The organism is Brevundimonas poindexterae (genome assembly GCF_020524625.1).
In the GTDB taxonomy this organism is placed as follows: domain Bacteria; phylum Pseudomonadota; class Alphaproteobacteria; order Caulobacterales; family Caulobacteraceae; genus Brevundimonas; species Brevundimonas poindexterae_A.
In genome coordinates, this window is record NZ_JAIVLL010000001.1 from 220,429 (window position 1) to 276,555 (window position 56,127).

Sequence of the window (56,127 nt, forward strand, 5' to 3'; positions counted from 1 at the left end):
GACGGACCCAATATGGTGCCGCTCGACCAGTTCGAGGCGCTGGCCGCCCAGCTGATCGCCTTCGACGATCTGGTCATCGCCCAAGGCATCAAGGGCGGGGCCTGAGCCGGTCGACGACTGGACGTGCCCGGTGCTGTGGGATAGCTCCAGACCATGAACCTCGCCGGTCTTCAAAGCCTGCTTGCCCGGGCGCCGTCCCTGACCCTCGCCTGCGTGGGGGACATCATGCTGGACCGGTTCGTCTATGGCGAGGTCAGCCGGATCTCGCCCGAGGCGCCGGTGCCGGTGCTGCGCACACGCCGATCGGTGTCCATGCCGGGCGGCGTGGGCAATGTGGCCCGCAACCTGGCTTCGCTGGGCGCGCGCGTCACCCTCGGCTCCGTTGCGGGGTATGATGGCGAGGGCCGGGTGCTGGCCGGCCTGCTGGCCGAAGAACCCGGTCTGACCGACGCCGTCCTCTATGCCCCGAAGGCGCGGACGGTGGTCAAGACGCGCTACGTCGCCGCCGGACAGCAGCTGTTGCGTCTTGACGAGGAAGAGGCCCTCGATACCGCCTGGGTCGGCGAAGGGGTGTTTGACGGCGCCCACGCCATCCTGATCTCCGACTATGCCAAGGGCGTGGTCAGCGATGCGCTGATCGCTGCGGCACTGGCCCATGCCAAGGACGCCGGTGTGCCGGTGATCGTCGACCCCAAGGGTCGCGACTTCGCCCGCTATGGTGCCGTCGACCTGATCAAGCCCAACGCGGCCGAACTGGCCGGCGCGACCGGCCTGCCGACCGACACGGATGCCGAGGTCGAGCGCGCGCTGGCGGTCCTGCTGGAGCAGACGACCGCCCGGGCCGTGGTCGTCACCCGCGCGGGCAAGGGCATGTCCCTGCTGCGGCGGGGCGGGTCGGTGCAGCACATTCCCGCCCGCGCCCGCGAAGTGTTCGACGTTTCGGGGGCCGGCGATACCGGGCTGGCGGCGCTCGGGCTGGCGCTGGCGGCGGGCCATGACCTGTCGGCTGCGGCGGCCTTTGCCATCCTTGCGTCGGGCGTGGTCGTCGGAAAGAGCGGCACGGCGACGGTCACCCCGGCCGAGCTGCTGGAAGCCGAGTTGACCGGCGCCATGGACATCGATCACGGGCGGATCGTGCCTGTGGAGGCCCTGGCCGACCAGGTCGAACTGTGGAAAGCCGCCGGGCTGAAGGTCGGCTTCACCAATGGCTGTTTCGACATCCTGCACCGGGGGCATGTGGCGTATCTGGCGCAGGCCCGGGCCTGGTGCGACCGGCTAATCGTGGCGCTGAACACCGACGCCTCGGTCAGGCGGCTGAAGGGTGAAGGACGCCCGGTCAATGATCTGGACAGCCGCGCGGCGGTGATCGGCGGGCTGGCCAGCGTGGACCGCGTCACGGCCTTCGATACCGAGACGCCGCTGGATCTGATCAAGGCCCTGCGCCCCGATGTGCTGATCAAGGGCGCGGACTATACGCGTGACACCGTGGTCGGGGCGGCCGAGGTCGAGTCCTGGGGCGGCGAGGTCCGTCTGGCGGAGTTCTCGCCCGGACATTCCACCACGGCGACGATCAAGAAACTGTCAAAGGGCGAGGGCCAGTGATGCGCCGCATGATCGTGGTGACCGGCGGGGCCGGTTTCATCGGCTCCAACATCGTGGCCCGCCTGTGCGCGGAAGACCGGTACGATGTGGTCGTATGCGACCGCATCGAAGAAGCGGACCTCGCCAAGTGGAAGAACCTGGCCAAGCACCCGATTGCCGACTTCTGGTGGCCGGAGCAGATGTTTGACCGGCTGGAAGCCCATGCCGACAGCATCGAGGCCGTGGTGCACATGGGGGCTATCTCGTCCACGACCGAGCCTGATGCCGACCTGATCCTGAAGACCAATTTCGCCCTGTCGCGCGACCTGTGGGACTGGTGCTGTCGCAAGGGCGTGCGGCTGGTCTACGCCTCGTCAGCGGCGACCTACGGCGACGGCAAGCTGGGCTTCGATGATGACGATGACTTTGAGTCGCTGCAGAAGCTTCGCCCCCTAAATGCCTACGGTTATTCGAAATATCTTTTTGACCTGTATGCAACCCGGCAGGCCGCGCGGGGCCATTCGCCCGAGCAATGGGCGGGGCTGAAATTCTTCAACGTCTATGGTCCGAACGAGTACCACAAGGGCGGGATGAAGTCGGTCGTGGCCCAGATCTGGCCCAAGGTGCAGGCTGGAGAGCCGATCCAGCTGTTCCGCTCGCATCACCCGAACTATGCGGACGGGGGACAGCTGCGCGACTTCGTGTTCGTCGATGATGTGGTCGATGTGGTCGACTGGCTGCTGGGCAGCGATGAGGTTTCGGGCATCTTCAACGCCGGATCGGGTCAGGCCCGCTCGTTCGCCGACCTGGCGCGGGCGACGTTCGCTGCGGTCGGCAAGGAGCCGCAGATCACCTATGTCGACATGCCAGAGGTGATCCGGGACCGGTACCAGTATTTCACCCAGGCCCGCATGGACCGGGTTCGCGAGCTCGGCTTTGACGGGCAGTCGACGCCGCTGGAAGAAGGCGTACGTCGCTACGTCCAGTCGTATCTGGCGACGGACGACCCCTGGCGATGAGCCGTCGCGCGATCAGCTTCCGGTCCCTGCTCGGCTATGCCGGCTTTGCCCTGGTGTTCCTGATCGTGGCTGCCGCTGCCGTCTGGCGGGGAGACATCCTGCAGGCCGGCATGGACCCCGAGGTACCGTTCCAGACCTATGATCCGCCGCCGGCGCCCGACTATGGGCAGGCCTCGGCCTGGGCGATGCAGGATGTTGGCATCGAGGACTCGGGCCCGGCCGCCGTATTCTTCATCCATTCGACCACCTATGACGGAGGGCGCGAGTGGAATGGCCCGATCGGCGAGGCGGATGCCGACGACTGGCTGTTTCGCGTGGTTATCCCGAACTATGCGGGCCCTTTCGCACGGGCGGGTCGGCTGAGTATTCCCCGATACCGGCAGGGCAGCCTCTACACCCGGCTGACCCTCCGCGATGACGCACGTGAGGCCCGGGCCTTTGCCTGGAGGGATATCGACGCCGCCTTTGATGTGTTCCTGGCACAGCATCCGACGGGTCCTATCGTCATCGCCGGGCTGGAGCAGGGGGGGGAGCTGGCCGACCGCCTGGTGCGCGAGCGCATCGTCGGTAACCCCGCCCTGCGGCGCCGCGTCGTCGCGGTCTACATCATGGATGCTGTGGTCGCGAAAGCGCCCGAGACGCCCTCGCTGCTGCCCTGCCAGAGCCGGGACCAGGTCGGCTGTGTCGTCGCCTTCTCGCCGGTCGGGCAGGACAACGATGGCGCGGCCCGACGGCGGCTGCGACGGGCGCTGGTCTGGGACGTCCGGGGGCGACTGGCAGATCTGGGCGACCGGGACGCCCTGTGCGTCAATCCGGTCACCGGCTCGACAGACGAGGCCGAGGTGCCCGCGCGCCTGCACCGAGGCGCCACCAATGCCACCGGCCTGGAATGGGGCGCCCGCCCGGCCTTGATCGCCCGGACGGTCGAGACCGAATGCCGCGACGGCCTGCTGCGGCACAGCGAGCCGTCCATGGAGTCCTTCCGCGAGTCCGGCAACTGGTCGGATCGGCGAAAATCTCGTCCTTACAATCTGTTCTATGGTGATATTGAACACGATGTTCAGGAGCGCCTGGCCCTGTGGCTGCGCCTGAATGGGCAGGGCAGTGCGCCCGATCAGTCGCCCGAGGGGCGCGAGGCGCGCCAGTCGAACAGCGCCTCGAGCACCTGAACCGCCCGACCGCGCTCTGACGTCAGCGCCGGGTCGCGGCCCAGGATCAGGCGGGCGTCATCGGCCGCGGCGCGGATAAGGCTGGCGTGGGCGGTGGGGTCGGCAAAGCGGTAGGCGGGAAAGCCGCTCTGCTTCAGCCCCAGCGGATCGCCGCCGCCGCGGATGCGGAAGTCGGCCTCGGCGATCTCGAACCCGTCCTCGGTCTGGCGCAGGATGTCCAGCCGCTCGACGGCTGTCTTGCCGAGACCCGTGTCCGAAGAAGCATAGAGCAGGGTGCAGGCGCTGGGCTTGTCCGAGCGACCGATCCGACCGCGCAGCTGGTGCAGCTGGGCGAGGCCAAAGCGCTCGGCGTGCTCAATGACCATCAGGGTGGCGTTGGGTACATCCACGCCCACCTCGACGACCGTGGTCGCCACCAGCAGCGGCGTATGGCCGTCCAGAAAGGACTGCATGACGGTTTCGCGCTCCGGCCCCGGCATCCGTCCGTGCATCAGTCCGACCGGGCGGCCCATGAGCCGGGACAGGTCGCGGGCCCGCTTCTCGGCCGCGGCCAGATCGACGGTCTCGGACTCCTCGATCAGGGGACAGATCCAGTAGGCCTGCGCCCCGGCCTCGATGGCGGCTTTCAGCCGAGTGGCGACCTCGGCCAGACGGTCCAGCGGCAGGACGGCGGTGCGGATCGGCCGGCGGCCGGGCGGCTTTTCATCGAGCCGGGACACATCCAGCTCGCCATACTGGGTCAGTTCCAGGGTGCGGGGGATCGGCGTGGCCGACATGGTCAGCAGGTGTACGCCCCCATCGGGTCCGCCCTTGTCCAGCAGGCGCTGGCGCTCGCGCACCCCGAACCGGTGCTGTTCGTCGATCACCGCCAGCCCCAGGCGATGGAAGGCCACGCTGTCCTGGAACAGGGCGTGGGTACCGATCACGACCGGGAGGCGGCCACCGGCGAGCCCCTCCAGCACGGGGCGCCTCACGCTGGCCGGATCGCGACCGGTCAGCAGGGCACACTGGATGCCCGCCTCGGCGAACAGAGGTGTCAGCCGCTCGTGGTGCTGACGCGCCAGAATGTCGGTCGGGGCCATCAGGGCCGCCTGGAAGCCGCTGTCGACCGCATCCGCGAGGGCGAGGGCCGCCACCGCCGTCTTGCCCGATCCGACATCGCCCTGCAGCAGGCGCGCCATCTGTTCGCCGTTGGCAAGATCGCGCCGGATGTCGGCAACGGCGCGCTGCTGGGCACCGGTCAGAGTGAAGGGCAGGGCAGAGAGCAGGCGTTCAGCCGCTTGTCCGGGGGCAATACGGGGCGCGCGGACCGCTTGCCGCGTGCGCCGGCGCCGGACCAGCGCCAGCTGGTGGGCGAGCACTTCGTCGAAGGCCAATCGCGCGCGGGCCGGGGCTTGCGGATCAAGATCGTGCTCGCCCCCGGGCGCATGCAGGACCGTCATCGCCTCTGACCACGAGGGCCAGGCCTGTTTGCCCAGCCAGGCCGGATCCTGCCATTCAGGCAGATCGGGCAGGCCCTCCAGCGCCGTGAGCACCAGTCGGCGGACCTGTCGCGAGCTCAGGCCCTGGGTGGCCGGATAGACCGGCTCGATGGGCACGATCTCGTCCCGCTTGTCCGGAGCGAGCACATAGTCGGGGTGAGGTATCTGCACCAGGTCATTGAATTTCTCGACCTTGCCGCTGACGATCCTGCGCTCGCCCTCGGGGCACTGGCGCCGGATCCAGGCCTCCGATCCGCCGAACCAGATCAGGGTGAGAAAGCCGCTCTCGTCATTGGTCCGCACCTTGAACGGCAGGCCGGGGCGCCCCGGCTTGGTCAGGCCGCCCATGACCAGATCGAAGATGCCGATCTCCCCCTCGACTGCGGTCAGGGCCGTCATCTCGCGGCGCCGGATCAGGCCCGAGGGCGCGAGGAACAGCAGGTCACGCACCAGTGGCCCGGCCAGACGATGGACGGCCGGGGCCAGCCGGGGGCCCACGCCCTTCAGGCTTTCGACGGGCACGAACAGGGGGAACAGAATCTCGGGCCGCATGGTGCGTCACGATAGCGGGCCGCGACGGGTGGCGAAATGGACAGACGACCGCTATCTGACACGGCTCCACTCCTTTTGACCGGGCAAGAATTCTTGTGGCCGAAGACATCGCACGTGCCGAACTGACCACCCGGCTGAACCGGATCCGCTTTCGCGCCTGGCGCCGGGGCTTTCGCGAGGCCGACATGATCCTCGGCCCGTTCTCGGACCAGATCGCGCCCACGCTGGACGGGGCGGAACTGACGCAGTTCGAGGCCCTTCTGGATGAGGATGACCACGCGCTCTACGGCTGGATCAAGGGCTCGACGCCGACGCCCCCCGAGTGGGAGGGGCCGCTGATGGAGCGCATCCGCCGGTTCGTCGCCGACTCCGTCTCGGCCGAGGTCGCGCGGGGAATCGGCTGATGGGGCAGTCGTCCGCCCACACTCCCCTGACCGGCGCCCCGGAAGGCCTCGACGCGCTCCGGATTGCCGAGCGGCTGGCGCCCGGCCGGACGGCGCTGTTCGTGGCGCGCGATGCCTCACGGGCCGCCCGGTTCATCGACGCGATCGGCTTTTTCGCGGACGGGATCGAGATCCTCAACTATCCGGCGTGGGACTGTCTGCCCTATGACCGGCTGAGCCCCTCGTCGTCGGTGTCGGCGCAGCGCATGGCGGCCCTCAGCACGCTGGCCCAGGGCGGCGCGCCCGATCGACCGCGCCTGATCGTGGCCACGGTCGCGGCGGCGCTGCAGCGCACTCCGCCGCGCGATGTGACCGCCAGCGCCGGCTTCGAGACCCATGTCGGCCGCGAGCTCGATACGGCCGCACTCGAGGCCTATTTCGCGACCAACGGCTATGTGCGCGCCTCGACCGTTTCGGAGCGGGGCGAGTATGCGGTGCGCGGCGGCGTGATCGACGTCTATCCGCCCGGCTTTGACGAACCCGTGCGCCTCGACATGTTCGGGCAGGAACTGGAGTCGATCCGGACCTTTGACCCGGCCTCGCAGCGGTCGACCGGCCAGCTGACCTCCGTGCAGCTGGCGCCGGTGTCCGAGGCCCTGCTGAATGCCGAGGCCATTTCGCGCTTTCGCACCGGCTATCTGGAGCGCTTCGGCACGGCGGGGGACGATCCCCTCTATGCTGCCGTCAGCGAGGGGGCCCGCCGTCAGGGACTGGAGCACTGGCTGCCGCTGCTCTACCCGCGGCTGGAGACCCTGTTCGACTACCTGCCCGGCGATGCGGTCATCTATCTGGACAGCCAGGCCGATCAGGCCCGGGGCGAACGCTGGGACCTGACGGTCGATGCCTTTGATGCGCGGCGCGAGGCGGCCCAGAGCGCGGCCGGCCGCAGCGCCCAGAGCGGACGCGCCCTGCCGCCCGAGGCCCTGTATCTGTCGCCCGGCGACTGGACCGCGTCACTGGCGGATCGCGCTGTCGTCCAGCTCAGTCCGCTGACCGGGCCGGGAGAGGACGCTGGCGGGCGGCTGGGCCGGTCCTTCGCTGCGGAGCGCGCGCAGGACAGTGTCAATCTGTTCGAGGCCGTCGCCGCCTATGCCCGCAGCCGGCGGGAAGCCGGGCGCAAGGTGCTGTTCGCGTCCTGGACCGAGGGGTCTTCGGAACGCCTGGCGTCCATGCTGTCGGATCACGGACTGAATCCGGTCGTCCCCGTGCGCGACTGGGCCGATGTGCAGGCGGCCACCGACGCCCTCTATCTGCGCGCCATCCTGCCCGTCGAAACCGGGTTCGAGACCGATGATCTGGTGGTCATCACCGAGACCGACATTCTGGGGGACCGGCTGGCCCGGCCCCGGCGCAAGCGGCGGGCCTCCAACTTCCTCGCAGAGGCGTCGGCGCTTACCACGGGTGACCTGGTGGTCCACCTGGACCATGGCATCGGCCGCTACGAGGGTCTGCGCACGCTCGACATCCAGGACGCCCCCCACGACTGCCTCGAGCTGGCCTATGCCGGCGACGCGAAACTGTATTTGCCGGTCGAGAACATCGACCTGCTGACCCGCTACGGGGCCGAGGCCGAGGGTGTGCAGCTGGACCGGCTGGGCGGAGCAGGCTGGCAGGGCCGCAAGGCCAAGGCCAAGGCGCGCCTGCGCGAGATGGCCGAGGGCCTCATCGCCCTGGCGGCCAAGCGGGCGCTGCGCGAGAGCGATGTGGTCACCCCGCCGCAGGGCCTGTTCGACGAATTCTGTGCCCGCTTCCCCTATGAGGAAACCGACGACCAGCTGAACGCTATCGGCGACGTCCTGTCCGATCTGGCCAAGGGCACGCCCATGGATCGGCTGATCTGTGGCGACGTGGGCTTCGGCAAGACCGAGGTGGCGCTGCGGGCCGCCTTTGTGGTCGCCATGACCGGCCAGCAGGTGGCGGTCGTCTGCCCGACGACGCTTCTGGCCCGGCAACACTTCAAGACCTTCAGCGAGCGATTCGCCAGCTGGCCGATCACGGTGCGCCACCTGTCGCGTATGGTGACAGCCAAGGACGCCTCCGAGACCCGCGCCGGCCTGAAGGACGGTACTTTCGAGATCGTGGTCGGGACCCATGCGGTGCTGTCGGAACAGGTCGGCTTCAAGGACCTCGGCCTGGTGATCGTCGACGAGGAGCAGCATTTCGGCGTCAAGCACAAGGAGAAGCTCAAGAGCCTGCGGGCCGATGTGCACCTGCTGACGCTGACCGCGACGCCCATTCCGCGCACCTTGCAGATGGCCCTGTCCGGCATCCGAGAGATGTCGATCATCGCGACGCCGCCGGTCGACCGTCTGGCCGTCCGCACCTATGTCGCGCCCTGGGATCCGGTCATGGTGCGTGAGGCCCTGCTGCGCGAGAAGTACCGGGGCGGTCAGGCCTATTACGTCGCGCCGCGGCTGGTGGACCTGCCCGACATCGAGCAGTTCCTGCGCGAGCAGGTGCCCGAGGTGAAGGCCGTCGTCGGCCATGGACAGATGTCTCCGACCCAGCTCGAGGCGGTCATGAGCGCCTTCTATGAGGGCGAGTATGACGTGCTGCTGTCGACCACCATCGTCGAGAGCGGGCTGGATATCCCGACGGCCAACACCCTGATCGTGCACCGGGCGGACATGTTCGGACTGGCTCAACTGCACCAGATTCGTGGGCGGATCGGCCGGTCCAAGGCGCGCGCCTTTGCCTATCTGACGACAGATCCCAACCGGCCGCTCAGCCTGTCGGCCGAGCGTCGCCTGCAGGTGCTGCAGTCGCTGGACAATCTGGGCGCGGGCTTCCAACTGGCCAGCCACGATCTGGACCAGCGCGGCGGCGGCAATCTGCTGGGCGACGAACAGTCGGGCCACATCCGCGAGGTCGGGGTCGAACTGTACCAGCAGATGCTGGAAGACGCCGTGGCCGAACTGCGCGAGCAGGGCGGCGACGCGCGGGATCGCGAGTGGTCTCCCACGATCAATGTGGGTGCCGCCGTCCTGATTCCCGAAAGTTACGTGCCGGACCTGAACCTTCGTCTCAGCCTCTATCGGCGTCTGTCGGATGCCGAGCGCGGCGAGGATCGCGAGGCCCTGGCCGCGGAATTGATCGACCGGTTCGGCCCGCTTCCGGACGAGGCGCGGCAGTTGCTGCGCATCGTCGGGATCAAGGCCTCGTGCCGCAAGGCGCAGATCGAGCGGATCGACATGGGACCCAAGGGTGCGGTGCTGACGCTACGCAATAATGCCTTCCCCAACCCGCTTGGACTGGTCGGCCTGATCCAGAAGAACACCGGGGTGTGGAAGCTGCGGCCGGACCAGAAGATCGTGGTCATGGGCGAATGGGCCGATGCCGAGGCGCGCCTGAAGGCCGCCGAACGGATCACCGACTCGCTGGCCACGGTGGCGGCGCTGGAAAACTAGGCTCGGAGAGTCAGGCTTTAGCTGGCGGCCCGCGCGCTCTCTGACGCGAGTGCCGCCGAAGCGCGTTCCAGCGCACGGGCGGGCGCTTCGCCCGGCTGCTGCTCCGCCACGCCCAGTTCGAAGTCGACCACGAAGGGCGAACGCCCGGGGCCGGCCTCAAAGGCGGTGCAGCCGATCACGGCCACGATCCGCTGGGCGGCGATGCGGGCGTGGGCTTCGGTCGTACCGGGCAGGGCCAGCGCGAAGACCTCGCTCGACAGGCGGGCTGCCGTGTCCTCAGTCCGGATCAGTCGCGAGACCATGGTTCCGATCTGGGGGAGGGCACGGGACAGCCAGCCGTCCCTGCGGGCCTCCTCGACCGCCGGCGTCATCGATACCTTCAGCACACAGACCGACAGGGGACGTCGGCGCTCGCGAGCGGCCTCGCTCACCCGGCCGAGATGCTGGGCGAACAGGTCCCGGGTGAACAGGCCAGTGTCCGGATCGGTCAGCCCGGACCCGCGCACCGAATCCAGCGCGCGCCGCACGCCGATCTGCCGGCGATGGAAGCGCGCCATGGCCAGCAGGCGGCGGGCGGTCTCGTGCTCCTCGGTGTCCGCCGCGGCCACGTCGGCAAAACCGCGGCCGTAAAGATCGGCGGCGTCGATCTCGGCTCCGCGGCTCAGGTAAAGCATCACCGGGATGTGATAGAGCCTTGTGTTTCTTTTCATTCCCGACGCGATGGACAGGGCCGGGGCCTGATCCTCGGCGCCCCACAGGACGGCCGCGTCGAACGGGCTTTCGTGCAGATAGTCGAAGGCTGTGTAGGGCGTGGGGGCCGCCACCACCTCGGCGCCATCTTCGGTCAGGGCATTGGACAGGGCGAGAAAGCGCCGGTCGGGCTTGCCGGCCGCCAGGATCCGGACCGGGGCCTCGACGGGCGGGACATCAATGGGCTGGCCATTCTGGCGGAAGGTCTCGATTCGCAGATTGAGCTCTTCTTCGGCCAGGGCCGCGCGGACCAGCTGTTCCAGACGGATGCGCAGCTGCACGGGGTGCGCCGGCGCGGTCATGGCCAGATCCACCGCCTCTACCTCGGCTGCACTGGCGGCCCGCGTCATCAGGGCGATGACCGCCAGATAGCGGGGCGAAGCAAGGTCCTTCAGTCGCGTCGCGACCGCAGCGACGTCGCCGTCACCGCCCAGCAGGATAGCCGCTTCGATCGGAAAGTCTTCCAGCACGATTTCGGCCGCTTCGGGCGTGGAGGCGGTGACTGTGGTCCAGCCTTCGCTGTCCAGAAGTCGGCACAGGGCGTCAGCCTCGGAATCGTCCCCGGCAACGACCAGAATACGCGGATCGAAATCCAAGACGGTTCGCCCCCTTCAGCCCCGAATCCTGCCCCGGAGCGCAGCCCGACAGGGCGCGACCATAGACAGCCCCCCGCCGCTCTCGCAACCGGTTCCAAGACCTCCTGGGCTAAGAGGGTTTGCAAAGTCACAAAAAAGTCTAGTTTCGCGCCGGATTGCCGCTGAGCGGGTCGCCGAGAGATTGATCTTGAAAACGGACACTCCCTGGAGCCGGGCAGGCTTCTGGCTTCGATTGTCAGGCCGTGCCTTTGCCCGCAGCTGGGGTCGTGACGTCATGCTCTACACGGGCGGCGTCTCCTTCTTCGCCCTGCTGGCCGTGTTTCCGGCGGTGGCGATTCTGATCGGCCTGTACAAGGTGGGTCTGTCGATCAGCGAGGTCAGCGCCCAGGCCACGGCCCTTGCCGACGTCATGCCCACGGCCGCGCGGGCCATCTTCCTTGAGGAAATCACCCGCCTGACCAACGCCTCGGCCCGTACGGTCTCGACCCAGAGCGCCTTCGCCCTTGTCATCGGTGCCTATGCCGCGCACCGCGGGTTCAAGGCCCTGCTGGCCGGTCTAAACCTGATCCATGATGAGGCCGAGCCGCATGGCTTCCTCAAGTTCAACCTGCTGGCCTTCTTCGTGGCCTTGTTCGCCTTCGGCCTGTTCACCGTCGTGTCGGGTGCCGTGGTCACCGCGCGCCTGATGTCCCACGCCGATGCCGTTGGAACGGGTGAGGAGGTCACGGGCGGATATATGCCGATGGATGTGCTGTTGCCCGCCATCGGCCTGTCGTTCGGTCTGACCCTGCTCTACCGCTATGCCATGTCGCACAAGTCGCGCGTGGCCTGGCGCCCGGCCATCACGGGCGGGGTGATCGCCACCCTGCTGTCCATGATCTCGTCCTGGCTGTGCGCCATCTATGTCGAGCAGATCGCCGTGCTGGGCGCCACCTATGGCTCGGTCGGCGCGGTCGTGGTGCTGCTGATCTGGCTGTCGTGGAACGTGAACGCCATCTTCTATGGCGGCGCCTTCGCCACCGAGATGGAAAACGACAAGCGCGCCCGCGACGAGGCCCTGATCGTCGAGGCGGAAGAGGCGCTGACCCAGACGCCCAAGGTCGTCAGCCTGACGGCGCGGCGCCGGTCTCAACAGTAATCTCGAGGCCGCCCTCGACGTTCTGAACGGTCAGGACCCGGTGCGGGCCGTCGGCCAGCATGTGGGGCACGTCGATGCGGGCCATCGGATCCGTGGCCAGCAACCGGATCGTGTCGCCCGGACGGGCCGCCTCGAGCGCTCTGGCCAGGCGGAGGCTCGGCACCGGGCATCGGTGACCGCGCGCGTCAACGATCTTCACGACAGGGCGTCCAGAAGCATTTCGAGCGCCTGACGCGTCGCCGCCATCCGGATGGCCTGGCGGTCCGGCTCGGCAAAGTGCCGCTCGACATGTCGCACGCCCTCGAGTCCGGCCAGACCAAAATGGACCAGTCCAACGGGCTTGTCCGCCGATCCTCCGCCCGGCCCGGCGATGCCGGTGACCGACACAGCGACATCCACGCCTGCGCGACTGCGGGCGCCAGCAGCCATCGACTCGGCGACAGGGCGCGAGACGGCGCCGTGGGCCTCCAGCAAGGCTGACGGAACGTCCAGCAGACGCGTCTTGGCGGCATTGGAATAGGTCACCACGCCCTGCTCCAGAACGGCGGATGATCCGGCCACCGAGGTGAGGGCGGCCGCGACCAGTCCCCCGGTGCAGCTTTCGGCCGTAGCAATCATGACGCCGCGTGCCCGGGCACGGGCGACCACGTCCTCGGCGAGGGACAGAAGGTCGGGTGGAAACATCTCTATGGGCTCGGACGAGTCAGGCTTACGCTGGGCGCAGGGTGACGTGGAGACGCCCGTCTGTCGATGCATCGATCCAGTCCGGAGCCGGCATGAGTGAACACAGCCTGACCTTCGGTGCTCGCTGGGACCGCGAGCGCACGACGCCCCTGATCTTCGCTCTCGCCATCTTCACCTCGGCCATGCTGGTGTTCTCGGTCCAGCCGATGATCACCAAACTGGTGCTGCCGGTGCTCGGCGGATCGCCCTCGGTCTGGAACACGGCCATGGTCTTCTTCCAGACCGGCCTGCTGGCGGGATATGCCTACGCCCACCTGCTGCAGCGGCTGTCGTCGCTGAAGCTGCAGGTCGGGGTGCATGTCGCCCTGCTGGTCGTGGCGGCGACCTTCCTGCCCCTGCGGGTCAACGGGTTGCTGGGCGATCCCGACCCGGCTGCCCCGATCGGCTGGCTGCTGGCGACCCTGACCCTGTCGGTCGGACTGCCCTTCGCGGTGCTGTCGGCGACGGCCCCCCTGCTGCAGGCCTGGTACGCCCGGGTGAGGGCGGGGCATGCCGACGGCCAGAACCCCTATGTCCTCTATGCTGCGTCGAACCTCGGCAGCTTTCTGGCGCTGCTGGCTTATCCGGTCCTGATCGAGCCGCTGGCCTCGCTGTCGGGGCAGCGCTGGGGCTGGAGCGCGGGCTACGGGATATTTGTGGTGCTGATCCTCGCCCTTGGCCTGACCATATGGCAGGCGCGGGTCGCGACCCGGAGAGAGCCTGCTCCGCTCCCGGCCAGTCCGCCCATCCCCTGGCGCGAGCGCGGGCTGTGGGTGCTGCTGGCCGCCGCACCGTCCAGCCTGATGCTGGGCGTAACCGCCCATCTGGCGACCGATGTCGCCTCGGCGCCCTTCCTGTGGGTCATACCGCTGGCCCTCTATCTGCTGACGTTTGTGATCGCCTTCCAGAGCAGACCCTGGATCCTGATGCCGGTCACCTTCATCGTCCAGTCCGCCCTGCTGGCCGTGACCGTCAGTCTGGTCGCGTTCCGCAACTCCAACTGGATCTTCCTGCTGATCGTCAATCTGGGCGCCTTCTTCTTCACCGCCCTGTGGTGCCATCAATTGCTGGCGGCCCGGCGCCCCCCGCCGGACCGGCTGACTGAGTTCTTCCTGCTGCTTTCGGTCGGTGGCTTTGTTGGCGGTGCCTTCAATGCCCTGATCGCGCCCGTGGTCTTCAACATGGTCTGGGAATATCCGCTGGTGCTGGTCGCGGTCGGACTGGCCCGACCATGGCGGGGGCCGCTGACGCTCCGGCATGGCTATTTCCTTGTGGGAGGACTGGCCCTGGCTGTCCTTCCGCACATTCTCTACGACCTTATCCTGCCGATACCCGCGCTGTGGCCCCTGCTCGAAAAGACCACCACCTTGCAACAGGCCATGGTCATCCTTGGGGCTGCGGCGATCTGTGCCTTCATGGTTCGGGATCGCGCCCTGGTCTTTACGGGCATCCTGCTGGCGATCACCCTGTCGGCCCAGCACGTCACGCGGGGCTATGACTGGAGCCTGACCGAGCGCAGCTTCTTCGGCGTGATGCGCGTCGCCCGCATCGAGGACCCCGGCATGGGTGGGCCGGTGCATGTCCTGAAGCATGGTACGACGCTACACGGCGCGCAGGCCCGTAACCCCGACTTTGCCTGTGATCCCACCCTCTACTACGCCCGTGACACGCCGATCGGCGTGGCAACCTGGGTGGTCCAGTCGCGCGCCCCGGCCGTGCGAATGGGGGTGGTCGGACTGGGGTCCGGCGCGATGGCCGCCTACAAGCGACCGGGCGACACTCTGACCTTCTTCGAGATTGACCCCATGGTCGATCGGATGGCTCGAAATCCGCGCTGGTTCACCTTCATCTCCAACTGCGCCTCCGGTCCGGTCGAGACGGTGCTGGGCGATGCGCGCCTGACCCTCGCGGATCAGCCAGACGGCGCCTTTGATCTACTGGTGGTCGACGCCTTCTCCTCCGACGCCATTCCCGCCCACCTGCTGACGGTCGAGGCCCTGGCAGACTATTTGCGTGTTGTTGGTCCGACCGGGGTGGTGGTTCTACACCTGTCCAACCGGCACCTCGACATCACCCTGCCGGCCGTGGCCGCCGCCCGCCAGCTGGGTGCGACCGAACGGCATCGCATCTATGCCCAGAGGGAAGACCGGCCATATATGTCCGAAGCCTCAACCGAGGTGCTGATCCTGTCGGCAACGCCAGAGGGGCTGGCCGACTTCGTCACCGACCCGGACTGGAAAACGATTGCCGAGACCGACGTCAGGCCCTGGACCGACAATTACGTCAATCTGTGGGGCGCCCTGATGCGCGACAGTTTCCCGCCCAGGCGGGCAGGGTGACCGTGGCCACCGCCTGGGCCGCGAGGCCCTCATTTCGGCCGGTGAAGCCCAATTGCTCGGTCGTGGTCGCCTTCACACTCACGGCGTCCCGATCCAGCCCGCAAAGCTCAGCCAGCCGTGCGCGCATGGCCTCGCGATGCGGTTTGATCTTCGGCTGTTCGCAGATCAGCGTCACATCGACGTTCACCAGAACACCCCCGCGGGCCGTCAGTCGCTCGACGGCGTGAATCAGGAACTGGTCGGACGCGGCCCCCTTCCACTTCGGATCGGTGGGCGGGAAATGGTCGCCGATATCACCGTCGCCCATGGCGCCCAGAATGGCGTCGGTCAGGGCATGCAGGCCTGCGTCGGCATCGGAATGACCGATCAGGGTCTGGTCATGGGGAAGCTCGACCCCGCACAGCCAGACCGAGGCGCCCGGCCCCCAGCGGTGAACGTCGAACCCCTGTCCCACACGGGTCACCATCGGCGCCTGCAGCCCCCTCGCCAGCGCCTCGGCCATGATGAAGTCCTCCGGATAGGTCAGTTTGAACAGGCGCGGATCGCCGGGCACCAGGACGACCCGCCCTCCGGCCGCGCGCACCGCCTCGGCCTCGTCGGTGGGCGGGGCTGCGCCGGACCAGCCGGCGAGTGCGTCAACGACTTTGGCACGACGGAAGGCCTGCGGGGTCTGGGCGCGATAGAGTCCGTCGCGGTCCACGCTGTCACCCAGCGCTGAGTCTGTGCCGCGTCTCAGGCTGTCGACGGCGGGCAAGGCCGGGACGGCGCCGTCGGACGTCTCCAGCGCGGTAAGCAGGCGGTCAATCACAGCCCGCTCGAGAAAGGGGCGCGCTGCATCATGGATCAGGACGGCCTGGTCGGCGGGTCCGTCCAGGGCCTTCAGGCCCCGCGCGACCGACTCGGCGCGCGTCTGGCCGCCCTCGACCATCCGCCATCCCTCGAGGCCTGAGAGCGCCGGCGGCCCCTCGGCCAGTCGGTCCGCCGCGGCCACGACGATGACCTCGCTGGCCCCGGCCTTCAGGAGGGCGTCGACCGACCATCGCACCACGGGCATGCCGCCAAGAGCGACCCAAGGCTTTTCCACACCTGCCCGGGAGCCCGAGCCCGCGGCGACAACGACGGCCTGAAACTTCATGCCCCGTCTTCTAGGCGGCGGCCGCGCCCTTGACGAGAGGGGGCAGGGGCGAAGATAGGGGCCGATGCGTTCCTCCCTCGTCATCGGCGATGTGACCGTGCCCGGCCGGGTCCTGATGGCGCCGATGACCGGCGTCACCGACCTGCCGTTCCGCCAGCTCGCCTCTGAGCTCGGCGCGCCCTATGTGGCGACGGAGATGGTGGCCTCTGCCGAGCTGGCCCGCGGACGCCCCGACGTGGTGCGGCGCGCCGCAGTGGGAGAGGGGCTGCCGCTCACCGTCATCCAGCTGGTCGGGCGCGACCCGGAGGCCATGGCCGAAGGCGCGCGAATGGCCGAGCGCGCCGGCGCCGACATCATCGACCTCAACTTCGGGTGCCCGGCCAAGGAGGTGACGGGGGCCGCGTCCGGCTCGGCCCTGATGCGGGTGCCGGACCTTGCCTGCCGGATCATGGAGGCCGTGGTCGGGGCCGTGAGCCGGCCGGTGACCGTCAAGATGCGGCTGGGCTGGGACGAGACGTCCCTGAACGCTCCGGATCTGGCCGCGCGGGCCGAGCGGATCGGCGTGAAGGCGGTGACGGTCCACGGCCGGACCCGCAAGCAGTTCTATACCGGTCAGGCTGACTGGCAGGCTGTGGGGGACGTCAAGGCGGCAGTGTCCATCCCCGTGATCGTCAATGGCGATGTGGTCACGCTGGACGATGCCCGCGAGGCCCTGACCCGATCCGGGGCAGACGCCTTGATGCTGGGGCGGGGTGTCTATGGCCGGCCCTGGCTGGCGGCCCGGCTTCAGGCGGGGCTGGACGGCGGGACAGGTCCAGAGGCGCCGGATCGGGCGGAGCGGCTGGCCCTCGTCATCCGGCACATGCGCGCGTCGCTGGACTTCTACGGCTATCCGCTGGGGCTCAAGATGTTCCGCAAGCATCTGGGCTGGTACATCGAAAACGCACCCTGGCCGGAGGAGGCTACCGATCGGCGGGCTGCCAAGGCGCGCCTGTGCCGGCTGGATGACCCGGACGCCGTGGCTGCGGCGCTGTCGGACCTCTGGCTGGATCGGTGACGTAATTCCGCAACTAACCTGTTGATCATCGGCCACAGGTGTCGGATGGTGCCGCACGCATGACCGGCCCTGTTATCGCAGACCCGATGCCCAGAAGCCGCCCGCTCGACGCGGCGATCGGCGCCCTGCGCGCCGGAATCGCCACACCGGCCGGTCGCCCGGTCTTCGGCGTGGCCTATGCCCTGGCCTTCATCATCACCGTCGCGGCCATCTGGCTGGTGGCCATCGCGCCCGAGGCCGGGGGTGAAGGGGGCGCCCGCGCTGCCGCCAGCCGCGCCGTCCTCTACATCCTGCTCGGCAATCTGGTGCTGATCCTGACACTGGCCTCGGGGGTCGGTGTTCAGGTGCTGGACCTGATCAGAAATCGCCAGCAGGCGGGCGCGCGCCTGCACCTACGGTTTGTGACCCTGTTCTCACTGGTGGCCGTGGTGCCCGCCATCCTGATCGCCCTGGTGTTCGGCGTGCTGGTCAACCGGGGCGTGGACCAGTGGTTCAGCGTCAACGTCAGCGAGGCCGTCGAGAACGGGGCCGACATCGGCCGGGCCTATGTCCGCGACGTCAGCCTCGAGCTGGAATCCGACCTCGCCACCATCGCGAATGAGCTGACGGCGCCAGAAGCGCGCGCCGACTTCCGCAGCAGCCGGATTCGCTTCTCGGGCCTGCTGGCCCAGACGGCCGACATCTTTGGCTACCCCGCCCTCTACATCCTCGATGGCGAGGGACAGGTGCTGGCCAGCGGCGAGCTGCCGGGGGCGCCCCTATACGTCGGGCCCCCGCGCGGCGATCTTGAGATGGCCGCCCAGGGCGAGATCGCGCCCAGCGGGGTCACCGAGAACCCCGACACCATCCGCACCCTCTATCCGCTGTCGGGATATGGCGATGCCTTCCTGTATGCGGTGCGGCCGCTGCAGCCCGGGCTGATCGCCCAGATGCGCAACAGCGAGCAGTCGATCCAGGCCTACCGCGAAGCCAAGGAAAGCCGCGCCCGCATCCAGGCAGCCTTTGCTCTCAGCTATCTGGAGACCGCCTTGCTGGTGCTGGTCGGAGCGGTGTGGCTGGGCATGTCGGCGGCCAGCGCCATTTCGGTGCCGATCGGGCGCCTGGCCCAGGCCGCCGACCAGGTGGCGAGCGGCGACCTCTCGGCCCGCGTCCAGGTCGACAAGGAACCCCATGAAATCGCTGCCTTGTCCAATGCCTTCAACCGCATGACGGGTGATCTTCAGGCACAACAGGAGGCCCTGAAAGCCGCCAGTGAGGACGCCCAGGGCCGCAGTCGCTTCATTGAAACCGTGCTGTCGGGCGTCAGTGCCGGGGTAATCGGTCTGGACCGCAAGGGCCGGGTGTCGGCGATCAATGCCAGCGCGGTCGAACTGCTGGGCCTGCCCGACGATGACCTGACCGGTCAGGAACTGGCGGCCTTTTCGCCCGAGCTCAGCGAACTGCTCAAGCGGGCCGAAGCCCATATCGAAGAGGACATCGACGTCACCCGCGACGGCGAGACCCGGCGCCTGCGCGTCCGGATCGAAGGCGGTCTGGGCGGCGAAATGGTGCTGACCTTCGACGACATCACGCGTCTGGTGACGGCCCAGCGCAATGCGGCCTGGCGCGACGTGGCGCGCCGCATCGCCCATGAGATCAAGAATCCGCTGACCCCGATCCAGCTGTCGGCCGAACGCCTGCGCCGCAAATACCGGCCCCGCATCTCGGACGATGTGGAAACCTTCGACCGCTGCACCGAGACCATCATCCGGCAGGTGGGCGACATCGGCCGCATGGTGGATGAGTTCTCGTCGTTCGCGCGCATGCCGGCGCCCCGATTTGCGCCAGAGAACCCCGCCGAACTGTTGCGTCAGGCTGTCTTCGCCCAGCGGGTGGCCGTGCCCGATGTGGAGATCGAGCTGCAAAAGGGCCTGCCGCGCTACACCCTGCAATGCGACGGTCGCATGGTCGGTCAGGCCCTGACCAACATCCTGAAGAACGCCGGGGAATCGGTCGTCGCGCGTCGGGCCCTGACCGGAGAGGACGGCAACAGTCCCGCCATCCTGGCCCGCATGGAGGTCGACGACGGCACAGTCACCTTCATCATCGAGGACGACGGCGTCGGCCTGCCGGAAAAGGACCGCGACCGCCTGACCGAGCCCTATGTCACCACGCGCGAGAAGGGCACTGGCCTCGGCCTCGCGATCGTGCGCCGCATCTGTGAAGACCACGGCGGCGAACTGAAGCTGGCCGATGCCGAAGCCCTCAAGGGCGCCCGGGTCTGCCTGGTGTTCCCGCTCAAGGCGCCCTCCCTGACGGGGTCCGCGCCTGCCACACCCTCCACCTCCACCGCCCCGGCGGCTGAATAGAGAGAAGCCATGAAAAGCAACGGAGCCGACATTCTGGTCGTCGACGACGAGGCCGACATCCGCGACCTGGTCGCCGGCCTGCTGGAAGACGAGGGGCATTCGATCCGTACCGCCTCCAACTCGGATGAGGCGCTCGCCGCCATCCGGGCGCGCAAGCCGTCGCTGGCCCTGCTCGATATCTGGATGCAGGGCGGGGGCATGGACGGGCTGGAGTTGCTCGACATCATCCGGACCATCGACCCGGACCTGCCGGTCGTGATGATTTCCGGCCACGGCAATATCGAGACCGCCGTCAGCGCCCTCCAGCGCGGCGCCTATGACTTCATCGAAAAGCCGTTCAAGTCGGACCGTCTGGTGGTGGTCATCCAGCGGGCGCTGGAAGCTGCGGCCCTGAAGCGGGAAAACCGCCAGCTGCGCGCCCAGGCCATGACCCCGACCGGGATCATCGGCAAGTCGGCGGCGGCCGCCACCCTGCGCAGCACCATCTCGAAGGTCGCCCCGGCCAACAGCCGCGTGCTGATCTCGGGCCCGCCCGGATCGGGCAAGGAACTGGTCGCCCGTCAGATTCACGAGGCCAGCCCGCGCGCCCGGTCCGAGTTCGTGGCCATCGCCGCCGCCGGCATGACGCCCGAGCGTCTCGACATTGAGCTGTTCGGCGAGGAGGGGGTGGACGGTCGCCCCAGCAAGATCGGCGTGTTCGAACGCGCCCACAACGGCACCCTCTATCTCGACGAGGTGGCCGACATGCCCCGCGAAAGCCAGAGCCGCATCCTGCGCGTGCTGGTGGAACAGCGCTTCCGTCGGGTGGGCGGTGAGCAGGACGTCCAGGTCGATGTGCGGGTCATCACCTCATCCTCCCGTGACCTGAAGCAGGAGATCGACGAGGGCCGCTTCCGTGAGGACCTGTTTCACCGCCTGGCCGTGGTGCCCATCCGCGTTCCGCCGCTGTCGGAACGGCGCGAGGATATTGCCGAAATGATCGAGCACTTCACCGAGACCATCTGTGTGTCCCAGGGCCTGCCCCGTCGGCGGATCGGCGAGGACGCCGTGGCCGTGATGCAGGTCAATCCCTGGCCCGGCAACGTCCGCCAGCTGCGCAACAACATCGAGCGGCTGCTGATCCTGGCCACCGGCGACCCGTCCGAGCCGATCACCGCCGACATGCTGCCCCAGGATGGGCCCGCCGATAACGGCACCCTGTCGATGGGCAATGAGCGCATCATCGCCCTGCCGCTGCGCGAGGCGCGCGAGGTGTTCGAGCGCGAATATCTGTCGGCCCAGATCATGCGCTTCGGCGGCAATATCTCGCGCACCGCAGGCTTCATTGGCATGGAACGCTCGGCCCTGCACCGCAAGCTGAAGTCGCTGGGTGTTTCGCCCGCCCGCGGCGGCGATGACGAAGGGGAGGGTGACGAGGCCTGATGTCCCGCATTGCCTACGTCAACGGGGTCTACAGCCCCCACGGAGGGGCCGTCGTCCACATCGAGGACCGGGGCTTCCAGTTCGCCGACGGCGTCTATGAGGTCTGGTCCGTTTTCGACGGTCGACTGGCCGACTTCGACGGCCATATGGCCCGACTGCAGCGCAGCCTGTCGGAACTGCGTATCCGCATGCCGATGAGCCCCAATGCCCTGACCATCGTGCTCAGGGAGACCATTCGCCGGAACCGCGTCGACAACGGCATCGTCTATCTGCAGATCACCCGCGGCACCGCCCGACGGGACCACCCCTTTCCGCCAGCCGACACAGCGCCCAGCGTGGTCGTCACTTCGCGCCGCGTCGATCAGGCCAAGGCCGAGGCCCAGGCGAAGAAGGGCGTGGCGGTCGTCACCCGGCCCGACATGCGATGGGGCCGATGCGACATCAAGACGGTCGGCCTGCTGCCCAATGTGTTGGCCAAGCAGGCCGCGCGCGAAGTCGGCGCCTATGAAAGCTGGCTTGTCGACGAACTGGGGCTGGTGACCGAGGGCACCTCGACCAATGCCTGGATTATCGATGCGAACGGCGTGCTGCGGACCCGCGACACCCAGGCCAACATCCTGCGCGGCTGTACCCGCTCGACCCTGATGGAGATCATCAAGGCCGAAGGCATCCCGTTCGAGGAACGCGCCTTCACCGTCGAGGAGGCCAAGGCGGCGCAGGAGGCGTTCTTTACCGCCGCCGGCGCCTTCGTGCTGCCCGCCATCTCGATCGACGGCGTAAAGATCGGCACTGGCAAGCCCGGCCCCATCACCCGCCGCCTCCGCCAAGCCTATCTCGACGCCGCCCGCGACGGCGCGGTCTGACCGGCCGATAACCGCCGATCAGCCCAGACGGCCATCCGGTATGAATTCCGGGCGGACACAAAGGTCATCAGAGCCTGCAACAACAGGCGGATTGCCAATGTCGTACGTCCTCAAAACCATGCTCGCATCATGGTCAGGAACCGCGACGAAAACGCTGCACCGCTGCCCGTCGACCTTACAGATACGGCTGAGCAGCAGATATTCCCTTGGTGGTACGCCACGGGTCACACAGACCCGGATCGTATGGCCGGGCCGGGTATAGCCAACCAAGGGCTCCTCCAGAGCGGTCATAGCCACGTGCCCGCTGGGCAGGGGAAATGAATATACGCCATCTCCCGGATCACTGTCATTCGCCACGACCCCTGCCGCCGCCAGTCCGGTCGCTCCCAAGCCGAACGACAGGATAAACACGCCGGTCCGCAAGCGGCGCCACGAAACCTTGATCATAAACCGACCTCCACCCGTTCCAGGCGGTAAAAGCTGACACGATTCTGCCGGCTTGCCGTCCGCTTGCATTGCGCCCGCCGAAGATCGCGTTAGGTTGGCCCCGTCGCGGCAGATCGCGGCTCCGGCCGCCTCCCTGCGCCGGACAACAATCAAGAACAGGATCAACCTGCCATGTCGCAAGACAAGCGTCAGAACCTTCAGGACACCTTCCTCAACACGGTCCGCAAGACCAAGACCCCGCTGACCATCTTCCTCGTCAACGGCGTCAAGCTGCAGGGCATCGTCACCTGGTTCGACAATTTCTGCGTGCTGCTGCGTCGCGATGGCCAGTCGCAATTGGTCTACAAGCACGCCATTTCCACCATCATGCCCTCGGCTCCGGTCGATCTGCGCGAGCCCGAAGATCAGGACTGATCTGTCCGGTCCGGTGCCTGAGGGAGCCTGTGGTCCTGTCCGTTCGTTTGCGAACGGGATGCCCCTGTCCTCTTCTTGTCCGGAACCCGCGTGCCGACGCCCCTGATCGATCACACCGCTCCGCCCGTTCGGGCGCTCGTCCTCCACCCTGACCGTGCTGCGGGCAGTGCGTCCGCGCGTCGCCCGCACGACCGGCTGGACGAAGCCGTCGGCCTCGCCGAGGCGCTGGACCTCGACGTGCGGGGCCAGGAGGTGATCACCCTTCGCCGCACGACACCCGCCACCCTGTTTGGCTCGGGCAAGGTCGAGGAAATGGCCGCCCTGGTCCGGGCCGCCGAGGCCGAGGTCGTCGTCATCGACGACGCCCTTACCCCGGTGCAGCAGCGCAATCTGGAAAAGGCATGGGAGGCCAAGGTCATCGACCGGACCGGCCTGATCCTCGAGATCTTCGGCCGCCGCGCCCGCACGCGAGAGGGGCGCCTGCAGGTCGAACTGGCGCGGCTGGAGTACGAACGCTCGCGCCTCGTCCGCACCTGGACCCACCTGGAACGTCAGCGCGGCGGCACGGGCTCGACCGGCGGTCCGGGTGAAACCCAGATCGAGCTGGACCGCCGCCTGATCGCCGACCGCATCGTCAAGCTGAAGGGCGACCTGCAGGACGTGCGACGCACGCGCGGCCTGCACCGCACGGCCCGCAAGAAGGTGCCGTTCCCGACCGTCGCCCTGGTCGGCTATACCAATGCGGGCAAATCGACCCTGTTCAACCACCTGACCGGGGCCGAGGTGATGGCCAAGGACCTGCTGTTCGCCACGCTGGATCCGACGCAGCGTCTGATCCGTCTGCCGCAGGGGCGCTCGGCTCTGATCGCTGACACCGTGGGGTTCATCTCTGACCTGCCCCACGAGCTGGTCGAGAGCTTCCGCGCCACGCTGGAAGAGGTGGCCGAGGCCGACCTGATCCTGCACGTGCGCGACATCTCCAGCCCCGAGACCGAGGCGGAGGCAAAGGACGTCGAGACCGTGCTGGCCCGGATCAGCCAGGCAGACGGCGAGGGCGAAGGCACGCTTCAGGCCCGCACGCTCGAGGTCTGGAACAAGATCGACCGTCTGGACGCCGACAGCCGCGCGGCCATGGTCGCGCGGTCCGAGGTCGAGGGCGCCGTCGCGGTCTCGGCCCTGACGGGCGAGGGCCTCGATGCCCTGCGCCAGGCGATCGCAGAACGCATCGACACCGATGCCGAGATCCACCTGACGCTCGAACCCCAGGATGGAGAGGCCCTGGCCTGGCTGTATGAGCATGGCCGCATCACGGAGCGCAGCTCCGACCCCGAAGGCCGCACCCGGTTGACCGTTCGCCTGTCGGAACCGGCGCTGGGCCGATATCAGCGACTGTTCACGGGCTGACCCCGCTGGAGCGGCGAGAGATTTGCTGGGGCGATGGCTCCAACGGCCTATTGCGCTGAAAGCCTCCCTGAATGGCACAGATTATCGCCACCCGCTGCCCTGCCGCCGCGTTGCCTGAGGCTGAGGCCGACACCTGGCGCGCCTTTCAGGGACAACAGCCGGCCTTTGCCAATCCGCTGATGGGACCGGACTTCGCGCGCGCCGTCGGGCGGGTGCGCGAGGATGCCGAGGTCGTTACCTATCGACGCGGCGATGAGGTCGTGGGCTTCCTCGGCCTACACCGTCGGCCCCGCGGGTTTGCCCGCCCGCTCGGCGCGCCCTTTGCCGATTACCACGCTCTGGTGACGGGCCCCGCTCCGGGGTTCGACGGTCGGGAAGCCCTGGCCCTCGCGGACGTGCGCGCCTTCCGCCACATCGGTCTGATCGACCCGTACGGCCTGTTCGACAGGATTGCGGTCGGCCCCACGGCGTTTGCCATCGAACTGCCCGAAGGCCCGGACGCCTATATGGAGGCGCTACGGGCCTCCAATCCGAAGCGCTTCAAGAACTACCGCCGACTGCTCAACCGTCTGGCCGACATCGGTCCCCTGGAGTTGCGCGCCAGTCGCGACCGTGCCGACTTCGACCAGTTGCTGGCATGGAAGTCGGAGCAGTTTCGCCGCACGGGCCTGCAGGACGTGCTGCGCCCGGCCTGGGTCCGCGGGCTCATGTCCAGCCTGTTCGAGACTGAGACGCCGCGCTTTGGCGGACTGATGCTGACCCTGCACGCAGGCGACACCCTTACCGGCGGCCATTTCGGCGTGATCGCGAATGGCATCTATCACCCGTGGATTGCGTCCACCAACCCGGCCCTTGTCGCCGCCTCGCCGGGCAACGCCTTCCTGGACCAGGTCATCCGCGCCATGCCGGATCTCGGCATCCGGGTCTATGACCTCGGCCCCGGGCACGACCACTACAAACAGCCCTTCTCCTCAACCCAGATGTCGGTTGGTGTCGGGCTGACCCTGACCGACAGCCGCGCAGGCGGGTTGATCACGCTCGGCTCGACCGACTGGGCCTCGGGCATCGATGCACCACTGGCCAAGGTGCAGCGGCGGCTGGACCATATCGCGGCGGTCGACCCGACGGCAGCCGGCCGGGCCATGGCGCTGGTCGATGCCATGCGAGCTATCCCCAGACGTCTGGGCGGCGCCGACTGACCGACCCTAGGGTCGCGGAGACCAGCCGAGAAAGTGCGTGATGTCGTCCGCAGCGGCCTCGGCCTGACCGCGCACCACGGACGACGGGTCAGCCAACGCTTGCCGGACCAGCGGCTCGACCACGGTTCGATCCAGGGTGCGGAACTCGCGGGCCAGATGGCCGAAGCCTAGGATGGCATTGCCGCGCACCCATTCGAGCGGATGCGAGGTCAGGCGCACGCAGACGGATTCGGCCCAGTCCCGATCGGCCTCGTCACAGCCCATGGACACGGCGACCGGCACATAGGGCATTTTGTCCGGGTCGTTTTCAACGATCAGCGCCTCGATATCGGCGGGCGTCCAGTCCGGGGGCAGGGGGCCCATCAGCCGCGCTCCGTCCCCTTGGCCGCATTCCACAGGGCGTCCATCTCGGCGAGATTCGACTGATCGGGCGTGCGGCCGTCCTTCGCCAGTTCCGCCTCGATGAAGGCGAACCGGCGGACGAATTTGGCATTGGCGCCGCGCAGCGCATCCTCGGGCTCCACGCCCAGCTTGCGCGCCAGATTGGCAAGGACGAACAACAGGTCACCCACCTCGTCCTTCATCCGCGCGTTGGACCCGGCGGCGATCTCGACCTTCAGCTCGGCGACCTCCTCGTCGAGCTTGGCAAAGACCTCGTCCGTCGACGGCCAGTCAAAACCGACGCGGGCCGCCCGTTTGGTCAGCTTGGCCGCCCGGGCCAGCGCCGGCAGGCCGACGGGCACATCGTCCAGCACGCCGTGCTGGGCCTTCGCCTTGCGCTCGGCGGCCTTGATGTCCTCCCAGCGGGCCTTCTGTGAGACGGCGTCCGCCCGTGCGGCCTCCTCGCCGAAGACGTGCGGGTGGCGGCGCTCCAGCTTGTCGGCAATGGCGGTCGCCACCGCGTCAAAGTCGAACAGGCCCTGCTCCTCGGCCATGCGGGCGTGGAAGACGACCTGGAAGAGCAGGTCGCCCAGCTCGGATTTCAGCTCGTCGTGATCGCCGCGCTCGATGGCGTCGGCGACCTCATAGGCTTCCTCCAGCGTATAGGGGGCGATGGTCGCAAACGTCTGTTCGACGTCCCAGGGACAGCCGGTCACGGGGTCGCGCAGACGCACCATGATGGCGCGCAGCCGGTCGAGGGGGGAGGGGGATGCACTCATGGTCCCGACCTAGCCGGTCGCGCCGCGCGCATCCAGCGCCGCCCGGATTTCAGCATGGCGCTTCTGGTCCAGCGGATAGCGCCACAGGGCGAAAGCTCCGATCGCAAGGCAAAGGGCCGGCAGGCCCGCGAACATGGCCTGAAGCCAGGCCAGGGCCGTCGCACTGTTCTGGCCCCCCAGCGCGGGATCGAAGCCGGTCATGCGCAGGCCGGCGAAGGTCATGACGGACACGGCGTATCCCAGCTTGGACGTGGCGGTCAGGATCGAGAACAGCAGGCCGGTGCGGTCCGCGCCTTCGTCCAGCCGGACCTGGTCGGCGACATCGGCCATCATGGCCCGCAGCAACAGGTCTCCCGAGGCAAAGGCCAATCCGACCAGAGCCACCATCAGCCCGGCGACCAGAACCTCGGCACTGCCGAGGCCGGCCGCTTCCGCCAGCGGCACGAGTACCGGTCCGGCAAAGCTGGCCAGCAGCAGGGTGACGGCGAAATAGACGCAGGCCAGCACCAGGGCCCCGTGCTTGCCCATCCGCACAGCCAGCGCGCTCCAGGCCGGTGCCCCGGCCAGACCGGCGACGAAATAGACCAGCAGCAGGATGGAGGTCTCGGCCCGCTCGAACCCGCGCACGGCCTCGAAGAAATAGAAGAACAGGGCGCCGACCACGCCGCGCGCGATACCCAGCATGAGGTCGGCGGTCAGAAGCCGCTGGAGCACCGGCAGTCGGAACAGCCGAAGATAGGCGAACCGGCTGGCCCGGTCGGGCGTCGGGCCATGCTTCGGCTCGGGCGTGAAGGCAAAGGTCACCGCAAGCGTCAGGGGCAGGGCCACGATGATGAACAGTCCCTGCCAGCGCACCGCGGCCGCATAGTCCCCCAGCCCGAGGTTCTGGACGAGGGCCGGGATCAGCAGCACGACCAGTACGCCGACGATGTTGGCGGTCTGCCACCAGCCGTAGATACGCGATCGCTGGTCGTAGTCGCTGGTCAGCGTCGAGGCCCAGCTGACCTGAGACAGCAGGCTGACCGAAAAGCCCAGCGACATAAGGACCAGCCAGACGGTCAGATAGGCGCCCCCGGCACCGGGCTTCACCATGAACAGCATGCCGACCGCCAGCATCAGCAGCGGGGCCGCCAATCCCATCCAGAGCCGATAGCGCCCGAACCGGCTGTGCGTACGGTCGATCACCATGCCCAGCGCCGGGTCAACGAAGATGTCGGCCAGCCGGATGACCAGAAAGATCACCCCGACCAGCGCCAGATCCACGCCGACGTGGCTGGCGTAGAACTCGGGCAGGGTCACATAGACGGGCAGGCCCAGCGCCGCATAGGGCAGGCACGCGGCCGAAAAGGCAGCCAGCGTCCGGTTGGGCAGGCGACGGGGCGGGGCGGCGGTCGACATGGGTATCCCCTTGATGACGGCACGAGTCGTCCGCCATCCCTGTCATAGCGCGAATTCACGCGACGCAACTGCCCCCTTGCCCTCGGGGCCCGGCTGGGGCTTGCTCGGGACCATGACGAGGTTCGCAATAGCGCTGGTGGTCCTGCTGGTTGGTCTGGCCAGTCCCGCCCTGGCGCAGGAAGACTGCAACGCGGCGCCCGGCTTTCGGGGGATCGCCGTGGTCAACGGCTATTCGGTCAAATGGCTGATGTGGCAGCCCTTCGATCAGACGGAACGCGGGTGGCTGACCTACCTGCCGCTGATCCAGAAGGAGATCGGCACACGCTGCGCGCCGGATTCGCCCGGTTTCGCCCAAGCCCTCGCCGCCTTCCAGAAACGCTACAATCGCGTTCCGAACGGCCTGTTCGACCGGGGCACCTTCCAGGTTTTCAAGGGGGTCTGGCAGGAACGCCGACCGTTCGTCATGGCCCGCGTGGCCGACATCTGCCCTGACCCCCCGCCCCAGAGCGAGCTCGGCTATCTCGATCCCGGCGAGGAGCACGCCGACCGGATGGTGCGGCTGCTGCAATACGATGTCTTGAACGCTTACCGCCTGATGGTTCGGGCGGCGCGGGCCGAGGTTCCGGAGATCGCCGACAACCCCGAGCTTCTCCAGATCTTCTCCAGCTATCGTGATCCCGACGCCGACGCTGCCCGGTGCGCGACCGAGCGGAACTGCGACGGCTTGCGGCGCGCCGCCTGCTCGCCGCACCGGACCGGAACGGCCATCGACCTCTATGTCGGTCACCTTGCGGGGCATGGCGTCGACTCAACCCGCTGGGCAAACCGCAGGCACCAGTCCCGCGGCCCGGCCTATCGCTGGCTGGTGGAAAATGCCGCCCGTTTTGGCTTTGTGCCCTATGCCTATGAGCCCTGGCACTGGGAGTGGACCGGCCCGACCACAGAAATCCTGAACTCCGAGCGGCTGGCGCCCTATCCCCATACCTCGCCGCTGGCGGGCGAATGATCCGCGCCCTTATGGACGGAGAGATCGACCTGGCCCGCTCGGTCTTCGGCGACGGGATCGACCTGGAGGCGGTTCGCTTGGTGCGGCTGCCGGCGTTTCTCAGGCGCGCGTTCGTCCCGGGCCGGTTCGCCGGTCGCAGCTGGATCTTCTGGCCGCCCACCAGCTGGGGCGAGGACCTGTCGCAGGGCCCCCTTCGCCGACGCGCCACCCTTGTCCATGAACTGGTGCATGTCTGGCAGGCCCAGCAGGGCATCAATCTCCTGATCGGCAAGCTCAGGGCAGGGGACGGGCCGAAGGCCTACGCCTATCGCTGCGACGCCGATGTCGCGTGGGACGGACTGAACATCGAGCAGCAGGCCTCGGTCGTCGAGCACCGCTACCTTCTGGCGCAGGGCGCAACCGTTCCGGGGTCCGACGCCTTCTATCAGCGGGTCTGCCCTTTCTGACTTTCTGGTCGGTGCCCCTTGACGGGGCGAGGGCATAGCCTATTTCGACACTGTTGCAGTTACATATCCGACTCAGGAGATTTCCCATGCCCAAGGTTCTGGTCCTCTATCATTCCACTTACGGCCACGTGGAGCGCATGGCCCAGGCCATTGCCGAGGGCGCGCGCGAGGTCGAAGGCGCGACCGTGGATATCAAGCGGGTCCCGGAACTGGTGCCCGAGGAGCTGGCGAAGAAGAGCGGCTACAAACTCGACCAGGAAGCCCCGATCGCCAAGGTCGAGGATCTGGCCGACTATGACGCCATCCTGATCGGGGCCGGCACGCGCTACGGCACGGCGGCCTCGCAAATGCGGAACTTCCTCGACCAGACCGGAGGCCTGTGGGCCAACGGCAAGCTGGCCAACAAGGTGGGCGGGGCCTTCACCTCGACCGCCACCCAGCACGGCGGCAATGAGATGACCCTCATCGGCCTGATCCAGACCATCATGCACCACGGCATGCTGGTGGTCGGCCTGCCCTACACCTGGCAGGGCCAGATGCGGATGGACGAGATCACCGGCGGCTCGCCCTATGGCGCAACCACGATCACCGGCGGCGACGGATCGCGCATGCCCAGCGACAACGAGCTCGAGGGCGCGCGCTTCCAGGGCCGGATCGCCGCGGAAACCGCGAAGAAGCTGTTCGGCTGACGATGGCGGTGCCCGCCCTCTTCTTCGGCCACGGGTCTCCCATGAACGCCCTGGGCGGCCCCTGGGCCGAGGGGTGGCGCCAGCTGGGGCAGGACCTCGGCAAGCCGCGCGGCGTGGTGATGGTTTCGGCCCATTGGGAGACCCGGGGGTTGGCCGTCACCGCCATGGCGAGGCCCGAAACCCTCCACGACTTTGGCGGTTTCCCGCCCGAACTGCATGCCTTTCAGTACCCCGCGCCCGGCTCTCCGGAGCTCGCGGCGCGGGTTGCCGACCTGACGGGCGCGACCCCCACGGACCAGTGGGGCCTCGACCACGGCACCTGGTCCGTGCTGGCCCATGTCTGGCCGGACGCGGACGTCCCGATCGTCCAGCTGTCGCTGGACCGGACGCTCGACGCGCAGGGTCACTATGATCTCGCCAAGGGCCTGAATGCCCTTCGGGACGAGGATATCGTCATCGCCGGGTCCGGCGACTTCGTGCACAATCTGCGGACATGGAAGCGCGCCGGCGGCGAGCCCTACGACTGGGCGCTGACGTTCAACGAGGCGGTCAAGGCCGCCCTGGTGGCCGGGGATCACGACCGCCTGATCCACTGGATGGACCTCGCGGACAACGCCACGCTCAGCGTGCCCACGGACGAGCATTTCCTGCCGCTGCTCTACGTGGCGGCCCAGGCCCGGCCTGACGATCCGGTCGCCTTTTTCAACGACCGGATCGAGGGCGGCTCGATCTCGATGACCGGGGTCCGGATCGGCTGATCAGCGCTTCTTCGCCAGCATGCCGTCGACGCTGAAGGCACCCGGGCCGGCGAAGAAGATGAACAGGAACACCCAGCAGTAGAGCGCCGCCAGTTCGCCGCCGTTCACCAGCGGATAGAGACCGCCCGTCGAAGCGTGGAACTGGAAATAGGCCACGGCCATCATGCCCGACAGAATGAAAGCGACCGGCCGGGTGAACAGGCCGAGCACGATCAGCGCCCCACCGACCAACTCCAGCACGCCGCCAATGCCCATCTGGCTCATCAGCTGAAACGGGCCCATGGCTTCTGCGGGAAACGAGAAGATCTTCTGCGCCCCGTGCTGCATGAACATGAGACCGGAAATGACCCGCAGCCCGGCAAGGGCCATCGGGCTGTGACGCTCAAGCGAATCGAACATGGTTTCAGCCTCCCTGAATTGTGCCGGGATACTGCAATAGCCAAGGTTCCAGATCAATCGCTGTTCGCGGGCCCTCAGGCCGCCTCGGCCTCACCCTCGACCATACGCTGGATGGCGACATAGTCGGTCTTTCCAGTGCCAAGGACGGGGACCTCACTGACCTTCATGATCCGCTTGGGCACGGCCAGATCCGGCGCGCCGTGGCTGCGCGCCCATTCGGTCAGGCGTGAGGCCTCGGCGTCGATCCGGTCGGTGACCAGCACCAGCTTTTCGCCCTTGCGGCTGTCGGGCACGGCTACGACGGCGTGGCGCGACTCGGGCCAGACCGCGCTGGCCAGCCCCTCGACCGCCGTCAGGCTGATCATCTCGCCGCCGACCTTGGCGAACCGCTTCACGCGGCCCAGGATGCTGACATAGCCGTCGGCGTCGATGTCGACGATGTCGCCGGTGTCGTGCCAGCCGTCCTTGAGGGGTTCCAGCCGCTCGGGATCATCCTCGGCGATATAGCCCGCCATGACATTGGGACCGCGCAGGTAGAGCCGGCCGCCCGTCTCGATGCCGGGAACCGGGTCCACCCGCCATTCCATGTCCGGCAGCATCTGGCCGACGGTGCCCGGCCGGTTGCGGTCCGGGTGATTGACCGCCACCACCGGCGCCGCTTCCGTCGCGCCATAGCCCTCGAGCAGCTTCAACCCGCCGAATTTGGTGTTGAACAGATGGTGCGTCTCATCCCGCACCCGCTCGGCGCCGGCGACCACGAACTGCAGGGTCGAGAAATCGTCCGGCCCGGCGACGCGGGCATACTGGTTCAGGAAGGTGTCGGTCGCGAACAGGATCGAGGCCTTCACCTCGGGCAGCAGTTCCACGATCTGCTTGGAGTGCAGGGGAGAGGGGTACTGGAACGCCTTCATCCCGGTCAGCAGCGGCAGCAGGACGCCGCCGGTCAGACCGAAGCAGTGGAAGGTCGGCAGCGGGTTGAACATCACCCAGTCCGGGTCGAGGTCGATGTGGGTCGCGACCTGGCGGACGTTCGAGACCATGTTCGACTGGCTCAGCATCACGCCCTTGGGGCTTCCGAAGCTGCCGGAGGTGAACAGGATCACGCCTGCATCCGACGGGCGCGTCTCGACGCGGAACTGTTTGGGGAAAAAGCCGGCCATCAGGCCGAACAGCTTGTCGGGCAGGCCGATCGACTTGCGGATGTCGTCCAGCCAGACGATTTCGGCCACCTGTTCCAGGCTGGTGACGAGGTCCTCCAGCTTGGCCTGGCTTGTGAAGCGCCGGGCCGACAGGATTTTCTTGACGCCCGCGGCGCGGACCGCCGCCTTCAGGTTCAGTTCGCCCGAAGTGAAGTTGAGCATGACCGGTACCCGGCCCATGGCGTGCAGGCCATAGAAGGTCACGACCACGCCCGAGCTGGAGGGCAGCAGGATGGCCACGCGCTCGCCCGGCTCGGTCAGGGCGGCGATCTTGCGGCCCAGAACCATGGCCGCTCGGATCAGGCCCGTATAGGTCAGGGGATTGCGGTCCTGGTCCTCGAGAATCGGCTTGTCGCCATATTTTTCGCGCGCCGCGATCAGGGCGTCGAAAATAGTCTCCTGCGCGGCCTTGGCGTGCATGTCAGCCGACAAACGCATCCTCCCTGCGAGGGGTCTGCGCCCCTCCTTGATAATCGGGGCAAACTAGAGAGCAGAACGCCGGTTGAAAAGATAAGTTACACGGCGTGAGGGGCCGTGCGACGCCCACACGGCTTGCCATCCGGTTCCCGAAGGCCGACATAGCGGCTTCCGAGCCCTCCCGCCGCCCGCAATTGTCCGACGCCATGGTCACCCTGATCGATACCCTGCAGCGGTCCTCCGCCGAGCTGCGCCACCCGGAAAAGCGCAACCGGCCGGAATCGCCTGTGCTGCGCAAGCCGGACTGGCTGCGGGTCAAGGCACCCGGGTCGGGCCAGTACAATGCGACCAAGTCCATCGTGAAGGACAAGGGCCTCGTCACCGTCTGCGAAGAGGCGGCCTGCCCCAATATCGGCGAGTGCTGGAGCCAGAAGCACGCCACCCTGATGATCATGGGCGACACCTGCACGCGGGCCTGTGCCTTCTGCAATGTGAAGACGGGACTGCCCCAGCCGCTCGACCCCGAGGAACCGGCCAAGGTCGGCCTGGCCGTGGCCCAGCTCGGCCTGAATCACGTCGTCATCACCTCGGTCGACCGGGATGATGTCGCTGACGGGGGCGCCGCCCACTTTGCCGAGGTGGTGCGCCAGATCCGCCTGCAGGCCCCGACCACGACGATCGAAATCCTGACGCCCGACTTCCTGCGCAAGGACGGGGCGGCCGAAGTGATGATCGACGCGAAGCCGGACGTCTTCAACCACAACCTGGAGACCGTGCCGCGCCTGTATCTGAAGATCCGGCCCGGCGCCCGCTACTTCCACTCCCTGCGCCTGCTGCAACAGGTGAAGGAACGCGACCCGAACCAGTTCACCAAGTCCGGCATCATGGTCGGACTGGGCGAGACCAAGGAAGAGGTCATGCAGGTCATGGACGACATGCGCTCGGCCGGCGTCGACTTCATCACCATCGGCCAGTACCTCCAGCCGACCCGCAAACACGCGGCCATCGACCGGTTCGTGACGCCGGACGAGTTCAAGTCCTATGAGGCCATCGCGCGGGCCAAGGGCTTCCTGATGGTGTCGGCCTCGCCCCTGACCCGCAGCTCGCACCATGCGGGAGACGACTTCGCCCGGCTGAAGGCCGCACGTCTGGCGCAGACGGGGCGCTAGTCGCGACTTGGCCGTCCATACCCTGACCCGAATCCTGCCCTATGCGCCGGACCAGCTGGCCGCGCTGGTGGCGGATGTGCGCGCCTATCCGGACTTCGTGCCCTGGGTGACCTCCATGCGGGTCTGGAACGAGCGGGAGGAGACCGAGGGCGTCAGCCTGCTGGATGCCGAGGCCGGCGTGGGCTTTGCCTTCCTCAAGGAGCGCTTCTCCACCTGGGTCCGGCATGACCGCAATGCACCGAAGGTCGAGGTCGGCCTGATCCGCGGGCCGTTCAAGCACCTGAAGAATCGCTGGGCGTTCTTTCCCCATCCGGACGGCACCCGGCTGGAGTTCATGATCGACTTCGCCTTTCGCTCTCCCATCCTCGACGCCATGCTCAGGGCCAATTTTGACCGCGCCGTCGACAGCCTGATCCGCAAGTTCGAGGCCGAAGCCGCCCGCCGCTACGGCCAGCCATGACCTTCGACTTTGACGCTGTGGTCGTGGGAGCAGGCGCGGTCGGCCTGGCCTGCGGCTACGCGCTCAGCCAGCGGGGCCGGACGGTGCTGGTTCTCGAAAAGGAAGCCCACATCGGTCAGGGCGTGTCCTCGCGGAACAGCGAGGTCATCCACGGCGGGCTCTACTATCCGACGGGCTCGCTGAAGGCGCAGGCCTGCGTCGAGGGGCGGCGGCGCCTGTACGCCTTCCTCGACAGCCACAAGGTCGACTACTGGAAATGCGGCAAGCTGGTCGTGGCGACCGAGGCGGCCGAGGTCCCGCGGATCGAGGCGATCTTCGAACAGGCCACCATCAACGGCGTCGAAGGCCTGGAGCATCTGACCGGCGAGCAGGCCCGGGCGCTCGAGCCCGCGCTGAACGCCCATGCCGCCATCCTGTCCCCTGAGAGCGGCGTATTCGACAGCCACGGCTATATGTCGGCTCTGGAGGGAGAGATCACCGCGGCCGGGGGTGCGGTCGTCATCTCCGCTCCGTTCGAAGGCGCCGAGCCACTTCCGGACGGCGGCTTTTCGGTGCGGGTGGGCGGGGAGGGGGCCATGACCGTTACGACCCGCCAACTGGTCACCGCGCCGGGCTTGTCGGCCCAGTCGGTTGCCGGGGCCATCGAAGGCTACCCTGCTGACCGGATTCCCGAGGGCCACTATGGCAAGGGCATCTACTTCCGCCTGACCGGACCGGCCCCGTTCAACCGCCTGATCTATCCGCCGCCGATCAAGGGCGCGCTGGGAACCCACTATCGAAAGGATCTGGGCGGGCAGGGGGTGTTCGGGCCGGATCTCGCCTTTGTCGAGGCCGAGGACTACTCCGTAGATCCGGACAAGCGCGACACCTTTGCTCATTATATCCGTCGCTTCTGGCCAGATGTGGATGCTGAACGTCTGGTTCCTGACTATGCCGGCATCCGGCCGAAACTGCACGGCCCCGGCGAGGAACAGCCTGACTTCCAGATCCACGGCGCCGAGGTCCACGGCCTCGAAGGCCTGGTTGCCCTGTTCGGCATCGAGAGCCCGGGCCTGACCAGTTCGCTGGCGCTGGGCGAAATCGTCGCGGACCGGCTCAATGGCTGAGTTCCGCCCCGCCACCCCGGCAGATCTGGAACCTCTCCACGCTCTGGTGCATGCCGCCTACCGCGGCGACAGCGCCCGACGCGGCTGGACGCATGAGGCCGACCTGCTGGACGGCAACCGGATCGACCGGGACTCGCTGCTGGCCGCCCTGTCGGCCCCGGATCAGGTCGTACTGGTCGCCGACTCCGACGCGGGCCTGACCGGCTGCGTGCATGTCACCGACCGGGGTGAGGGGCTCGCCTATCTCGGCATGCTGACCGTCGACCCCACCCTCCAGGCCCAGGGCACGGGCCGTCGGCTGATCGCTGCGGCAGAGGCCCATGCCTTCCGGCATTTCGGGGCCCGGCGGATGGAAATGACGGTTATCGTCCACCGGCATGAGCTGATCGCCTGGTACGAGCGGAGGGGCTATCGGCGCACGGGCGAGACCCGGCCCTTTCCCGCCACGGACCCTCGCTTCGGCCTGCCCCGGCGCGATGATCTGGCCTTCACCGTGCTGGAAAAGGCGCTCGACCGCGTCGTCACCCACCGCCTGACGCTTCGCCCCGCGCGCCCCGACGACTTGGAGGCGCTCCACGCCGTCTTCACGCGCCCGGAGGCCATGACCTGGTGGTCGTCGCCCCCGCACGAGACGCTACAGGAGACGCGTGACTGGCTGGACAGCATGATCGCCCACCAGCACTCCGGTCTCGACTTCCTGATCGAGCGGGACGGCCAGGTGATCGGCAAGGCGGGTTTCTGGAAGGCACCGGACATCGGCTACATCCTGCACCCGGACCATTGGGGGCAGGGCGTCGCCCGAGAGGCCGCGACCGCCGTGCTCACCCGGCTGTTCGCCCTGACCGACCATGACGAGGCGACGGCGGACGTCGATCCGGAGAACCGCGCCTCGATTCGCCTGCTTGAGACCCTGGGCTTTCGAAAGACCGGCTTTGCCGAGCGAACCTGGCATGTCGGCGGCGAGTGGAAGGACAGCCTCTACTACGCCGTTTCGCGCGCAGACTGGCAGGCGCGCCCGGGCGCTTGAACTCTGCGGCGTGTTGAGGCATAAGCCGCCCTCCGCTGGCGGCTCTTCTGGGCCGCCGCAACTGTTTTCGCGCCCGATCGGGTGCCCCTAACCGAGAATTGAGACGGAAATGGCCGTTCCGAAGCGCAAAGTATCCCCCTCGCGTCGCAACATGCGTCGCGCCCACGATTCGCTGGGCACCAATGCCTATGTCGAGGACAAGGACACGGGCGAGCTGAAGCGTCCCCACCACATCGACCTGAAGACCGGCACCTATCGCGGTCGTCAGGTGCTGACGCCCAGCGAAGACTAGGGTCTTCCTCGCCGCCCCTCGCGGGGGACGGGCAGATATGCGATTCAAGCGCCGTCCGGGCACCGGGCGGCGCTTTCTGCGTTCCGGTCTGAGCCCACAAGGAGTTCCCCCATGCGTCATCCCCTCCGCAACATCCTCGGCACTGTCGGTGTCGTCGCCCTCATGGCGGCCTGTAGCCCGGAGACCGAGACCCCGACCGAACCGACCGCACCGCCCGCCGCGACCGATCCCACCGTCGGCGACACCACGGCCGTCAGCCTGACGGGCGAGGGCTGGGGCCCGCTGCGCATCGGCATGACCCGGGCCGAAGTCGTCGAGGCGCTGGGCGAGGATGCCAATCCGGACGCCGTCGGCGGGCCCGATCCCGAATCCTGTGACCAGTTCCGCCCCGAGCGCGCACCCGAGGGCATGCTGCTGATGGTGGAAAACGGGATGCTGACCCGGATTTCGATTTCGGAGCCCTCGGACCTGATGACCGACAAGGGCCTGCGTGTCGGAGACACCGCCGAGCGCGTGAAGGGCGCCTATGGCGATCAGGCGCAGGTCACCCCGCACAAGTATCAGGACGCCCCCGCCGAATACGTCACGGTCTGGAGCCGGGGTGGCGGCGAGGAGTATGTCCAGGACACGCAGGCGCGCGGCATTGTCTATGAGATCAGCCGCGACGGCACCGTCATGGCCATCCACGCCGGTGGCCCCTCGATCCAGTATGTCGAGGGCTGTGCCTGAGGCTGATTGGCGTTTGGTCGGGGCTGCGCTAAACCCCGCGACCTGATCCTTTCGCAGCCCCGAGCCGAACGCCATGACCGACATCGCCGACATCACCGCCCGCCAGATCCTCGACAGCCGGGGCAATCCGACGGTTGAGGTGGATGTGACTCTCGAGGACGGTGCGTTCGGTCGGGCCGCTGTGCCCTCGGGGGCCTCGACCGGCGCCCACGAGGCTGTTGAACTGCGCGATGGCGACAAGTCGCTGTGGGGTGGCAAGGGCGTGATGAAGGCGGTCGATGCCGTCAACGGCGAAATCTTCGACGCCCTGAGCGGCATGGACGCCGAGGATCAGCGGCGCATCGACGAAACCCTGATCGGCCTGGACGGCACGGCGAACAAGGGCCGTCTGGGCGCCAATGCCATTCTGGGAGTCAGCCTGGCCTGCGCCAAGGCCAGCGCCATTTCGGCGGGCCTGCCGCTGCACCGCTATGTGGGCGGGGTGACCGCCCGCATTCTGCCGACCCCGATGATGAACATCATCAACGGCGGGGCGCATGCCGACAATCCGATCGACATCCAGGAATTCATGATCCTGCCGACGGGCGCCGAGAGCTTCTCGGAAGGCCTGCGCATGGGCACCGAAATCTTCCATGCGCTGAAGAAGGCGCTGAAGGATGCCGGCCACAACACCAACGTCGGCGACGAGGGCGGCTTTGCCCCCAATCTGGCGTCGGCCGAAGCGGCGCTGGAGTTCATTACCAGGGCCGGGCAAGCCGCCGGCTATCTGGCAGGTGAAGATTTCCACCTCGGGCTCGACGTCGCCTCGACGGAGTTCTTCAAGGACGGCAAGTATCACCTTGAAGGCGAAGGCAAGACGCTCGATTCGGACGGCATGGTCTCGTACCTCGCGGACCTGTGCGAACGCTTCCCGATCGTCTCGATCGAGGATGGCTGCGGCGAGGACGACTTCGACGGCTGGAAGCTGCTGACGGACCGTCTGGGCGACAAGGTGCAACTGGTCGGCGACGACCTGTTCGTGACCAACCCCGTGCGTCTGGCCGCCGGCATCGGCGAGGGTCTGGCCAACTCGATCCTGATCAAGGTCAATCAGATCGGCACGCTTTCCGAGACCCTGGATGCGGTCGATATGGCCCACCGTGCCGGCTACACCGCCGTCATGAGCCACCGCTCGGGCGAGACCGAGGATTCGACCATCGCCGATCTGGCTGTGGCCACCAACTGCGGGCAGATCAAGACCGGCTCGCTGGCGCGGTCGGACCGCACGGCCAAATACAACCAGCTGCTCCGCATCGAGGAGATGCTGGGCGACCAGGGCGTCTATTTCGGCGACGGCATGCTGCTGAAATAGGCGGCACCCGCCGCTGAAATCCTACGGCCAAGCTACGGTTCGTTAGGCATTTTCGTGCAGGTTCTGACAACCGTTTTTCACGCTCAGAAGGAGCGTTGTCAGTGCCTGAATGGATGAAACCCTACCTTCCGTCCGCAGTCCTCGCGTTGAGCGTGCTCTATCTGGGCGTGCAGGCCCTGACCGGGCAATACGGACTGCTGACCGGAGACGAGCGCGCCGCCACCCTGGCCAAACGCGAGGCGGCTGCTGAACGTCTGGCCGCCGAGCGGCAGGATCTGGAACTGCGTGTCCGCTATCTGCAGACCAACCACCTGTCCCGCGACCTTCTGGAAGAGCGGGCCCGGGTGCTGCTCGGCTATGCCGACCCGGCCGATCACGTGATCCGGGTCAGCCTGCCTGCGCCCGCGGCAGACCGGTCTTCTCCTGCCCTCTAAACTAATGTTACAGCCCGGACGGGCCGCTTTGCGTTTTCGGAACGAAGGCTGCTAAAGCCGCTTTCGTAATGACAGGCCGCGCGCAGGTGCGACGGGCCGCAAAGCCGGGAGGCCCGGATGGCGAAAGCCGCCGCACAGAAATCCACATCGACCAAGCGGTCCAATGGTCCGGCCGCGACCAAGGAAGACCTGCTGCGCTACTATCGCGAGATGGTGCTCATCCGCCGCTTCGAGGAGCGCGCGGGCCAGTTGTACGGCATGGGCCTGATCGGCGGCTTCTGCCACCTGTACATCGGGCAGGAAGCTGTGGCGGTCGGCGTTCAGGAGAGCGTCAAGCAGGGCCACGACAAGATCATCACGGGCTACCGCGACCACGGGCATATGCTGGCCGCCGGCATGGACCCCAAGGAAGTCATGGCCGAGTTGACCGGTCGCATTGGCGGCTCGTCCAAGGGCAAGGGCGGCTCGATGCACATGTTCGACGTGCCGACCGGCTTCTATGGCGGTCACGGCATCGTCGGCGCCCAGGTCGCATTGGGCACGGGTCTGGCCTTCTCGGGCCGCTACCGGGGCGATGACTCGGTCGCCTTCGTCTATTTCGGCGATGGCGCGGCCAACCAGGGGCAGGTCTACGAAAGCTTCAACATGGCCCAGCTGTGGAAGCTGCCGGCCATCTACATCATCGAGAACAATCAGTACGCCATGGGCACGAGCATCGAGCGCTCGTCGTCGACGACCGATCTCAGCCAGCGCGGCGCCAGCTTCGGCATCCCGGGCGAGCAGGTCGACGGCATGGACGTCATCGCCGTGCGCGACGCCGTGGCAAAGGCGGTGAAGCGGGCGCGCGACGGGGAGGGGCCCTATATCCTTGAGGTGAAGACCTATCGCTACCGCGGCCACTCCATGTCGGATCCGGCCAAATATCGTTCGAAGGAAGAGGTCGACACTGTCAAGACGACCCGTGATCCGATCGAGCATGTGAAGAAGCTGCTGGCCGAGGCCAAGGCGACCGAGGACGAGATCAAGGCCATCGATGCCGAGATCAAGAGCATCGTCGCGGAGGCCGTCCAGTTCGCCCAGGAAAGCCCCGAGCCGGATCCCTCCGAGCTCTACACTGACGTCTACGTGGAGGCCTGAACGTGACCGACATTCTGATGCCGGCGCTCTCGCCCACCATGGAAGAGGGCACGCTGACCAAATGGCACATCAAGGCGGGAGACACCGTCTCTGCCGGCCAGGTGATCGCCGAGATCGAGACGGACAAGGCGACCATGGAGGTCGAGGCCGTCGATGAGGGCGAAGTTTTGGAAATCCTCGTGGCCGAAGGCTCCGAGGGCGTGAAGGTCAACACCCCCATCGCCCGCCTGTCGGGCGACGATGGCGCGGCAGCCCCCGCTCCCGAAGCGCCCAAGGCGGAGGCGAAGGCCGAGGACGGGTCCGGCGCGGAAGGCGCGCCTGCCGATGCGCCGGTCAAGCCGAAGACCGAGCTGAAGGACCCCGAAATCCCGTCCGATGCCAAGCTGGTCAAGACCACCATCCGCGACGCCCTGCGCGACGCCATGGCCGAGGAAATGCGTCGCGACGAGAACGTCTTTCTGATCGGGGAAGAGGTCGCCCAGTACCAGGGCGCCTACAAGGTCAGCCGCGAGCTGCTGCAGGAGTTTGGTGACAAGCGCGTCGTCGATACCCCGATCACCGAGCACGGCTTTGCCGGTCTGGGCGTCGGCGCCGCCATGGCGGGGCTGAAGCCGATCGTCGAGTTCATGACGTTCAACTTCGCCATGCAGGCCATCGACCACATCATCAACTCGGCCGCCAAGACCCTCTACATGTCGGGCGGCCAGATCCGGGCGCCCATCGTGTTCCGCGGACCCAACGGTGCCGCCAGCCGCGTCGCCGCCCAGCACAGCCAGGACTATTCGGCCTGGTACGCCCAGGTTCCAGGCCTCAAGGTCATCGCCCCCTATGACGCAGCCGACGCCAAGGGCTTGCTGAAGGCCGCCATCCGCGATCCGAACCCCGTCGTCTTCCTCGAGCACGAGATGATGTACGGCCTCGAGTTCGATGTGCCGGAGGTGGACGACTACGTCCTGCCGATCGGCAAGGCCAAGGTCCGCCGCGAAGGCACCGACGTCACCATCACTGCCCACAGCCGCATGGTCGGCTTCGCCCTGCAGGCCGCCGAGAAGCTGGCGGAAGAGGGGATCGAGGCCGAGGTCATCGACCTGCGCACCCTGCGACCGCTGGACCACGAGACCATCGTGGAGAGCGTGAAGAAGACCAACCGTCTGGTCTCGGCCGAGGAAGGCTGGGGCCCCATGGGCGTCGGCGCCGAGGTCGTGGCTCGCGTGATCGAGCACGCCTTCGACTATCTGGATGCGCCGCCGTTGCGCGTGCATCAGGAAGATGTGCCGCTGCCCTATGCCGCCAACCTGGAAGCCCTGTCGCTGCCCGGCGTCGACAAGATCATCGAGGCGGTGAAGGCGGTGACCGCATGACCCAGGAGCCGACCCAGTTCCAGCTGACGACGCCGGAAAGTGTCGCCTCCGATCCGAACGCCGTCGAACTGACGCGTATGTGGTGGTCGAAGGGCGAGCCGGTCATGTCGGTCAAGCCGGCCTTCACCGACCCCCGCCAGTATGGCCACATGCTGGCTCTGGCGGCGAAACACATGGCCCACGGCTATGCCGTTCGTCACGGCCACGACGAGCGCCAGGCCTATAATCTGATCCTCGAGGGCTTCTCGGAAATCCTGAAGCGCAACGACGTCCAGACCGTCGTCGAGAAGGAGTGAGCGTCGCATGACCGACATTCTGATGCCGGCCCTGTCTCCGACGATGGAAGAGGGCGTACTGGCCAAATGGCACATCAAGGTCGGCGACACGGTCTCGGCCGGTGATGTCATCGCCGAGATCGAGACCGACAAGGCGACCATGGAGGTCGAGGCCGTCGATGAAGGCGAAGTGCTTGAGATTCTGGTCGAGGCCGGCACCGAGGGGGTGAAGGTCAACACTCCCATCGCCCGCCTGGCCGGAGACGACGTGGCGCCCGCGCCGAAGAAGGCCGAGGCAGCCAAACCCGAGGCCGAGGCCAAACCGGAACCGAAAGCCGAGAAGGCCGAGGCCCCCAAGGCCCCTCCGGCTCCGGCGAAGGACGGCGAGCGGATCTTTGCCTCGCCGCTGGCCCGCCGCATCGCCGCGCAGAACGGCGTCGACCTGAAGTCGGTCAAGGGCACGGGCCCGCACGGCCGCATCGTCAAGCGCGACGTCGAAGGCATGAAGGGCGGCACCGCGTCGGCCTCCGCCGCCCCGGCGAAGGGCGAACCGCGTCAGGTGCTGTCGCTGGAGCAACAGGGCATCGCCCCCGGCAGCTACGACCTCGTCCCGCTGGACGGCATGCGCAAGGCCATCGCGCGCCGCCTGACCGACAGCTTCCGCGACGTGCCGCACTTCCCGCTGACCATCGACTGCGAGATCGACGGCCTGCTGGCGGCCCGCGCCCAGGTCAACGCCCTGCTGGAACCGCAGGGGGTCAAGGTGTCGGTGAACGACTTCATCATGAAGGCGGTCGCCATGGCCCTGAAGGCCGTGCCTGAAGCCAACGCCAGCTACACGCCCGAAGGCATCGCCATGCACCATCATGCCGATGTCGCCATGGCCGTGGCCATCGACGGCGGCCTGATCACCCCGATCATCCGCAAGGCTGAAACCAAGTCGCTGGCCGAGATCGCCACTGAGTCCAAGGACCTGGCCAGGCGTGCCCGCGACCGCAAGCTCAAGCCCGAGGAGTTCCAGGGCGGCACCTTCTCGGTCTCGAACCTCGGCATGTTCGGCATCAAGTCGTTCGCCTCGATCATCAACGAGCCCCAGGGCGCGATCATGAGCGTGGGGGCAGGGGAGAAGCGTCCCGTCGTGCGCGGCGACAGCCTGGCGGTCGCGACCGTCATGACCGTCACCCTGACCTGCGATCACCGCGTGGTTGACGGTGCCGTCGGTGCCCGCTTCCTGCAGGCCTTCAAGCCGATGATCGAAAACCCCGTGACGATGCTGGCGTAAGGACGACACTGTGGCTGACACCTTCGATCTCATCGTCATCGGCTCGGGTCCGGGCGGCTACGTCGCGGCCATCCGCGCCAGCCAGCTGGGCCTGAAGGTCGGCATCGTCGAACGCGAGAACCTGGGCGGCATCTGCCTGAACTGGGGCTGCATCCCGACCAAGGCCCTGCTCAAGTCGGGCGAGAAGTACGAAAGCCTGTCGCACCTCAAGGACTATGGCCTGTCGGCCGACAAGGTTGGTTTTGACTTCGAGGCCATCATCCAGCGCTCGCGCAAGGTCGCCAAACAGCTGAACAGTGGCGTCGGCTTCCTGATGAAGAAGCACAAGATCGAGGTCATCGAAGGCACGGCTAAGCTCGAGAAGGGCACGGCGGCCCCGAAAGTGGTCGTCGCCCTGAACGCCGGCGGCAACCGCACGCTGGAGGCCAAATCGGTCATGCTGGCGGTCGGCGCCCGCGCGCGTGCCATCTCGCAGATCGGGCTGGAAGCCGACGGCGATCGCATCTGGGCCTACCGCGAGGCCATGGCGCCGAAATTCATGCCCAAGTCCGTGGTCGTCATCGGCTCGGGCGCCATCGGCATCGAGTTCGGCAGCTTCTATCGGGCGCTCGGCGCCGAGGTGACCGTGGTCGAAGCCGTTGATCGCATCATGCCCGTCGAGGACATCGAGGTCTCCAAGGCCGCCCAGAAGGCGTTCGAAAAGCGCGGCATGAAATTCCGCACCGGCTGCAAGGTGACGAAGGTCAGCAAGGACAAGGCGGGCGTGAAGGTCGCCATTGAGGCGGGCGGCAAGGCCGAGACGCTGGAGGCCGAGGTCTGCATCTCGGCCGTCGGCATCACCGCCAACACGGACGGCATCGGTCTCGAGGCGCTGGGCGTGAACATGGACCGCGGCCACATCACGATCGACGGTCACTGCCAGACCAATGTGAAGGGGCTGTACGCCATCGGCGACTGCGCCGGCGCGCCCTGGCTGGCGCACAAGGCCTCGCACGAAGGCATTCATGCCGCCGAACACATCGCCGGTTACAAGACCCCCAACGTCCATTCGCCCATCGCGGGCTGCACCTATGCCCAGCCGCAGGTCGCCTCGGTCGGCATCACCGAGCAGCAGGCGAAAGAGGAAAAGCGTGAGGTCAAGATCGGCCGCTTCCCCTTCAAGGTGAACGGCAAGGCCATCGCCTCGGGCGAGACTGAGGGCTTTGTGAAGACCATCTTCGACGTGAAGACCGGCGCGCTGATCGGGGCCCATATGATCGGCGCCGAGGTCACCGAAATGATCCAGGGCTATGTCACCGCCATCACCCTGGAGGCGACCGAGGAAGACATCCACGGGATCGTCTATCCGCACCCGACCATGTCCGAGGCGATGCACGAAGCCGCCCTCGACGCCTATAGCCGCGTCCTGCACATCTGACGTTCGCTGATCATGAGCGATTTGTAAGGTTTGGGCAGGGGGCTTTTGCCTTGCCTGTTCAACCGTTGCGGACCTAGTCTGCCCGCTGATGTGCCTGGGGGAGTAGCGTCTTGTTGAAGCTTGTGGGCCTTTTGGCTGCCGGACTGGTGCTGGGTCAGGACCCTGTGCAGGATCCGGCCGACGCGGCGCCGATTGTCAATCCGGGCGCGCCGGGCGCCGCAACGCGCCAGATCACGGCGAGCCAGGCCGTCGACCTCAGCCGCACGACCCACACGGCCGAAGACGTGCGCTTCATGCAGCACATGATCGTCCACCACGCCCAGGCCGTCGAAATGGTCGCGCTGCTGGAGACACGGGGCAGTTCGCCCGCCGTGCGCAACATGGGCCGCCGGATCGCCCTCAGCCAGGAAGCCGAAATTGACCTGATGCGGAACTGGCTGCTGTCGCGCGGCCTGCCGCTCGAGCCGACAGATCTGCACGCCGGACACGCCATGGCGCCCGCGCCCGCCAGCGGCGGACACGATGCTCACGCCGGCCATATGGATCACGGCGCCGGTCACGATGCGCACGGCACAGCGGCCACGCCGACCGATCCTGACGAAATCCCCTTGATGCCCGGCATGCTGTCGCCGGCCCAGATGCGCCGTCTGGCCGCCGCCGAAGGGCCCGAATTCGACCGCCTGTTCCTCCAGGGCATGATCCAGCACCACCAGGGCGCCCTCGACATGGTCGACGAACTGCTGGCGCTTCCTGACTCGGGCAATGACCCGATGCTGTCCGACTTCCTGTCTTCCGTCGTGGCCGATCAGTCGGCCGAAATCCTGCGCATGCAGTCCCTTCTGTCCGATCAATAAGTCCCAACCAAAGGAAACGGCCATGTTTGTCCGCAAAGCCCTGTATTCCTCCGCTGCTGCCGTAGCCGTCCTGCTGGGCGCGACATCGGTCATGGCGCAGGTCCAGGAAATCCCGGTGGATGCCCGCTCGACGCTGGCGCCCGGTATCCACGACGCCGCCCAGGCCGCTCAGGGCATGGAACTCGAATATGCCGTGACCCCGCCGCCGGGCTTCTTCGACCCGGACGCCATCTTCGCGCCGCCGACCACGCGCGAAGAGGCCGAGGCCATGCGCGCCAATCCGCCGCGCTATAGCCCGCTGGCGCTTGCCAACAGCGACATGGCCGTGTCGGACGGCAAGCTGTTCGTCGGCAACTTCAACGGCTTCAACATCTATGACATCAGCGGGCAGGGCGCCCCGGAACTGGTCGTCTCGGTCGTCTGTCCGGGCGGGCAGGGGGACCTGTCGGTCCACGGCAACCTGCTGTTCATGTCGGTCGAGCAGAACAACGGCCGGATCGACTGCGGTGCCTCGGGCGCCAGCGGGGCGGTGAACCCCGAGCGGTTCCGCGGCATCCGCATCTTCGACATCACCGACATCAAGGCCCCGCGTCAGGTGGCGGCGGTCCAGACCTGCCGGGGGTCGCACACCCACACCCTGGTGCCCTCGGCCGACCCGCGCACCCTCTATGTCTACAACTCGGCCACCTCGGGCGTGCGTCGCAGCGACGAGCTGTCGATCTGCTCGGACGGCGAGCCCGGCACCAATCCCGAGACCGCGCTCTATTCGATCGACGTGATCGAGGTGCCGTTGGACCACCCGGAGAACGCCGCCATCGTCAACCGGCCGCGCATCTTCGCCGACCGTGACACCGGCGCCGTCGCCGGCCTGTGGATGGGCGGACGCGCCGGCGTCAGCAGCCAGGCCACGGCCCGCACCAATCACTGCCACGACATCACCGTCTTCCCGGAACTGAACCGGGCCGCCGGCGCCTGCAGCGGCAACGGCATCCTGCTCGACATTTCGGATCCGAAGAATCCGCAGCGCATCTCGGACATCTTTGACCCGGACATGGCCTACTGGCACTCCGCGACCTTCGCCAACAGCGGTGAGAAGGTCGTCTTCACTGACGAGTGGGGCGGGGGCACGTCGCCGCGCTGCACGGCCGAAGCTCCCGGCAACTGGGGCGCCAACCTGGTGGCCACCATCACCAACGGCGAACTGCGCGGCCGCGCCTTCCACAAGCTGCCGTCGGTGCAGGGCGCCAACGAGAACTGCGTCGCCCACAACGGCAACATCATCCCGGTGCCCGGTCGCGACCTGATGGTCCAGGCCTGGTATCAGGGCGGCGTCTCGGTCATGGACTTCACCGATCCGATGCGTCCGGTCGAAATCGCCTATTTCGACCGCGGTCCGCTGGGTGAGCGTCTGATGATCGGCGGTTCCTGGTCGGCCTACTGGCTGAACGGCCGGATCTACTCCAGCGAGATCGCCCGCGGCATCGACGTGCTGCGTCTGGTCCCGTCGGATCAGCTGTCGGCGGCCGAAATCGCAGCGGCCGAGGCCGTCCAGATGGACGAGATCAACCCGCAGACCCAGACCCGCATCAGCTGGGCTGACACGCCCGACGTCGCTGGCGCCTATCTGGACCAGCTGCACCGCTCGGAAGGCATCACGGGCGACATGCACCATCAGGTGATGGGCGTGATCGACGGCTGGCGCCGGGGCCGCATCAACGCCGGGGCCGCACGGACGGCCGCAGCTTCGCTGAACGAGGCGGCCAGCGCCCAGGGCGTCAACCCGATCGACGCCGGTCGCATGAAGGCTCTGGCCGAAGTGCTGACCCGCGCCGCGGGCTAGGTTCTGCGCCACAGACAGGGGAGCCCGCCGGAGCGATTCCGGCGGGCTTTTCCGCATGTCCGGTTATCGCCTAAGATATATTATGTGAAATTGGAGATACCGCCTTACCGGTATTCCGGATTGGGATGGTCGAAGCGCTCGCCCTTGTCCCAAGCGGTCTTCTGGTTGCCGTGGGCCGGAATGCCGCCTGCGTCCTTCAGTATGCGCGCGAGGTGCATCAGGTTCCAGGCCATGAAGGTCGTGTTGCGCTGGGTGAACTCGTTGTCGAGCCCAACCTTGCCGTCGTCGCCATAGGACGGTCCCGGGCCGGCTTCGCCGATCCAGCCGGCGTCCGCCTGCGGCGGGATCACGTAACCGAGATGTTGCAAGGAATACAGCACGTTCATGCCGACATGTTTGATGCCGTCTTCATTGCCCGTAACGATGCAGCCGCCGACGCGGCCGTAATAGGCATACTGGCCCTTGTCGTTCAGCTTGCCGGAATAGCCGTACAGCCGCTCGATCACGCGCGTGCAGATCGAGGATTTGTCGCCCAGCCAGATCGGCGTGCCGATCACCAGGATATCGGCGTCCATCACCTGCTTCTGCACCTCGGGCCAGCCGTCGGTGTCGAAGCCGTGCCCGGTCATGTCAGGCTGCACACCCGGTGGGATGTCCAGATCTGCACACCGCAGCGTGGTCGTCGATACCCCGTTGGCCGCCATGATGCCGATCGCCACATCCATCAGCGTCTGGGTGTGCGAGGTCTCGCCCCCGCGCTTCAGGCTGCAGTTTAGGAACAGCGCCTTGAGATCGTCGTATCGGGCCATGCAAGGAGTCCTTTGGTCAAAGACTGAAGCGCGCGGTCCATCCGTCATGGGCAACATCGACATGGGCCGGCAGGCGCGACTTCAGCGACTGATAGTCGAGGTCGAGATGCAGGTTGGTCAGTACAGCGCACGGCACGCCGGTTCGTTCAATCCACTCCAGGGCCTGGTCCACGTGGGCGTGGGTCGGATGCGGGGTCCAGCGCAGGGCGTCCACGATCCAGAGCTCGCTGCCCCGCACCGCGTCCAGAGCCGTCTCATCCATCGCATCAACATCGCTAGAGTAACTGACGGGGCCAAGGCGATATCCGACCGAACGGATCGGGCCATGACCCTGATCGAAGGTTATGACCGGGACGCTGCCGCCCGGCCCCTCCACACCCCAGGGCGTGCCATGGGGCGGGATGTCGCGCGCCTCCAGCAAGGCGGGATAGCCCTGCTGGCTCTCGAAGATGTAGCGAAACCGCCCTTCCAGCGCCTCGCGCGTGGCAGCGTCCATCCAGGCTGGAATGCGGGCCCGACTGCGCATCACGAACACCCTCAGATCGTCGATGCCGTGGGTCTGGTCGGCGTGGTCGTGGGTGTAGAGGACACCGTCGATGCGGGCCAGGCCGGCCGCCAGCGCCTGGGCGCGCAGGTCGGGCGAGGTGTCGATCAGAACCGCCGTCTCGGCCCCCTCCCCCTTCAGCCGCGCCAGCATGGAGCAGCGCGTTCGCCGGTTGCGCGGCTCGGACGGATCACAGGCGCCCCAGTCGCCATCGCCACGCGGCACCCCGCCCGACGATCCACAGCCAAGGATCGTGATCTCCAGCGCGCGGCTCATGCGCCCTCCGGCCGCGGGATCCGGTCGAACAGCGCAAAGAAGGCGTCGGTTGTCCGTCGCTCGGCCTCGTCATGGCTCCAGCCCCGGATTTCACCCAACTTGTCGAGCACGTGGCCGATATAGGCCGGCTCGTTCCGGCGCCCCCGGTGCGGGACCGGCGCCAGATACGGGCAGTCCGTCTCGACGATGATCCGGTCTGCCGGCATGGCCCGGATGACCGTGCGCACATCCTCTGCGGCCTTGAAGGTCGCGATCCCCGACACCGAGAACCATGCACCCAATTCCGCTGCCAGTTCCGCGAGTTCCGGCCCGCTGGTGTAGCAATGCATCAAGAGCTTGAACGGCCCGGCCGCCATCTCGGTGTGCAGGATGTCCGCCATCACCTCGTCTGCCTCGCGCGTGTGGACCACGAGCGGCAGCCCCGTCCGGCGCGCGGCCTCGACATGCACCCGGAACACCGCCGCCTGGACCTCTCGCGGGCTGAGGTCATAGTGGAAGTCCAGCCCACACTCGCCTATTCCCACAACCTTTTCTTGCCCAGCCAGCGTGACCAGCCGCTCGACCGTCAGATCCTCATAATGGCGGGCTTCATGCGGGTGCACCCCGACGGTGCACCAGATGTCGTCATGCGCCGTCGCCAGCCCATGCGTGGCCTCGAACGTCGACAGCCGGTCCGAAATCTCGACCATCAGCGCCACGCCGGCCTCGCGGGCGCGGGCGATCACGGCGTCGCGGTCCTCGTCGAACTGAGGCGCATGCAGATTGACGTGGCTGTCGATCAGCATGCGGCGCTCCGTCGGACCCGTTCCAGCTCGGCCATCAGGCTGAACAGCACATCCGGGCGGTCCAGGTTCAGTCCAGCCGTCTGCTCGGAGCGCGACTGGATCCGCGACCACAGATCGGCCCAGGCCGCGGCCCCGGCGCCGCCCTCCAGCGCGCGGCCGCGCGCTGCTGCCGCCAGCCGGTCGAGCAGCAACTCGAACCGCGGTGCGGCCTCGGCCCGCCGGAAGCTCTCGGCCGCCGCGATCACCGACTTCATGTCGGCCGGACCGCGCTCGACCCAGTTGCGCACCAGCACATCCAGTTCCGCAACCTCATTGCCTGCCAGCGCCAGCGCGCGCCCGGGCGATCCTCCCGCTGCCTCTGCGGCCGAGCGCCCCTGATCCTCGTCCAGACCCATGCGGGCTTGAACCAGGTCCGCCAGCCGCGCCACGGGCCAGGCCGGGAAGGTCAGGCGCCGGCAGCGCGACCGGATCGTCGGCAGCAGGCGTCCGGGCGAATGCGCCACCAGGAACAGCACGCCCCGCTCAGGCGGCTCCTCCAGAATCTTCAACAAGGCATTGGCAGCATTGACATTCAGGTCGTCCGCACTGTCGACAATGGCGACCCGCCACTGGGCGCGCGACGGGCTCTTGGCGAAGAAGCCCGGCAGCTCCCGCGCCTGGTCGACCGAGATGGTGCGGCGCGCCTTGCTGCCCTCCGTCACCCGCTCCAGCACCATCAGGTCCGGGTGCGACTGGGCCGCGATCAGGCGATTGGTCGGGTCTTCCGGCGCGCTGCCCAGCGGCCCGCGAGCGGGGTCCGCCGCCGCCCCCAGCAGACGCCGCGCGGCGCGATAGGCAAAGCCGGCCTTGCCCACCCCTTCCGGCCCGCACAGCATCCAGCCGTGGTGCAGGCGTCCACTGGCCATCGCCTCGGCAAAGGCCTGTTCGGCGGCGGGATGACTGACCTCATCATAGCGGTCGCGCGGATGGCTGCTCACGCCTGCACCTCGGGCAGCGGCAGGGCGGCCTCGATCGTGGACCAGACCCGTCCGGCCACCTCGTCTTCCGTGCCCCGGGCATCGATCAGGCGGCAGCGCTCGGAATGGCGCGCGGCGATGTCGCGAAAGGTCTGGCGCAGGCGTTCATGGAAGGCGAGGCCCTTGGACTCGAACCGCGTCTCGAACAGCCCCCTTCCGAAGGCCCGTTCCAGCCCCTCCTCCACCGGCAGGTCGAAAATCAGCGTCAGATCGGGTTGATCGTCATCCACGACGGCCCGGTCCAGCTGTTCGATAAAGGGCTGGGGCACGCCCCCTCCTCCGCCCTGATAGGCCCGGCTGGAATCGGCAAAGCGGTCGCAGATCACCCAGTGCCCGGCGGCCAGCGCCGGCCGGATCGTGCGCTCCAGATGGTCGTTACGCGCCGCGAACATCAGCAACACCTCGGTCAGCGGCGACCAGCGCTCACCCTCGCCATTCACGACCAATTGGCGAATCGCCTCGGCGCCTGCCGAGCCCCCCGGCTCCCGGGTCAGCAGCACCTCGATGCCCTGCGCGCGCAGTCGTTCTGCCAGCCGGCCCGCCTGGGTCGACTTGCCGCTGCCCTCTCCCCCTTCGAAGGTGATGAACCGTCCGCGCGTCATCCACCTAGAATGGCGGCACGCCCCGGGGAAACCAAGTCCGATGCGGGGATATCAACAGGCGCAGGATCAGACCGGCGGTGTCAGAGCCGGGGGGCCGGCCCCAGATAGCGCACCCGCACCCGCCCCACGCCACGTTGCAACAGGCCCAGTTCCTCGGCCGCGCCGCGCGACAGGTCGATGATCCGCTCGTCCACGAACGGGCCCCGGTCGTTCACGCGCAGCACCACGGTGCGCCCGTTGTCCAGATTGGTGACCTCGACCAGCCCCGGCAGGGGCAGGGTCTTGTGCGCGGCCGTCAGGGCATTCTGGTCGAACCGCTCACCGGTCGCCGTCGGTCGGCCATCGAATCCCGGCCCGTACCAGGATGCCATGCCGACCTCTTCGTAGTCGGCATCCTCGGCCGGATAGTACCAGCGCCCGCGGATCTGATAGGGCCGCATGGTGCCCGACACGATCGGCGCCGGATTGTCGACGCGGATGTTCGACCCCGCCCGCGATCCTCCGGTCAGCCCCGTCGCGCGGGCCCCGACCCGCACCGTGCCCGCCGCAAGGTTATAGCCCCCCTCGGCGACATCGCCCGCCAGCCCGGCCGCCGCCCCCACAGTGCCACACGCCGACAGGCTCAGCCCCGCCAGAACGACGGCCAGGGCGCGAAGAGGGGTGAAGGATCGGGCCATGCGGACACACCTGGAATTGGGTCAGAGGCCCACATCATCGCCGGATCATTTTCTCCTTTGGTTAACGCCCCCTCCCCCTGCTATGACGCCGATCCACTCCGGGGACAGGTGGCCGAGTGGTTTAAGGCAGCGGTCTTGAAAACCGCCGTAGGTGGAAGCCTACCGTGGGTTCGAATCCCACCCTGTCCGCCACATGGCCGGCACCAGGCCGCTTGCCTCACGTATCGGGCGCCACAAGTCGCGGACCGGGCGGCTCGGCATCAGCGCCCCGATGGTGGCCGATCTCGCCCAGCCGGAGCCTGTCGCGGCAATGGGCGTACAGATGCCGCCGGCGTCGATGTGGTCAGCGCGGCGCGCGTGACGACCAGTGGATGTGGCGAATGCGCCAGGCGTCCCCGTCCCGGTGCAGGATCATGGTCTCTGCGGTCAGCCTGTCGACGGCGCGGCCGTTGAACGTACCGGTGGTGCGGCCCTCGGTGAGCACCCAGGCGAGATCGCCCTCGACCCACGCCGTGCGGCGGGTCACCTCGGCGGTGGTTGCGGCCGCGAAGGCCATGTCGGCAGGCAGATGGTGGCCGGCGTACTCGGCGCGCGACCGTTCGGCGCCGCCCTCTTCCAGCACCACGACGTCCTCGGCCAGCAGGGCCAGGACGGCAGCGGAGTCGCCCGAACGCAGGGCTTCGTGGAAGGCGTCTACAACGGCGACCGCCGGGGCGGCCTCGTCAGCGCTGCGGACGACGCCGGGCGGCGTCAGGGCCCTGTGCGCCATTGTGGCCGGCGCCGCGACGACGAGCATGGCAGCGAGGATCTGGCGCTTCATGAATGGCTCCTTGAAAGCAGGAATGCAGACTATGTTGCAAAACCGCGCCCGACCATCATCCCCTCAGGAGGGAAGATCGCGACAGGCGCGTAGATGGAGCAGGAAGCCCGGAGACCTTCGACATGACCGACCTTGAGACCCTGATCGCGCGCGGCTCGATGCCCGGTCACGATGCGCTGGAGGGCGTGGAAGCTCGCGTCTGGAGCCGGGTTTCGGCGGCACAGGCGCGCCGGCGGGAGCGGAAGCTACGCGTCGCGGCCCTCTGCCTGGCCGCAGGGATCGGTGGGGTTGCCGGGGGACTTTCTGCGCCGGCGGTGGACCCGGGGCGGAGCGAGTTGTCGGTCTTCAGTCCGCGCCTTGCTGCAGCTCCCCTCGATATGCGGAGAATGCTCGGATGAACGGTTTGAGATCCACGCTTGTCACCGCCGCCCTGGCCGCAACCATCGGCGCGGCCGCCGCCTGGGGCGCAATGACTTGGTCGGCGCATCGGGACCAGCCCGCCGACCTGCATCGCATCGTCCACGGTCAGCTAGACCTCAGTCCGGATCAGGACCGTCGGGTGGAGCAGATCGAGGCCGCCTTCGCGGCCCGGCGCGGACCACTGGAAGCCGAGGTGCGCGCGGCCAACCGGGAACTGACCGCCGCCATCGCCGAGAGTCGCGGTGACACCCCCGAAGTCCGGGCGGCGGTGGCGCATTTTCATGACGCGATGGGCGCCCTGCAGATGGCGACGATCCGCCATATGTTCGACATGCGCGCGGTGCTGACACCCGAACAGGCCGAGCAGTTCGATCGCGCTGTGGTCGAGACCCTGCGCGCCGACACCGACTGACGCGGCGTGGATCCAGCCGACAGCGACGAACACAGGGCCGCCCGGGGCGATCGGGCGGCCTTCTCGCGCCTGATGACGGCGACGAAAGGCGACCTGCATCGCCTGGTCACGCGCTATGTCGGTGACGCGGACGAGGCGCTGGACCTGATCCAGGAGACCTATGTCGCCGCCTGGCTTTCGATCCGGCGATACACGCCTTCCCGTCCATTCGGGGCCTGGCTGCGGACGATCGCCTTGAACAAGTGCCATGACTGGAGTCGTCGTCGCCGGGTCCGGCGGATCGTGCGCGGCGCCATGGGACTGGACACGATCGAGGCGAGCGCGGTCGGCGACCCTGCGCCCGGGGCCGAGACACGGATGGATGACCGGCGGCAGGTCGAGCGGCTGAACCTCGCCTTGCTGGACCTGCCTGACGGCCAGCGCGCGCCGCTGCTCCTGGCCGCGCTGGAGGGGCGATCCCACGCCGAGATCGGTCTGATCCTCGGTCTCTCTCCAAAGGCCGTCGAACTGCGGATCGCGCGGGCCCGGAAGACGCTGCGCGATCGCCTCGACCTGTCCGAATGAGGGCCTGCGACGTGCTGTCGCGAGGGACATGGGCGGCACCGGCGTAAGACCAGTGAGACAGAGGGATGCTGACCGTCGCATGAGAGATTTCCAGGCTGACCGCCGCGCCCTGCTGCGCGGCTTCGCAGGCGGCGCAGGACTTCTGGCCGCACACGGACTTTTGCCCGTGTGGGCCCGGAGCGGGTCAGCGGGTTTGAGGGCAGACCTGCCCATACTCGACGGCCCGAACGTCCGGCTGACCGTTGGCCATTCTCCCTTCACGGTCGGTGGTCAGGCCGGCCATGCCATCACCGTCAACGGCACCCTGCCGGCGCCGCTGATCCGGCTGCGCGAGGGCCAGACCGCCCGGCTGTCCGTGACCAACACCCTGGATGAGGACACATCGATCCACTGGCACGGCGTCCTGTTGCCCTTCCACATGGACGGCGTGCCGGGCGTCAGCTTCCCCGGTATCCGGCCGGGCGAGACCTTCCAGTACGAGTTCCCGGTGATCCAGTCGGGCACCTTCTGGTACCACAGCCACTCCAATCTTCAGGAGGCCATGGGCCACTACGGTCCGCTGATCATCGATCCTGCGGGGGCCGATCCGGTCGCCTGCGACCGCGAGCACGTCATCGTCCTGTCGGACTGGAGCTTCCTGCACCCGCACGAAATCCTGGACCGGCTGAAGAAGAGCCCCGGCTATTTCAACCAGTCGCGCACCACCCTCTCCGGCCTCGTGTCCGGTGAGGACGGCCTGTCGCTGCAAGAGCGGCGGATGTGGGGCCAGATGCGGATGGACCCGCGCGACATCGCCGACGTCAACGGCACGACCTACACCTATCTGGTCAACGGCCATGGTCCGGCCGAGAACTGGACCGGCGTGTTCCGCCCCGGCGAGCGGGTACGGCTACGCCTGATCAATGCCTCGGCCATGTCGATCTTCAATGTGCGCATCCCGGGTCTGGCCATGACCGTGGTCAATGCCGACGGCGAGAATGTGCGTCCCGTCGAGACCGACGAGTTCCAGATCTCGGTGGCCGAGACCTATGACGTCATCGTCCGCCCCACCGACGATCGCGCCTATACGCTGGTCGCCGAGTCCGTCGACCGCTCCGGCATGGCCCGCGCGACGCTGGCGCCCCGCATGGGCATGACGGCCGAGGTCCCGCCGCTGCGCGAGGTGCCGACCCTGACCATGCGCGACATGGGCATGGGCGGAATGGCGGGGATGGACCATTCGGCCATGGGCCACGGAACGGATCATGCCGCGATGGGCCACGGCGAGCCCGCCGCCGCTGCGATGGACCATGGCTCGATGGATCACGACATGCGCAACCCGGACAATGCGCCCGCCGACATGGCCGTCGGCGTCGGGGTCGACATGATTTCGCCCGACCCGGCCAATCGCCTGGGCGAGCGCCCCATGGGGCTGGAGGACGCGCCGCACCGGGTGCTGGTCTATACCGACCTCATCTCCCTGGCCCCCAACAAGGACCAGAGACCGCCCTCGCGCGCGCTGGAGATCCA

Annotated in this window: 55 protein-coding genes, 1 tRNA gene and 1 pseudogene (2 of these 57 cut by a window edge); 39 read left to right on the forward strand and 18 right to left on the reverse strand. The window is 67.6% G+C overall.

Annotation, left to right across the window (positions count from 1 at the left end; genetic code table 11):
• The 4 genes in view from kdsA to LC068_RS01185 are tightly spaced (at most 48 nt apart) and all read left to right on the forward strand, a layout consistent with a single transcriptional unit that may run on beyond the window.
• On the forward strand, window positions 1-105 hold the end of the coding sequence (gene kdsA, locus LC068_RS01170; RefSeq protein WP_226633822.1) for a 3-deoxy-8-phosphooctulonate synthase. Its footprint begins 762 nt before the window's first position; the window shows 105 of its 867 coding nt (coding positions 763-867); the start codon falls outside the window, past its left edge; its stop codon occupies window positions 103-105.
• 48 nt (window positions 106-153) lie between these two features.
• The gene (rfaE2, locus tag LC068_RS01175; protein WP_226633824.1) at window positions 154-1,602 is read left to right on the forward strand and encodes a D-glycero-beta-D-manno-heptose 1-phosphate adenylyltransferase; all 1,449 of its coding nucleotides are present in this window, start codon (window positions 154-156) and stop codon (window positions 1,600-1,602) included.
• An 8-nt stretch (window positions 1,603-1,610) separates the two neighbouring features.
• Window positions 1,611-2,600 carry an ADP-glyceromanno-heptose 6-epimerase gene (rfaD, locus tag LC068_RS01180; RefSeq protein WP_226635418.1) on the forward strand — a complete coding sequence of 330 codons (990 nt, stop codon included), beginning with the start codon at window positions 1,611-1,613 and terminating at the stop codon, window positions 2,598-2,600.
• The gene (locus tag LC068_RS01185) at window positions 2,597-3,769 is read left to right on the forward strand and encodes a DUF3089 domain-containing protein (protein ID WP_226633825.1); all 1,173 of its coding nucleotides are present in this window, start codon (window positions 2,597-2,599) and stop codon (window positions 3,767-3,769) included. The genes rfaD and LC068_RS01185 overlap by 4 nt, the downstream gene beginning before the upstream one ends.
• On the opposite strand, the gene recG is transcribed toward LC068_RS01185, so the two are convergent.
• Complete coding sequence (gene recG / locus LC068_RS01190; protein WP_226633826.1) at window positions 3,715-5,802, reverse strand: ATP-dependent DNA helicase RecG; 2,088 nt, start codon at window positions 5,800-5,802, stop codon at window positions 3,715-3,717. The genes LC068_RS01185 and recG overlap by 55 nt on opposite strands.
• A 95-nt stretch (window positions 5,803-5,897) precedes the next feature.
• Here recG and LC068_RS01195 point away from each other — a divergent pair, with 95 nt between their 5' ends.
• The gene (locus LC068_RS01195; RefSeq protein ID WP_226633827.1) at window positions 5,898-6,206 is read left to right on the forward strand and encodes a succinate dehydrogenase assembly factor 2; all 309 of its coding nucleotides are present in this window, start codon (window positions 5,898-5,900) and stop codon (window positions 6,204-6,206) included.
• Window positions 6,206-9,652 carry a transcription-repair coupling factor gene (gene mfd, locus LC068_RS01200; protein WP_226633828.1) on the forward strand — a complete coding sequence of 1,149 codons (3,447 nt, stop codon included), beginning with the start codon at window positions 6,206-6,208 and terminating at the stop codon, window positions 9,650-9,652. Before LC068_RS01195 ends, mfd begins: the two co-directional genes overlap by 1 nt.
• Before the next feature lie 17 nt (window positions 9,653-9,669).
• Here the strand turns inward: mfd and LC068_RS01205 are convergent, their stop codons facing one another.
• Window positions 9,670-10,998, reverse strand: a complete 1,329-nt coding sequence (locus tag LC068_RS01205) for a diguanylate cyclase domain-containing protein (protein WP_226633829.1) — start codon at window positions 10,996-10,998, stop codon at window positions 9,670-9,672.
• 187 nt (window positions 10,999-11,185) lie between these two features.
• On the opposite strand from LC068_RS01205, the gene LC068_RS01210 reads away from it, so the two are divergent.
• On the forward strand, window positions 11,186-12,136 hold the full coding sequence (locus tag LC068_RS01210) for a YihY/virulence factor BrkB family protein (RefSeq protein ID WP_226633830.1): 951 nt from the start codon (window positions 11,186-11,188) through the stop codon (window positions 12,134-12,136).
• Here the strand turns inward: LC068_RS01210 and LC068_RS01215 are convergent.
• Together LC068_RS01215 and LC068_RS01220 are read right to left on the reverse strand one after the other, a co-directional pair.
• Window positions 12,102-12,299, reverse strand: coding sequence for a sulfurtransferase TusA family protein (locus LC068_RS01215; RefSeq protein WP_319002469.1), 198 nt, complete (start codon window positions 12,297-12,299; stop codon window positions 12,102-12,104). The genes LC068_RS01210 and LC068_RS01215 overlap by 35 nt on opposite strands.
• Window positions 12,300-12,331: 32 nt before the next feature.
• The gene (locus LC068_RS01220; RefSeq protein WP_226633834.1) at window positions 12,332-12,820 is read right to left on the reverse strand and encodes a CinA family protein; all 489 of its coding nucleotides are present in this window, start codon (window positions 12,818-12,820) and stop codon (window positions 12,332-12,334) included.
• A gap of 92 nt (window positions 12,821-12,912) precedes the next feature.
• On the opposite strand from LC068_RS01220, the gene LC068_RS01225 reads away from it, so the two are divergent.
• On the forward strand, window positions 12,913-15,198 hold the full coding sequence (locus LC068_RS01225; RefSeq protein ID WP_226633836.1) for a spermidine synthase: 2,286 nt from the start codon (window positions 12,913-12,915) through the stop codon (window positions 15,196-15,198).
• Here LC068_RS01225 and LC068_RS01230 read toward each other — a convergent pair.
• Window positions 15,143-16,333, reverse strand: a complete 1,191-nt coding sequence (locus LC068_RS01230) for a bifunctional 2-C-methyl-D-erythritol 4-phosphate cytidylyltransferase/2-C-methyl-D-erythritol 2,4-cyclodiphosphate synthase (protein ID WP_226633839.1) — start codon at window positions 16,331-16,333, stop codon at window positions 15,143-15,145. The genes LC068_RS01225 and LC068_RS01230 overlap by 56 nt on opposite strands.
• 64 nt (window positions 16,334-16,397) lie before the next feature.
• Between LC068_RS01230 and dusB the strand changes: the two genes are divergently transcribed.
• The 4 genes from dusB to LC068_RS01250 all read left to right on the forward strand — a co-directional run bounded on the left by dusB (window position 16,398) and on the right by LC068_RS01250 (window position 22,023).
• Window positions 16,398-17,390 (forward strand): tRNA dihydrouridine synthase DusB, encoded by a 993-nt coding sequence (dusB, locus tag LC068_RS01235; RefSeq protein WP_226633841.1) that lies wholly within the window; start codon window positions 16,398-16,400, stop codon window positions 17,388-17,390.
• A gap of 86 nt (window positions 17,391-17,476) precedes the next feature.
• On the forward strand, window positions 17,477-19,738 hold the full coding sequence (locus tag LC068_RS01240) for a sensor histidine kinase NtrY-like (RefSeq protein WP_226633843.1): 2,262 nt from the start codon (window positions 17,477-17,479) through the stop codon (window positions 19,736-19,738).
• A 9-nt stretch (window positions 19,739-19,747) separates the two neighbouring features.
• A complete protein-coding gene (ntrX, locus tag LC068_RS01245; protein WP_226633845.1) occupies window positions 19,748-21,160 on the forward strand; it encodes a nitrogen assimilation response regulator NtrX in 1,413 nt (470 codons plus the stop codon).
• Complete coding sequence (locus LC068_RS01250; RefSeq protein WP_226633847.1) at window positions 21,160-22,023, forward strand: D-amino-acid transaminase; 864 nt, start codon at window positions 21,160-21,162, stop codon at window positions 22,021-22,023. Before ntrX ends, LC068_RS01250 begins: the two co-directional genes overlap by 1 nt.
• Before the next feature lie 18 nt (window positions 22,024-22,041).
• On the opposite strand, the gene LC068_RS01255 is transcribed toward LC068_RS01250, so the two are convergent.
• Window positions 22,042-22,470, reverse strand: coding sequence for a hypothetical protein (locus tag LC068_RS01255; RefSeq protein ID WP_226633850.1), 429 nt, complete (start codon window positions 22,468-22,470; stop codon window positions 22,042-22,044).
• A gap of 171 nt (window positions 22,471-22,641) precedes the next feature.
• On the opposite strand from LC068_RS01255, the gene hfq reads away from it, so the two are divergent.
• From hfq to LC068_RS01270, 3 genes are all read left to right on the forward strand, one after another.
• On the forward strand, window positions 22,642-22,884 hold the full coding sequence (gene hfq, locus LC068_RS01260) for an RNA chaperone Hfq (RefSeq protein ID WP_123286626.1): 243 nt from the start codon (window positions 22,642-22,644) through the stop codon (window positions 22,882-22,884).
• A 75-nt stretch (window positions 22,885-22,959) separates the two neighbouring features.
• On the forward strand, window positions 22,960-24,288 hold the full coding sequence (gene hflX, locus LC068_RS01265) for a GTPase HflX (RefSeq protein WP_226633852.1): 1,329 nt from the start codon (window positions 22,960-22,962) through the stop codon (window positions 24,286-24,288).
• 71 nt (window positions 24,289-24,359) lie between these two features.
• Window positions 24,360-25,487, forward strand: a complete 1,128-nt coding sequence (locus LC068_RS01270; RefSeq protein ID WP_226633854.1) for a GNAT family N-acetyltransferase — start codon at window positions 24,360-24,362, stop codon at window positions 25,485-25,487.
• A gap of 6 nt (window positions 25,488-25,493) precedes the next feature.
• Here the strand turns inward: LC068_RS01270 and LC068_RS01275 are convergent, their stop codons facing one another.
• From LC068_RS01275 to LC068_RS01285, 3 genes are read right to left on the reverse strand one after another with little or no spacing between them, the layout of a single operon-like run.
• A complete protein-coding gene (locus tag LC068_RS01275) occupies window positions 25,494-25,850 on the reverse strand; it encodes a hypothetical protein (RefSeq protein ID WP_226633856.1) in 357 nt (118 codons plus the stop codon).
• Entirely contained in the window at window positions 25,850-26,647 is a 798-nt protein-coding gene (gene mazG / locus LC068_RS01280; protein ID WP_226633858.1) for a nucleoside triphosphate pyrophosphohydrolase, read from the reverse strand. The genes LC068_RS01275 and mazG overlap by 1 nt, the downstream gene beginning before the upstream one ends.
• Window positions 26,648-26,656: 9 nt before the next feature.
• Window positions 26,657-28,045, reverse strand: coding sequence for an MFS transporter (locus LC068_RS01285; protein WP_226633861.1), 1,389 nt, complete (start codon window positions 28,043-28,045; stop codon window positions 26,657-26,659).
• Between the two features lie 112 nt (window positions 28,046-28,157).
• Between LC068_RS01285 and LC068_RS01290 the strand changes: the two genes are divergently transcribed.
• From LC068_RS01290 to ygiD, 4 genes are all read left to right on the forward strand, one after another.
• The gene (locus LC068_RS01290; RefSeq protein WP_226633864.1) at window positions 28,158-29,051 is read left to right on the forward strand and encodes a D-alanyl-D-alanine carboxypeptidase family protein; all 894 of its coding nucleotides are present in this window, start codon (window positions 28,158-28,160) and stop codon (window positions 29,049-29,051) included.
• On the forward strand, window positions 29,048-29,497 hold the full coding sequence (locus LC068_RS01295) for a hypothetical protein (RefSeq protein ID WP_226633867.1): 450 nt from the start codon (window positions 29,048-29,050) through the stop codon (window positions 29,495-29,497). The genes LC068_RS01290 and LC068_RS01295 overlap by 4 nt, the downstream gene beginning before the upstream one ends.
• An 86-nt stretch (window positions 29,498-29,583) precedes the next feature.
• Window positions 29,584-30,186 carry an NAD(P)H:quinone oxidoreductase gene (gene wrbA, locus LC068_RS01300; RefSeq protein ID WP_226633869.1) on the forward strand — a complete coding sequence of 201 codons (603 nt, stop codon included), beginning with the start codon at window positions 29,584-29,586 and terminating at the stop codon, window positions 30,184-30,186.
• A gap of 2 nt (window positions 30,187-30,188) precedes the next feature.
• Window positions 30,189-30,944 (forward strand): 4,5-DOPA-extradiol-dioxygenase, encoded by a 756-nt coding sequence (ygiD, locus tag LC068_RS01305; protein ID WP_226633871.1) that lies wholly within the window; start codon window positions 30,189-30,191, stop codon window positions 30,942-30,944.
• Here ygiD and LC068_RS01310 read toward each other — a convergent pair whose 3' ends face one another.
• Entirely contained in the window at window positions 30,945-31,343 is a 399-nt protein-coding gene (locus tag LC068_RS01310) for a DoxX family protein (protein ID WP_226633873.1), read from the reverse strand.
• Window positions 31,344-31,417: 74 nt separating this feature from the next.
• Window positions 31,418-32,962, reverse strand: coding sequence for an AMP-binding protein (locus LC068_RS01315; RefSeq protein ID WP_404825192.1), 1,545 nt, complete (start codon window positions 32,960-32,962; stop codon window positions 31,418-31,420).
• Window positions 32,963-33,153: 191 nt separating this feature from the next.
• Here LC068_RS01315 and lipA point away from each other — a divergent pair, with 191 nt between their 5' ends.
• The 15 genes from lipA (at window position 33,154) to LC068_RS01395 (ending at window position 47,693) form a co-directional block, all read left to right on the forward strand.
• Window positions 33,154-34,128 carry a lipoyl synthase gene (gene lipA, locus LC068_RS01320; protein WP_226633877.1) on the forward strand — a complete coding sequence of 325 codons (975 nt, stop codon included), beginning with the start codon at window positions 33,154-33,156 and terminating at the stop codon, window positions 34,126-34,128.
• 7 nt (window positions 34,129-34,135) lie between these two features.
• Window positions 34,136-34,588: a type II toxin-antitoxin system RatA family toxin gene (locus tag LC068_RS01325; protein ID WP_226633879.1), complete on the forward strand. Its 453-nt coding sequence runs from the start codon at window positions 34,136-34,138 to the stop codon at window positions 34,586-34,588.
• Window positions 34,585-35,694, forward strand: coding sequence for an NAD(P)/FAD-dependent oxidoreductase (locus LC068_RS01330; protein WP_226633881.1), 1,110 nt, complete (start codon window positions 34,585-34,587; stop codon window positions 35,692-35,694). Before LC068_RS01325 ends, LC068_RS01330 begins: the two co-directional genes overlap by 4 nt.
• On the forward strand, window positions 35,687-36,721 hold the full coding sequence (locus LC068_RS13855) for a GNAT family N-acetyltransferase (RefSeq protein WP_319002470.1): 1,035 nt from the start codon (window positions 35,687-35,689) through the stop codon (window positions 36,719-36,721). The genes LC068_RS01330 and LC068_RS13855 overlap by 8 nt, the downstream gene beginning before the upstream one ends.
• Before the next feature lie 109 nt (window positions 36,722-36,830).
• Complete coding sequence (gene rpmF / locus LC068_RS01345; protein WP_209117699.1) at window positions 36,831-37,013, forward strand: 50S ribosomal protein L32; 183 nt, start codon at window positions 36,831-36,833, stop codon at window positions 37,011-37,013.
• Window positions 37,014-37,124: 111 nt separating this feature from the next.
• Entirely contained in the window at window positions 37,125-37,742 is a 618-nt protein-coding gene (locus tag LC068_RS01350; RefSeq protein ID WP_226633883.1) for a hypothetical protein, read from the forward strand.
• A 73-nt stretch (window positions 37,743-37,815) separates the two neighbouring features.
• Complete coding sequence (gene eno / locus LC068_RS01355) at window positions 37,816-39,093, forward strand: phosphopyruvate hydratase (protein ID WP_226633885.1); 1,278 nt, start codon at window positions 37,816-37,818, stop codon at window positions 39,091-39,093.
• Window positions 39,094-39,206: 113 nt separating this feature from the next.
• Window positions 39,207-39,527 (forward strand): FtsB family cell division protein, encoded by a 321-nt coding sequence (locus tag LC068_RS01360; RefSeq protein ID WP_209117693.1) that lies wholly within the window; start codon window positions 39,207-39,209, stop codon window positions 39,525-39,527.
• A gap of 117 nt (window positions 39,528-39,644) precedes the next feature.
• On the forward strand, window positions 39,645-40,664 hold the full coding sequence (gene pdhA, locus LC068_RS01365) for a pyruvate dehydrogenase (acetyl-transferring) E1 component subunit alpha (RefSeq protein ID WP_226633887.1): 1,020 nt from the start codon (window positions 39,645-39,647) through the stop codon (window positions 40,662-40,664).
• A gap of 2 nt (window positions 40,665-40,666) precedes the next feature.
• Entirely contained in the window at window positions 40,667-42,025 is a 1,359-nt protein-coding gene (locus tag LC068_RS01370) for a pyruvate dehydrogenase complex E1 component subunit beta (RefSeq protein ID WP_226633889.1), read from the forward strand.
• Window positions 42,022-42,321 carry a DUF5076 domain-containing protein gene (locus tag LC068_RS01375; RefSeq protein ID WP_226633891.1) on the forward strand — a complete coding sequence of 100 codons (300 nt, stop codon included), beginning with the start codon at window positions 42,022-42,024 and terminating at the stop codon, window positions 42,319-42,321. The genes LC068_RS01370 and LC068_RS01375 overlap by 4 nt, the downstream gene beginning before the upstream one ends.
• Before the next feature lie 7 nt (window positions 42,322-42,328).
• Window positions 42,329-43,582, forward strand: a complete 1,254-nt coding sequence (locus tag LC068_RS01380; protein WP_226633893.1) for a pyruvate dehydrogenase complex dihydrolipoamide acetyltransferase — start codon at window positions 42,329-42,331, stop codon at window positions 43,580-43,582.
• 10 nt (window positions 43,583-43,592) lie between these two features.
• Complete coding sequence (lpdA, locus tag LC068_RS01385) at window positions 43,593-44,999, forward strand: dihydrolipoyl dehydrogenase (protein WP_226633894.1); 1,407 nt, start codon at window positions 43,593-43,595, stop codon at window positions 44,997-44,999.
• 110 nt (window positions 45,000-45,109) lie between these two features.
• Window positions 45,110-45,853: a DUF305 domain-containing protein gene (locus LC068_RS01390; protein ID WP_226633895.1), complete on the forward strand. Its 744-nt coding sequence runs from the start codon at window positions 45,110-45,112 to the stop codon at window positions 45,851-45,853.
• 22 nt (window positions 45,854-45,875) lie between these two features.
• A complete protein-coding gene (locus LC068_RS01395) occupies window positions 45,876-47,693 on the forward strand; it encodes an LVIVD repeat-containing protein (RefSeq protein ID WP_226633896.1) in 1,818 nt (605 codons plus the stop codon).
• Window positions 47,694-47,797: 104 nt separating this feature from the next.
• Here LC068_RS01395 and LC068_RS01400 read toward each other — a convergent pair whose 3' ends face one another.
• The 6 genes and pseudogenes from LC068_RS01400 to LC068_RS01425 all read right to left on the reverse strand — a co-directional run.
• Window positions 47,798-48,502 (reverse strand): flavodoxin family protein, encoded by a 705-nt coding sequence (locus tag LC068_RS01400; protein ID WP_226633897.1) that lies wholly within the window; start codon window positions 48,500-48,502, stop codon window positions 47,798-47,800.
• 16 nt (window positions 48,503-48,518) lie between these two features.
• On the reverse strand, window positions 48,519-49,322 hold the full coding sequence (locus LC068_RS01405; RefSeq protein WP_226633898.1) for an MBL fold metallo-hydrolase: 804 nt from the start codon (window positions 49,320-49,322) through the stop codon (window positions 48,519-48,521).
• On the reverse strand, window positions 49,319-50,107 hold the full coding sequence (locus tag LC068_RS01410) for a TatD family hydrolase (protein ID WP_226633899.1): 789 nt from the start codon (window positions 50,105-50,107) through the stop codon (window positions 49,319-49,321). The genes LC068_RS01405 and LC068_RS01410 overlap by 4 nt, the downstream gene beginning before the upstream one ends.
• Window positions 50,101-51,084 (reverse strand): DNA polymerase III subunit delta', encoded by a 984-nt coding sequence (locus LC068_RS01415; protein WP_226633901.1) that lies wholly within the window; start codon window positions 51,082-51,084, stop codon window positions 50,101-50,103. Before LC068_RS01415 ends, LC068_RS01410 begins: the two co-directional genes overlap by 7 nt.
• On the reverse strand, window positions 51,081-51,725 hold the full coding sequence (gene tmk, locus LC068_RS01420; protein WP_226633903.1) for a dTMP kinase: 645 nt from the start codon (window positions 51,723-51,725) through the stop codon (window positions 51,081-51,083). Before tmk ends, LC068_RS01415 begins: the two co-directional genes overlap by 4 nt.
• Window positions 51,726-51,811: 86 nt before the next feature.
• Window positions 51,812-52,261 (reverse strand): annotated as a pseudogene (locus LC068_RS01425) (septal ring lytic transglycosylase RlpA family protein); the annotation flags it as partial.
• Between the two features lie 243 nt (window positions 52,262-52,504).
• On the opposite strand from LC068_RS01425, the gene LC068_RS01430 reads away from it, so the two are divergent.
• Window positions 52,505-52,594: transfer RNA gene (locus LC068_RS01430), tRNA-Ser, on the forward strand.
• 151 nt (window positions 52,595-52,745) lie between these two features.
• Here the strand turns inward: LC068_RS01430 and LC068_RS01435 are convergent.
• On the reverse strand, window positions 52,746-53,222 hold the full coding sequence (locus LC068_RS01435; protein ID WP_226633905.1) for a nuclear transport factor 2 family protein: 477 nt from the start codon (window positions 53,220-53,222) through the stop codon (window positions 52,746-52,748).
• A gap of 122 nt (window positions 53,223-53,344) precedes the next feature.
• On the opposite strand from LC068_RS01435, the gene LC068_RS01440 reads away from it, so the two are divergent.
• The 4 genes from LC068_RS01440 to LC068_RS01455 form a co-directional block, all read left to right on the forward strand.
• Window positions 53,345-53,620 (forward strand): hypothetical protein, encoded by a 276-nt coding sequence (locus LC068_RS01440; protein WP_226633907.1) that lies wholly within the window; start codon window positions 53,345-53,347, stop codon window positions 53,618-53,620.
• Window positions 53,617-54,054, forward strand: coding sequence for a Spy/CpxP family protein refolding chaperone (locus LC068_RS01445; RefSeq protein WP_226633910.1), 438 nt, complete (start codon window positions 53,617-53,619; stop codon window positions 54,052-54,054). Before LC068_RS01440 ends, LC068_RS01445 begins: the two co-directional genes overlap by 4 nt.
• A gap of 6 nt (window positions 54,055-54,060) precedes the next feature.
• Window positions 54,061-54,618, forward strand: coding sequence for an RNA polymerase sigma factor (locus LC068_RS01450; protein ID WP_226633912.1), 558 nt, complete (start codon window positions 54,061-54,063; stop codon window positions 54,616-54,618).
• Between the two features lie 79 nt (window positions 54,619-54,697).
• Window positions 54,698-56,127: the 5' portion of a copper resistance system multicopper oxidase gene (locus LC068_RS01455; RefSeq protein ID WP_226633914.1), read on the forward strand. 358 nt of this gene lie beyond the right edge of the window; the window shows 1,430 of its 1,788 coding nt (coding positions 1-1,430); it begins with the start codon at window positions 54,698-54,700; the stop codon falls past the right edge of the window.

Coding starts and splice junctions, on each gene's coding strand:
- LC068_RS13855 (WP_319002470.1), top strand. CDS start 35,687: ATGGCTGAGTTCCGCCCCGCCACCCCGGCAGATCTGGAACCTCTCCAC.
- LC068_RS01440 (WP_226633907.1), top strand. CDS start 53,345: ATGACCGACCTTGAGACCCTGATCGCGCGCGGCTCGATGCCCGGTCAC.
- recG (WP_226633826.1), bottom strand. CDS start 5,802: ATGCGGCCCGAGATTCTGTTCCCCCTGTTCGTGCCCGTCGAAAGCCTG.
- ygiD (WP_226633871.1), top strand. CDS start 30,189: ATGGCGGTGCCCGCCCTCTTCTTCGGCCACGGGTCTCCCATGAACGCC.
- LC068_RS01275 (WP_226633856.1), bottom strand. CDS start 25,850: ATGGGCCCCCTGCCCCCGGACTGGACGCCCGCCGATATCGAGGCGCTG.
- LC068_RS01220 (WP_226633834.1), bottom strand. CDS start 12,820: ATGTTTCCACCCGACCTTCTGTCCCTCGCCGAGGACGTGGTCGCCCGT.
- LC068_RS01330 (WP_226633881.1), top strand. CDS start 34,585: ATGACCTTCGACTTTGACGCTGTGGTCGTGGGAGCAGGCGCGGTCGGC.
- dusB (WP_226633841.1), top strand. CDS start 16,398: ATGCGTTCCTCCCTCGTCATCGGCGATGTGACCGTGCCCGGCCGGGTC.
- LC068_RS01380 (WP_226633893.1), top strand. CDS start 42,329: ATGACCGACATTCTGATGCCGGCCCTGTCTCCGACGATGGAAGAGGGC.
- tmk (WP_226633903.1), bottom strand. CDS start 51,725: ATGACGCGCGGACGGTTCATCACCTTCGAAGGGGGAGAGGGCAGCGGC.
- LC068_RS01375 (WP_226633891.1), top strand. CDS start 42,022: ATGACCCAGGAGCCGACCCAGTTCCAGCTGACGACGCCGGAAAGTGTC.
- LC068_RS01230 (WP_226633839.1), bottom strand. CDS start 16,333: ATGAAGTTTCAGGCCGTCGTTGTCGCCGCGGGCTCGGGCTCCCGGGCA.
- eno (WP_226633885.1), top strand. CDS start 37,816: ATGACCGACATCGCCGACATCACCGCCCGCCAGATCCTCGACAGCCGG.
- LC068_RS01405 (WP_226633898.1), bottom strand. CDS start 49,322: ATGAGCCGCGCGCTGGAGATCACGATCCTTGGCTGTGGATCGTCGGGC.
- LC068_RS01285 (WP_226633861.1), bottom strand. CDS start 28,045: ATGTCGACCGCCGCCCCGCCCCGTCGCCTGCCCAACCGGACGCTGGCT.
- LC068_RS01435 (WP_226633905.1), bottom strand. CDS start 53,222: ATGAAGCGCCAGATCCTCGCTGCCATGCTCGTCGTCGCGGCGCCGGCC.
- LC068_RS01290 (WP_226633864.1), top strand. CDS start 28,158: ATGACGAGGTTCGCAATAGCGCTGGTGGTCCTGCTGGTTGGTCTGGCC.
- LC068_RS01185 (WP_226633825.1), top strand. CDS start 2,597: ATGAGCCGTCGCGCGATCAGCTTCCGGTCCCTGCTCGGCTATGCCGGC.
- LC068_RS01250 (WP_226633847.1), top strand. CDS start 21,160: ATGTCCCGCATTGCCTACGTCAACGGGGTCTACAGCCCCCACGGAGGG.
- LC068_RS01315 (WP_404825192.1), bottom strand. CDS start 32,962: ATGCACGCCAAGGCCGCGCAGGAGACTATTTTCGACGCCCTGATCGCG.
- LC068_RS01240 (WP_226633843.1), top strand. CDS start 17,477: ATGCCCAGAAGCCGCCCGCTCGACGCGGCGATCGGCGCCCTGCGCGCC.
- LC068_RS01400 (WP_226633897.1), bottom strand. CDS start 48,502: ATGGCCCGATACGACGATCTCAAGGCGCTGTTCCTAAACTGCAGCCTG.
- LC068_RS01350 (WP_226633883.1), top strand. CDS start 37,125: ATGCGTCATCCCCTCCGCAACATCCTCGGCACTGTCGGTGTCGTCGCC.
- LC068_RS01410 (WP_226633899.1), bottom strand. CDS start 50,107: ATGCTGATCGACAGCCACGTCAATCTGCATGCGCCTCAGTTCGACGAG.
- hfq (WP_123286626.1), top strand. CDS start 22,642: ATGTCGCAAGACAAGCGTCAGAACCTTCAGGACACCTTCCTCAACACG.
- LC068_RS01255 (WP_226633850.1), bottom strand. CDS start 22,470: ATGATCAAGGTTTCGTGGCGCCGCTTGCGGACCGGCGTGTTTATCCTG.
- LC068_RS01270 (WP_226633854.1), top strand. CDS start 24,360: ATGGCACAGATTATCGCCACCCGCTGCCCTGCCGCCGCGTTGCCTGAG.
- rfaD (WP_226635418.1), top strand. CDS start 1,611: ATGATCGTGGTGACCGGCGGGGCCGGTTTCATCGGCTCCAACATCGTG.
- LC068_RS01395 (WP_226633896.1), top strand. CDS start 45,876: ATGTTTGTCCGCAAAGCCCTGTATTCCTCCGCTGCTGCCGTAGCCGTC.
- rpmF (WP_209117699.1), top strand. CDS start 36,831: ATGGCCGTTCCGAAGCGCAAAGTATCCCCCTCGCGTCGCAACATGCGT.
- ntrX (WP_226633845.1), top strand. CDS start 19,748: ATGAAAAGCAACGGAGCCGACATTCTGGTCGTCGACGACGAGGCCGAC.
- LC068_RS01310 (WP_226633873.1), bottom strand. CDS start 31,343: ATGTTCGATTCGCTTGAGCGTCACAGCCCGATGGCCCTTGCCGGGCTG.
- pdhA (WP_226633887.1), top strand. CDS start 39,645: ATGGCGAAAGCCGCCGCACAGAAATCCACATCGACCAAGCGGTCCAAT.
- mfd (WP_226633828.1), top strand. CDS start 6,206: ATGGGGCAGTCGTCCGCCCACACTCCCCTGACCGGCGCCCCGGAAGGC.
- wrbA (WP_226633869.1), top strand. CDS start 29,584: ATGCCCAAGGTTCTGGTCCTCTATCATTCCACTTACGGCCACGTGGAG.
- rfaE2 (WP_226633824.1), top strand. CDS start 154: ATGAACCTCGCCGGTCTTCAAAGCCTGCTTGCCCGGGCGCCGTCCCTG.
- LC068_RS01445 (WP_226633910.1), top strand. CDS start 53,617: ATGAACGGTTTGAGATCCACGCTTGTCACCGCCGCCCTGGCCGCAACC.
- LC068_RS01295 (WP_226633867.1), top strand. CDS start 29,048: ATGATCCGCGCCCTTATGGACGGAGAGATCGACCTGGCCCGCTCGGTC.
- LC068_RS01360 (WP_209117693.1), top strand. CDS start 39,207: ATGAAACCCTACCTTCCGTCCGCAGTCCTCGCGTTGAGCGTGCTCTAT.
- LC068_RS01225 (WP_226633836.1), top strand. CDS start 12,913: ATGAGTGAACACAGCCTGACCTTCGGTGCTCGCTGGGACCGCGAGCGC.
- mazG (WP_226633858.1), bottom strand. CDS start 26,647: ATGAGTGCATCCCCCTCCCCCCTCGACCGGCTGCGCGCCATCATGGTG.